This is a genomic window from Streptomyces sp. NPDC055140 (assembly GCF_053607285.1).
Genome location: NZ_JBSGTG010000030.1, coordinates 56,604 through 104,260 on the forward strand (window position 1 = coordinate 56,604; position 47,657 = coordinate 104,260).

Genomic DNA, 47,657 nt, shown 5'->3' on the forward strand with positions numbered 1-47,657 from the left:
ACCACCGCGTCGCGGAGCGGCCCCGCGAAAAAGGGTGACCCGCCAGATGTCGGTGCTGACGATGCCGAACGCCGCGGTGGCGAACACGCCAGCGAGCGCTCGGGAGAGGTCGGTGGACAGCAGCCAGGGACGGCTGACGCGGACCGTCCAGCCCGGCAGCCACAACCGCCCGCGGATGCCGGCCAGGACGTAGTGCTGTGCCTCGCAGGTGTTCTGGATCCTTCCGGGTGGCAGGTAGTTGCCGGACTCCGGGATCAGCGCTCCCATCACACCTATATGCCGTCTTGTTTGGATCACCGGATCATTGGTCCGGGTGTGTTGTGGACCGGCGCGAAGTGGGCGCGGATCGAGGCGTTACTCCCGGGCCGGACACCGAAGCGCGTTGGGTGGTGGCGCGACCCGGCAGGGCGTTCCGGCTAGGCTCACACCCGTGAGGTGGCTGCGGGCCTTCGGGGAGGTCGTGCGATCCGGGCTCCGGATCGAGGAGACGCGGCTGGAGCCCCTGCTAGCGCTGCGCACGGCCGCTGGGGTGGCGATCGTCATCGGGCCGGCGCTGTGGCTGATCTCTCCTGAGTACGCCGCGTCCGCCGCCCTCGGTGCCTACTCCGCGGGTGGGGCCACCTTCCAGCGCACCTGGCGTCCACGCAAGGTGATCGCTCTCAGCGCGGGCGCGGGTCTGGCGCTCAGCACCTTCGTGGGCTACCTGGCGGCGGGGCGACTCGTGACGTTCCTCCCCCTGCTGGCCGTATGGGGCTTCGTCGCGGGGATGGCGTGGGCCGTCGGATCGACCGCTGGGATCGTCGCAGCGACGACGGTCGGCAGCATGCTGGTGACCGTCACGTTGCCCACGAGCGTCGGGCGAGCCCTGGAGCACGCCGGGGTCATCGCGCTCGGAGGCGTGGTGCAGGCCATGCTGATCTTGCTGTTCCCGATCCGGCGTTGGGGGGCGCATCGTGACGCGCTCGCCGACGCCCTGGCCGCTGTGGCGGACTACGCCCGCCGGCTGCGGCACGACCCGACCGCCCCGTTCGACCCGGAGCCGTTGATGACGGCCCGGGACGCGGCCGCCGTGACGCCGTCACAGGCCCGAACCCGTCCCCCCGTCCTCCACGGCCCCCGGGGCCTCGCCGAACGCATTCGGCCGGTCGTCGCCGTGCTCGCCGACCCGGACGTCGGCGCCCCGGCGGAGGGTCCCGGGCGGGACCGCGCGCGGGAGTTGCTCGACGCGGCCGCCGACGTCCTGGACGTCGCCGCCCGTTCGATCCGCCGCGGCGTTCCCGCCGAGGTGCCGCCCAGGAGCGCGGACGTCCTGCGCGTCGATGAGGAGCACGAGGTGCTCGAGGGGCCCGCGCGGCAGGCCGCCGAGCGGCTCGTGGAACTGCTCGGCGAGGCGTTGGAGATCGCCGGGAGCGGCGGCGGGAAGAGGCCCACGCAGCCCGGCCCAGCGGGCTCTCAGTTCCTGGTGCGCCCGACCATGTTCCGGCTTGTCCCGGTCGTCGTCCGGGCGGTCCGCCGTGAGCTCCGTGGGGACTCGCCCGTGTTCCGGCACGCCGTCCGCCTGGCGGCGGTGGCCACGCTCGGCTATCTGATCGCCGCCCAGCTACCCCTGGGCCACGGCTACTGGGCGCCCATCGCGTCGGTGATGGTGATGCGGCCGGACTTCCACCGGACGTACGCGCGTGCGGTGGCCCGTCTCGCCGGGACCCTGGCGGGGGTCGCACTCGCCACCGGGATGGTGCGGGCCCTGGGCCCGGACGCCCATGTGTTCGGCGCGCTGGCGGTTGTCTCGGCGGGCCTGTCGTACACGCTGAGCCGTACCGGCTACGCCTACTCCCAGTGCTTCACCGCCGCGTACGTCGTCTTCCTGCTTGGTATGGGCGGCCAGGCGTGGGAGCAGACGGTCCCGGAGCGGGTGGTGCTCACTCTGCTCGGCGGGGCCCTGGCCATGCTGGCGTACGTGGTGTTCCCCGCATGGGAGACGCCCCGGCTGGCGGGCCGACTTGCGGACTGGCTCGCCGCCAACGGCCGCTACGCGGCCGCGGTGCTCCGCAGCTACGCCGATCCGACCCGGGAGCATCGCGCCGACATGCGCAGGGCACTGCTGGCGAGCAGGGAGGCACGTGCCGCCTGGCAGGAGGCCTACGACCGGGCAAGGCAGGAACCGGTCCGCCCCAGGGGCCTGACGTCGCGCGAGGCGGAGGAGGCGCAGGAGGCGCTCAAGGGGTTCGGCCGGGCGGCGATGCTCATGGAGAGCGACGTCCTGCGGGCTGACAGTCGTTTCGTTCCCGAGGCGGAGCGGTTCGCCGAGGCCCTGGAGGCGGACACCGCGCAGGCGGCAGTCGATGTGCGTGAGCACAGGAATCCGGACTGGGGGCGCGTGGAGGAGGCGCTCCACGCGTGGGAGGGCGCTGCCGACGGGGACCGGAGTCCGGTGGTGCGGCGTGGGGCGGAACTGCAGAAGCGGGCCTTGGAAGACCTCGCGACGGCGGTGAGCCGCACACCCCTGGAACGGGACGTCGTCTCTGCTCGCGAGGAGCAGCGGGTGCGGGCGGCCGTGGAGGCGGAAGGTGATGGATCAGGACCCGCGCACCGGGATGGGTGACGGCCCGGCTACGGGGCCTCCGGGAGCGGGAAGTAGTCTCCCGGCCGCGTCGAGCGCCGCCACACGTACACCGCTGTCGCCATCACGAGGATCAGCCCCGCCAGGATGAGCAGTTCGATCCCCTCGACGTTCCACCGGAAGGACTTCTCCGCCTCGGCTGTCACGATGAGCACCCTGCGGATGCCGGCAATCAGGCCAACGACGAGGAACGGCTCCGCGTCGAGGGTCTGGTTCCTGATGGTGAGGCGGACGGTGTGCAGCAGCTCGGCCACGATGAACAGCACAAGGCCGTTGTCCAGGGCGGAGAGAACGACCGCCTCCTCACTGTATGGCCCCTGGATCGACCTGATGACGTCGTGGACGACCCCGACGGTCAGGAGCCCCGCGAGCAGTACAAGGAGCGCCGCGACGACGAGGTGGATGCCGTCCTCGATGAGCTGCAGGAGGCCCTGCACCCGGCCGCCCTCGAACTTCGGGAGAATAGGTCGCACAGTCAGCATGCTAGGCGTTCTCCGGCCCGCAGGCGCGATGTGCTGATGAACGGGTGGACGAGCTGATCGCTCCCTTTGAGGGCAGCCTGGGGGAAGGGGCGAGGCGTGACATCGCCGGGGCCCAGGCCAGCCGCGAACGCTGCGCCGCCGACCGCACCCAAGCCGAATGGGCCCGCTGCAACGCCGCCGACCTGCGCCGCGTCGCCCGCCAGATCACCGCCCTCACCGACCTCCCCCGCCGCCCGCCACCCGCTCGACCAACTCCACGCGGCCCTCGCCCTCACAACGACCCCGCTGACCTCATCCACCCCCTCAACGCCACTCGCCCCCACCTGACCACCGCCCGTTCCGACCTCGCCGCCCGACTCGACACCCGTGCGGTGCCGGCCGATGCGCGCGGACAGCAGGCTGCAGGCAAGGGCGCCGATCACGGCGCCGAGCAGGATCGCGGCGGCGATCACCTGCTTCATGCCATTCCCGATGTGGAATCCCTTGGAGATCTGCAGCAGTCCGCCGGAGATGATGGTGCAGGAGGCCGGTTCTTTGCGCGGCCAAGGCGAGTGTGGATGTGCCGGCAGTTGCCTTGGCCAGTCACATGCCGAGCACCCGTCGGGTCTCGGCGGCGATCTGCTGTGTCTCGCCGGTTGCGACCACGAGGACCGGGACACCTCTCCTCGCCTGATCGATGCGTCGGAGCCCTTCCCGCATCAAATCTTCCAGTTCGGGGACGAGCAGCCCGCCTCGTACACCGAGAACAGTCAGGGCCGAGCAGATCTCCTCGCGTACCTCGGGTTGGTCTTCGCCGATCTCCCCGGTGAAGACCAACGCGTCCAGCCGGTCCAGCGAGGCGGCCATCGAGGCGATGCCCCTGCGGCAGCTGAGTGTGAATGTCGCCAGCGCCAACGCGGCCGCCGCATCACCCTCCGCGCGGGCGCGCACCAGGTCCCGGGTGTCTCCCGAGGTACCGGAGAGGCCGAGCAGACCGGAATGCCGGTGGAGTGTGTCATCCAATTCGTCCGTGCTCAGACCGTGCCGCCGCTGCAGCCACAGCAGCGCGCCGGGGTCGAGGCTGCCGCTGCGCCGGCTCATCACCAGGCCTTCCAGCGGAGTGAGGCCCATGGTGGTGTCCACGCTGCGTCCGTTCCGGACGGCGCAGGCCGAGCAGCCGCCGCCCAGGTGCACGAGCACGACCTGGAGGTTGTCGACGGGGCGGTCCAGGGCCTGCGCCGTCCTCTGGAGTGCCCACGAGTAGGAAAGCCCGTGGAAGCCGTACCGGCGCAGCCCGTATTCGGCTCGCCATCGCTCCGGCACGGCGTACGCGCGCGCCGGAGCCGGCAGATCCTTGTGAAAGACAGTGTCGAAGCAGGCGACATGAGGAATGTCGGGCAGGAGTTCTCGTGCGGCATCGACCACAGGCAGGGCAGGGGTCACATGCAGCGGCGCCAGATCGGCGACGTCCGCCAGCAGAGCCCGTACGCGTGCGTCGATCAGCGTATGACCAGTCAGGTGCGGACCGCTGTGGACGATGCGGTGACCAACCGCCGCAGGAGTGGGCACCTCGCTGAGGAAGTTCCGCAGTTCCGCCGCCGCAGCAGGCCCCGGGGGCTCCGAGGCGTCTCGATCCGCCACCCGTTCACCGCCCGCAGCGAACAGGGCGATGTGAAGGCTCGAAGAGCCAGCATCGAGGACCAGTACGTGACCATCACGGCTCTCGTGGGAGCGGTCAGCACTCATCTGGGAGTGGTCAGCACTCATCACACACCTCCAGTGCACTCGCATCCTCCGGCACGGTGCGCCGCCACGTAGCAACGGGCCCAGTACAGGTTCCCCGCCATCGCTTCGCGCCACTCCGGCAACGCGAACTCGGCAGGGTGCGGACGTCCAGGGACTCAGCGGTGACGGCCTGCCAGGTCGTGCCGTTGATGAACCCGACGGCCGCGGTGGCGAAGACGTCCGCCAGGGCGCGGGACAGGCTCGGGCATCCCGATCCGGATGCCGGAGCGGCTCGCGTGCAGGACCCTGGGGAACACCGCCCAGGGGCGGTTGGCGCGTACCACGCCAACCGCTGGTCCAGCCGTCAATCCGCTATCTGAAGATGACCGGAGAGGCGCGACCGGCCCACCCCATGGGCATAGCCAGGGCGGACCCTGGGACATAGCCGAACTCCGTCACCACGACACTCCTGATCGAGACGCATGGGCTCCTCACCCGAGTGGCCCAGGGGCGCGTGAGGGAACATGCCCTCTCGCACCTCCACATCACGGGCGCGCGGCAACAGCCTGGCGCTCGATCGTCACCGTAGGTGCGTAGGTGGTCGTCCGCGGGCAGCGCACAGGGCCGGACAGGGCTGCTGTAGCGGCACTCGCTCCGTTGGCGTGACCTGGATACCGATGTTTCCACGTCCGAGGCAAGGAGAAGGGAACGTCAGTACGAGCATGTCAAGGAGAGAGCCGAAGACCGCGGAGGCTCGAAGGGGGCAAAGGAGATCGCTGCCCGCACGGTCAACAAGGAGCGTGCGCGGTGGGGGGAGTCGAAGTCGGCCAGCAAGACCCCTCCACGCACGACAAGACCTCGCAGCGTGGCGGCGAACGCTCGCACAGCGGCGCGCAGGGACCGGCGAAGGATCAGCTCTACGAGGAGGCGAAGCAGCGCCACATCGATGGGCGCTCGTCGATGAACAAGCAGGAGTTGCGAAAGGCTCTCGGCCGCTGACGCGCGGGCATCGTGTGACGCCTTTGCTCTCAATCCGTCTGGCCCGGACAGGGCGTGCAGTCATGGCCGGGTCTCGACCGGAAGACCCCCGTTGATAGCTGCTGTCAGGCCGTGCTGTGTCCCGAAACCCTCGCTCAACTGCTCGTACGCGTTAGGTTCCGCCGGACAGGCCTAGCGGTTGCCGCAACCGCGATTGAGGGCAGGGAGCGCGCATGACGATGCTGCGTGGAGTGGCGGCGCCGTAGGAATGCCCGCGGAGACGGTCAGGGCCACGAGTCCGAGGGACTTACGCCCACTGGGATGGCATCACCGCGCACAGCACGCGGCTAGTGCCAGACGCGCCTAGGCTGGCTGAAGCGTCACAGTGAAATCGGAGGTCAGAATGGTCGCTCTCGGTGTAATTCTGCTGGTCATCGGCTTCGTCACGGGAATCAGCATCCTGTGGACCATCGGTGTCATCCTCGTCGTCATCGGAGCCATCCTCTGGATCATGGGAGCGGTCGGACACTCCGTAGGCGGACGCAAGCATTACTGGTAACGAGCGCGTCATCACGGGGAGCGCGGCAGGCGCGGAGGGGGCTTCATCCCGCCACCGGAGAAGGAGGCCAGACCATGGCTACGTGCTGCTGTCGCGTGTGCCGGTGACCTCGATGCGGTGTCCGAACCGAACGACCCCGCGGTGCGGTCGGTGCTTCAGGGTTACGTCCGGCGATGTGCGGGATAGCAACACCGCCATCTGCAACAACACCGGGAGCTCCGGCGGCGGATGAGCACGGCATCGGGCCGCGCACCCGGCCTTGGTATCGAGGCGTGGGCGGGTCGGTCGGCCTCTTCTGACGGCGGGTTGCACGGGGTGAACCTGGAACCCGAGGAGTTTTGGACGCGAGGGCTTCGGCAAATCGTGAACCATGGTGCGATTCGGCTACACGATGATGACGGAGCAGGCTGGTCCGAGGACTCTGGTGGACAATGTCGTCGCGGCGGAGCGGGCAGGGTTCGACTTCTCCGTGACGTCGGATCACTATTTCCCCTGGCTCGCCTCGCAGGGGCACGCACCTTACGCCTGGAGTGTGCTCGGTGCTGCGGCTCAGGCCACCACACGCATTCCGCTCATGACGTTCGTGACCTGTCCGACGATTCGATATCACCCGGCTGTGGTGGCCCAGAAGGCGGCCACGATGCAGTTGCTCTCCGAGGGCCGATTCCGTCTCGGTCTCGGGTCGGGGGAGAACCTCAACGAGCATGTGGTGGGTGGGGGCTGGCCGTCGTCCGGTGTCCGTCTCGACATGCTGGAAGAGGCGGTCGAGATCATCCGCGGTCTCTTCGCCGGCGGTGAGCTGAACCATCAGGGCACTCATTTCGACGTGGAGAACGCGAAGCTGTGGGACCTGCCGGGCCAAGCCCCTCCGGTCGGGATCGCGGTCTCCGGGGAACGCTCCTGTTCACTCGCCGGCCGGCTGGCCGACCTGGTCATCGCCACCGAGCCGAAGGCCGAACTGCTGGACGCCTTTGACCGGCACGGAGGGGCAGGCAAGCCGAAGATCGGTCAGCTCCCGGTCTGCTACGACACCGACCGGCACGCCGCGGTGCTCCGTGCTCACGACCAGTTCCGCTGGGCTCTGGGCGGCTGGCCGGTCAATGCCGAGTTGCCGGGCCCGTCCGGCTTCGAAGCCGCAACAACCTACGTCACGCCTGACGACGTCGCAGAGACGATCCCCTGCGGGGACGATGTCGGAGTCTTCGCCGACGCTGTCCGGCCTTACATCGAGGCGGGATTCACCGAGATCGCACTCGTCCAGGTGGGAGGCGACCGGCAGCGCCCCTTCATCGACTGGGCGGAGAAGCACCTGCTGCCCGCACTGCGCGAGCTCTGAACGGGCCAACCCGTGGCTTCGGCCGTTCCCCCTCCCCGACTGCACCGGTGCACGGTGTTTCGCGCCCGTGAACCTCTCTTCCCCGTCCGGAAGGCAATGCTCATGCCACGCGCTGTTCTGTTCGATGTCGACGGAACCCTTACCGACACCAACCACCTTCACGTCATCGCGTGGTGGGAGGCGTTCCGGCAAGCGGGGCACCATGTGGCCATGCGGGACATTCACCGAGCGATCGGACTCACCGCAAGCGATCTCATCGCCCGTCTCCTCGGCGACAGCCGTGACAGGGACGAGGACGAGGCCCTCGCGGCCGCCCATGACACGCTGTACGGCACATGGTTCGACCGGCTCCCCGCTCTCGACGGTGCCCAGGACCTCCTGCGCACCCTCGCAGACCGGGGCTGGCTTGTCGTGCTGGCCACCTCTGCCGGGGGAGCGGAACTCAAGGCTCTGCGGCGGGCAATCGACGCGGATGACGTCATCGCCGGCGTGGCCTCGGCCGATGACGTTGCAGCCGGTAAACCCGCACCCGATCCGGTTCACCAAGCGCTGAAACTCGTCGGAGCGGCCGTCACGGAAGCCGTCTTCGTAGGGGACACGGTATGGGACATGAAGGCAGCCACCGAGGCGGGCGCAAGGGCCGTAGCGCTACTGTCGGGCGGCATCCCTCGCGCGGATCTCGAAGAAGCCGGAGCAGCCGCCGTCTACCAGGACCCTGCAGACCTTCTCTCGCATCTGGATTCCAGTCTGATCGCGGAGTACGAGCACCGCGCCTGACGCACCGTCTCGATGGAGACGCTGCTACGCGTATGCGGGCGACCGCCGCTTGCAGGGCCGCGATCATGATCTGGCGGCATCGCGGCTCACGCAGAATGCCTACGAGGCACGGTCTGGTGCCGTCTCTTTCGGCAAGCACTGCGACCTGATCCTGTCCAGCCGCGGCCTGTGGATGTCAGTGTTGCGGGCCATACTCGTGCCGCGGCGCCGCCCGGGCGCCGCAGCACGAGGGGAGCGACATGGCTGAGGTGCTGGTCTTCCACCATGGACACGGGCTGACCGCCGGCGTTCGCGAGTTCGCCGAGCAGTTGCGACGGGCCGGACACATCGTCCACGCCCCAGACCTATACGAGGGGCAGGTATTCGACAGCCTCGAGGAAGGCGCCGACTACGCCGAGAACGCCGGGTTCGACACGATCACCGCGCGCGGAACCGCCGCCGCCGACGGGCTGCCTTCAGATCTCTTCTATGTTGGCTTCTCGCTCGGCGTCCTGCCAGCACAGAAGCTGGCCCAGACCCGACCCGGGGCAAAGGGCGCACTGCTGCTCGAGGCATGCGTCCCGATCTCGGAGTTCGGCGGAGCCTGGCCCCAGGCCGTCCCGGTCCAGATCCACGGCATGGACACAGACCCCTTCTTCGCCGGGGAGGGCGATGTGGACGCCGCCCGCGCGCTCGTCGAGACGGCGACGGATGCCGAGCTGTTCCTCTACCCGGGCGACAGCCACCTGTTCACCGACAGCAGCCTGCCGTCCTACGACGAACAGGCCGCAAAGCAGGTCAACCATCGGGTGGTCGGCTTCCTCGACCGCATCAAGTAGGGGCATCAACAACCTGCTTCTGTCCGGCTGACGACCGCGCGGCCCGTCCACCGTCCCGGTGGTCGGGCCGTCCCGCGAGACGACCCTGACGTGCTGAAGCAACGATCCCAACTCGCCTTCGTGGACATATAGTCTATGAATCGCCGCAGTTCAGAGCCGGTATTCGAGCTCCTGCGGTCGGTAAACTCAACGAAGCGGCCGAGAGCGCCGACCCCTCAGACTGATGTGCCTGTTCGGCATCACCGAGCAGACCGCGACGCGCAACGTCACCGTCGCCCACCCCGAGCGCACGGCCAAGCTGCCCCGGTAACCGGAGCACGCGCGTCAGCAGCCGTTGTTGCGGTCCGGCGTACGGAAGCCGTGCGCGGGTCGTAACTGCCGCCAGAAAGGACGTCAGGAACTTGTGGTGGGAGCGCTTTCAACCGTGTGCTCGCGTGGCGAACCCGGCTCGCCGGCGCCCGGGAGAACGAGAGCGGCCTCCACCCCTCCGGCAGGGCTTTGGCCGAGATGGAAGGTGCCGTGGTGGAGGTGAGCCTGCTGGTCGACGAGCGCGAGGCCGAGGCCGGATCCGGGCGCACGTGTTCGCGTGCCGCGGGTGAAGCGCTCCTTCATGGAGTAACGCTGGTCGGGAGGGATGCCAGGCCCGTCGTCGCCGATGGTGATCCGCACGGTGCTCCTGCCGGTGTCGTGGGTGAGGTGGATGTCGACGGAGCCGTCGGGGCGGCAGTGGAGGACCGCGTTGTCGAGGAGGTTGTCCACGGCCAGGCACAGGCCCACGGGCCAGCCCGTCACCGTTGCGGGGTGACGGCCATCGGGCGGTAGGGACGTCGGGGTGGCGTCGGGACGCGTGAGTTGCGGCTTCGTTGAGGAGCTCACCGAGGTGGACGGGGGCGCGTTCGGGCAGGGCGTGGGCGTCACCGCGAGCCAGGGTCGGGAGTCCAGTCAGCAGGGCGGTGCTTGAGCATGGCTCCTTGCATGCACGTTTACGCGAACTACTACACCGAGCCCGGGGAACCGGACCGTGCCGTAGGAAGTCGTCGACAGGGCCTGAAGCCTATGGCTGTCTTCCTGCACGCCAGACTTGACGAAGAACAGCAGTTGCGGAGTAAGTTCGCGCGCACCCATGTCGGCCGCTGGTTCGTGCTCACACTCTGAGCTACCCGTCACACGAGTCCGCAGGGTCAGCCCAGCGCGTCAATGGCCTTCACGATCAGTGCTCGCGCGTCCGCGTCATAGACGGCCATGCTGCGCAGGTGTTCGAACGTCTCCAGATACTGAGCGATCTCGCCTGGCTGCGTCACATTCACTTCGCCGGAGACCAGCTCGACCGAGACGAGCCGGTTGTCGTAGATGTGGAACGTCTCTTCGGGCCAGTGTGAACGGCGGGCCGCCATCGGGATGATGCCTAGGGAGACAGCAGGCAGTGCGCCCGCGGTGAGGAGGTAGCCGAGCTGCGCGGCCATGGCAGCCGGGTCGGCCACCTGGCAGTACAGCACCGCTTCTTCAATTACCACGACGAAGTGGTGCCCTTGCTCGTGGACGATGCGTGAGCGCTCGATCCTGGCATGCGCGGCCTCCGCGCTGTCGTCCTCGGGCAGGTGGTGAATGCTCGCTGCCATGCCGAGGACGGCGAGCGCGTAGCCCTCGGTCTGGAGCAGGCCGGGCACGAGGCTTGAGGAGTACATGCGGAAGCATTGCGTCTCGCGGAAGGTCCGTGTGCGGCTCTCTTGGATGGGCTTCAGCCCGGTGCGGACCTGGTCGCGCCACTGCCGGTACATCGATTCGGCGTTGACGGACTGGATGACGAGGTCCTGTGCCTGGTCCTGCGCACGGACGGCAGCGCACCACATGCGGATATCGGTCGCTGAGGGCCCGGTGAGGGCATTCTCGATACGCGACGTCTTGGAGTAGTGCCAGCTGCACGCGGCAGCCAACTGCACGACCGTCAGGCCGGCTTCCTTACGGAGGTCGCGCAGCCGATGGGCGACGGCTTCGCGCGCGGCCTGGGCGGATGAGGAAGGGGAGGCGGGCATGGGCTGGCTGCCGGTGCTTTCTGATCAGCGGATCTGGTAGAGGTCGTGAGGGACGGCGCGGCTCCAGACAGCGTCGAACGCCTCGGCGCACAGCTTCGCGGCGCCGCGGTCCTCGGAAATCTCGTGGCCGACTACGGCCCCGTCACCGGAGAAGTAGCCCCACCGGATCACTTGGTCGTCAAACAGCCAGAAGTCATTTCCGGGCAGCGCGATGTCCGAGGCGCATTGGCGTGGAAGCCAGCGCACTTCTTCGCCCGCATGCACGTTGACGACGGTCGAGGCGTGCTCGTAGCGGATGTAGTCGGTGACCGGCTCGGACACGATGCGGGCGCGCCGCACCGAGACGCCGCGCGCGACGGTCTGCGAGACGAGGCTGACCCAGGGCGCCCAGTCCAAGGAGGCCGGGTCGGTGTCGAGGCGCCCGGTTTCCATCCATGACCGGAAGTCGTCGGCCTCAGCGGCGGTTCCATACTGGTCCCGCATTTCAAGGTGCACGGCGGATCGTGAGCATCCGCCCATGAGTTCAGCGATCGTCGGCACGCTCGGCGACATCGCAAGCCTCCCTGATCATGTGCACCATCCTCGCGGGGATACGGATCACGGCCTCCTCGTCCGGGATTCCCACAGCGTGTCCCGGTACCTCGAACGCTGCACACTCGGCTTCAAGTCCAGGGCTGGGCTTCCAGCCCTGGAAGACGAGTTCGTGATTCTCCTGGTCGACCCAGACGGTGGGAGAGTTTGCGGTCTTCGTGTCTGGGTCGATCCCGATGAACCGTAGCGGCATGCCTATCTCCGATCACGTGATGTGCATTCCTTTGCACCACCGTCAGGCAGACGGGGTAGCCGGTCAAGAGCGCAAACGCGACATGCCCACAGCTAGAAACGTCATCGTGCAAACATCTGCACATCGCTGGCTGTGCTGCACAGCACACACCTAGCGTCGGGAAGCACAACAAAGCCCGGCGGCCGAGCGAAGGGCTCCAGGGCCGGCCGACACCACCGGGAGCGTCGTCATGGCCGAGACTACGGACCACACCACAACGGCAAGAGGCGCAACGGGCCTCGCCGCGGAATTCCTTGCACCGCTGCTGCTGGACCCCGAAATGCTCACGGAGCCTCAGATCCGGGGGCGAGACTGCGTATGGTGCGCGGTCACCCTCGGCGCCGATTCAGCCATCGAGAGAGTACGAGGCCGTCGAGGTCGCGGGCCGGGTCGTCGGCGGCAACCGGTTCGTTCGGCCATACGTCGATGCCTGCGAGGAGGCGTCCGCGTGCGACGTGGTCGAGCAGGGCTGGGTAGTCGACGACCGGGGCGCGGCTGACCAGGACGAGGCGGGCGCCGTCCGGCAGCAGGGCGAGTTCGCGTTCCCCGATCAGGTGGCGGCTGTCGTCCGTGGCGGTGGCCAGGACGAACACGAAGCGGCTGCGGGTCAGGGTCTCGTCCAACGAGGCGGGGAGCACGCCGTGTTCGCGCAGGACGCCGGGCGGCAGCCAGGGATCGTAGACGCGGAGGGTGGGCCTGAAGGGGGCGAGGAGCCGGTTCAGGCTGCGGCCGAGGTTGCCGAAGCCGACCAGGCCCACGTCGGAGCCGTGCAGCAGGACGGCGTCGGCGTTGCCGTCGGATACGTACCGTTCCTGTCCGGCGCGGAAGGCGCGGTCCTCGCGGCTGATGCCGCGGGCCAGGTCGAGGGCGAGTGCGAGGGAGTACTCGGCGACCGCCTGGGCGTAGGCGGGCCCGCAGCCCAAGACGTGGATGCCGCGCTCGAAGCAGGTCGCGTAGTCGACGTTGGGGAAGAAGTTTCCCTCGACGTTCAGCAGAGCCCGCAACTTGCCTGCGGTGGCGAGCCGTTCGACCGGCAGGTCGGGCTGTCCGACGATCGCGAAGGCGTCGGGCAGTAACTCCTCCAGGGCTTCTTCGGCGGGGTCCTTCTCCAGGTCCACCACGGTGAAGCGGTCACGGAGCGAGTCCAGGGCGGCGGGGGTAAAGATGCGGTCCGTGCGCTGCGGGGCGGGGCGCAGGACCACCACGGGTTTGGCGGGGCTGGAGGACGGGGTGCTCACAGAACTCCTCGTGTGGGTACGGACATACGGGCATCGGCTCGTCGGTCGTGACTCGGCACTCCGGGCTCCGGGGACCTGGGGGCGAGGATGTCGTCGGCCGCTTCGTGCGGGATGGGTCCGTTGGCGTCCTGAGGTCGCGTACGCCCGGATGACGGCGATCGGCGCAAGGTGTCGCGGGCTGTCCTGGTCATGCCACTTCCATGCATCGCCCCATGCCGTCGCGGACGTCAGCCGGTCCGGTCGCGTGTGTCTTCAGCGGGGGCCGACGCGGCAGCGGCAGCGGCGGTACCGGTCCAGCTGGCGAGTATGGAGAGTGCTTCGGCTGAGGGGGAGGCGGGCTCGGGGTTGAGGATGACGAGGGACTGGTCGGGGGCCCCGGCGACGTCCAGGGTCACGTAGTTGAGGGCGAGGTCGCCGACGAGCGGGTGGTGGAAGTACTTGGTACCGGTGGCGTGGGCGCGGACGTCGTGATCGGCCCACATGCTGCGGAAGTCCGCGTCGTGCAGGGACAACTCTCCGATGAGGTCGGTGAGTTGGGGGTCGTCGGGGTGGCTTCCGGCGTACAGGTGCAGGGTGGCGACGGTTTCGGCGGCGGCCTTGTTCCAGTGCTCGCCGTACAGGGTGCGGGCGGCCTCGTCGAGGAAGAGGTAGCGCAGGAAGTTGCGCTCGGCGTGCGGGCGGGCCTGGAAGTCGGTGTAGAGGGCGGTGGCGAGGTGGTTGGTGGCCAGGACGTCCATGCGGCGCCCCAGGACCATCGCCGGGGTGCTGATGGCGTCCAGGGCTTGGTACAGGGTGGGGTGGACTCGCTGGGGGCTGAGGGGCCGCTTGCGCCGGGGGCGGGCCTCGGTGGGCTGGGCGAGGTCGAAGAGGTGGGAGCGTTCAGCGTCGTCCAGGCGCAGGGCGCGGGCGACGGCGTCCAGGACCGTGCGGGAGACGCCCTGGGTGCGGCCGCGCTCCAGGCGTACGTAGTAGTCGACGCTGACCCCGGCGAGCTGGGCGACTTCCTCGCGCCGTAGCCCTGGCACCCGGCGAGGGCCGGGGTGTGGGGTGAGGCCGGCCTCCTCCGGGGTGATCCGGGCCCGGCGGGTGCGCAGGAACTCGCGGATCTCGGTGCTGTGGTCCATGAGTCCACGGTACGGCGGGCATTGCGGGCCGACCGTGCGTAAAGGGGTACTGGCAGACCCCCGAAAGAGCGGTACCCCGTACGACGTCCCACGGGGGCCCCGCGGATGGTTGCCTCGATACCGACCGCTTGAAGCACTTCTGCCGATAACCGACCAAGGAGTTCTGCATGACCAGGCGCAATCACGCAAGGGAATCAGGATATCGAGATGGCAGCACCTTCAGCCGCCGTGGATTTATGGGCAAGGCCGGAATTCTCGGAGCTGGTTTGGCCATCGGGCCATCCATCGCGTCTGCCCGTGCGGGTGAGCCCCAGGGAAACAGCAGCAGCCGGAGCGGGAAAATCGCCACCGAAGGGAAGAACGGAATGAAGACCCGCAAGCTCGGGGAACTGGAAGTATCGGAAATGGGCGCCGGCGCTATGAGCATTAGCGCGAACTACGGACCTCCCGCCGACATCGACCAGGGCATCAAGGTCCTTCGCGAGGCACACGACAGGGGCGTGTCATTCTTTGACACTGCCGAGGTGTACGGCCCGTACACGAGCGAGGAGCTTGTGGGGCAGGCACTCGCGCCCATCCGCGACGAAGTCAGGATCGCCACCAAGTTCGGCTTCGACATCGAAGCAGGGGGCACCCTCAACAGCCGGCCGGACCGCATCAAGAGGGTGGTCGAGGAATCGCTCAAGCGCCTTCGGACCGACCGCATCGATCTCTACTACCAGCACCGGGTGGATCCCGACGTGCCTATCGAGGATGTGGCCGGCACAGTCAAGGAACTCATCGCGGAGGGAAAGGTCCTGCACTTCGGCCTCTCCGAAGCGAGCGCCAGGACCATCCGTCGAGCACATGCTGTCCAGCCCGTCACAGCGATCCAGACGGAGTATTCGCTGATGGAACGGGACCCGGAGAAGAACGGCGTGCTCGCGATCTGCGAAGAGCTGGGAATCGGCTTCGTCCCGTGGGGACCCGTAGGAATGGGATACCTCACAGGGGACATGAACGGCCGCACCAAGCTCGATTCCGAAACGGACCTTCGAGCTACGTTTGATCGTTTCTCTCCGGAAAACATGGCGGCCAACATGCCGGTCGTCGACTTGCTCAGGCGAATCGGCGAGAACGAGAACGCAACACCCTCTCAGGTCGCCATGGCCTGGCTTCTGGCGCAGAAGCCGTGGATTGTACCGATCCCGGGCACCCGTAACCTGAAGCATCTGCACGAGAACCTGGGAGCACTCCACGTTCGACTGTCGCCCAAGGATCTTCGTGAAATCGACACTGCTTTCGCCGAGGTCGAAGTGCACGGCGGACGTATGAATGACGCGCAGATGCAGATGGTCGACCAATAGCGTGACCGATGGGCCCTCGTCCTCCACGGCGGCCGTGGGGAATGCGCGGCGGACGCAGATGGCGTTGCCGACGTTTCGAGGGCCCAGGGCCGCCCCAACAAGCTCCGGGGCCCTGGGTCGCCCTGGCGCAGGAATTCCATCCGGACGACGGGCCCACACCTCGAACTAGCCGGACAGGACCGGGCTCTGACGACGGCCGGACCGTACACAGCACCCCGTACCGCCCCAGGCCGCTGTCCACCTCTGGGCTGGTACATCCTGATTGATGAGGAAACACCCCATGAGTACCCTGTTCACCGCCCTGCTCCTGCGGTCACTCGAGATCCCCAACCGCATCTGGACGTCCCCGATGTGCATGTACTCCGCCGCCTCGGACGGACCGGAGACGGGGGTGCCGACCGACTTCCACCTCACCCACCTGGCCAGCCGGGCCGCCGGCGGTGCCGGCCTGGTGATGGCCGAGGCCACCGGGATACGGCCCGACGGGCGCATCACCCCCTGGGACCTGGGGCTGTGGAACGACCAACAGCAGCAGGCGTTCGCGCGCATCACCGCGGCCATCCGCTCCCACGGGTCGGTCCCGGCCATCCAGCTCAACCATGCCGGCCGCAAGGCGTCCGTCGACAAGCCCTGGCTTTCCGGCCGGTACATCCCCGAGGCCGAGGGCGGCTGGCAGGTGGTCGCGCCCAGCCCGGAACCGTTCGACGGGCGGTCCATGCCGCACGAGCTCACGGTGGACGAAATCCAGCAACTGGTAGGCGACTTCGCCGAGTCGGCGAAGCGCGCCCTGGCCGCGGGCTTCCAGGTGGTCGAGTTGCACGGCGCCCACGGCTTCCTGATCAACTCCTTCCTCTCTCCCGCCGCCAACCACCGCACCGACTCCTACGGCGGCAGCTTTGAGAACCGGCTGCGCTTCCCCCTCCAGGTGGTCGACGCCGTACGCGCGGTGTGGCCCGACGACCTACCGGTCCTCTTCCGTACCTCGGCAACCGACTGGCTGACCGAGAACCCACAGGACGAGCGCACGGGCTGGACCGGCGACGACACCGTCCGCCTCGCCAAGGAGCTCCAGGCCCATGGCGTCGACCTTCTCGACGTGTCCACGGGCGGCATGGTCCCCGACGCCACGATCCCCGTCGAGCCCGGTTATCAGGTGTCCTACGCAGCCCAGGTGCGTGCAGCGGCCGGGATCTCCACCGGCGCCGTCGGTCTGATCCTGGAGCCGGCCCAGGCCGAGGACATCGTGGCCACCGGACAGGCCGACGCCGTCCTGCTCGGCCGCGAACTGCTGCGCAGCCCCTACTGGCCCCAGCACGCCGCACTCGAACTCGGCGCCGAGCCCCGCTGGCCCGAGCAGTACGGCTACGCCGTCCGACGGCGCAGCCGGCGGTGAGCGAGGGCCCGCGCCACGGATGCGCAGCGTCCGGGAGACGCCGTCCGGGAGACGCCCTGGGTGCGGCAGCGCTCCAGGCTGTACGACGGGCACCCCGGGCCGACCGCCTGTAAAACGGGCACCCCGGGCCGACCGCCTGTAAAGGGGAACTGGCAGACCCCCGGACGAGGGGTGCCCCGTACGGCGCCCCACGCAGGCCCCGCGGGTGGTTGCCTGGAGGACAGACAGAAACCGGCATACCTGATCAAACACGCAGTAACGGCGGAAATGCCGCAGGGGCCGGAACCGAATCCCTCAGCACCCCACGTCGTGAGCGTGCCACGGCTGAGCACCCCGGCCACCGACGTCGCACCGGCGTCTTGCGCGAGCAGCGCCGCACCGCGGCCTTCGGCCGGCCTCACCCCACCAACCCGCACCACGTCCGAGAGAAGGACCTGTCATGACTTCCTGGAGCCCCGCAGACCTCCGCACGATCGCCGAGAACACCGACCTGTTCGTCGCCCCCTTCCGCGCGGACGGCACCACCTACGGCACCCCGACCCAGACCTGGGCGCTCGTCGTGGACGGCGACGTCTACGTGCGCGCCGCCAACGGGCAGTCCTCGAGCTGGCACCAGGCGGCCGTCAGCCAGCGGGCCGGCCGCGTGCGGGTCGCCGGAGAGTTCCACGACGTCGTCTTCGAGCCCGCCAGCGGCGGCGACATCGACGCCGCGATCGACGCCGCCTACGAGGCGAAGTACCCGGGCAGCGACGCCGTCCCGATCATGCAGGGCGACGGGCCGAAGGCGGCAACCGTCCGCATCTCGCCCCGCTGAAACCCAGCAGCCCGCACACACGCACCGACACCCGCACCCACCGGCGGACGCAGGGCACCACCCCTGGCCGCCGGGCGAGGCGGCAAGAGAGGAAATACCCCCGCATGAAGACCATGAAGGGTTACGTCATCCAGGAGAAGGGCCGTGCCGACTGGCAGGAGGTCCCGGTCCCGGAGATCGGACCGTACGACGCCCTGGTCCGCCCGACCGTGGTGGCGACCTGCACGACCGACGTACATCTCATCGACTCGCTGTCGCTGCCCAACGCGCTCGGCAAGGTGATCGGCCACGAGGCAGTCGGAGTCGTCGAGCAGGTCGGTGACCAGGTCGCCGACTTCACTCCCGGGGACCGTGTCGTCCTTCCCGCAGGCCTTGCCGACTGGCGCCACCCCAGGGCCCAGCGCGGCGAGGGCAAGTTCCACCAGAGCAAGAGCCCGTACTTCTCCGACGACCCGACCAACGGCGGCTGGTTCTCCGAACTGGTCAAGTGCTTCGACGCCGACTCCAACCTGGCGCACATCCCCGACCAGGTCACCGACGTGCAGGCGGTGTCCGTCGACGACATGGCCGCCACCGGCTTCACCGGTGTGGAGCGGATGGAGATCCAGTTCGGTGAGGTCGTGGTGATCCTGGGGGTCGGCCCGGTGGGACTGATGGGGGTGGCCGCGGCAGCACTGCGCGGAGCGGGCCGCATCATCGCTGTCGGCTCGCGCCCGAACACCATGGCTCTCGCGAGCCAGTACGGGGCGACCGACCTCGTCGACTACAAGCAGGGCGACGTCTACGAGCAAATCATGGCGCTGACCGGTGGCGTACAGGTCGACAGCGCGCTGGTCGCCAGCGGCGGCAGTGCGAGCGACCAGATCGGCACGGCCATGAAGATCACCAAGTTCGGCGGCCACGTGTCGGTGGTCTCGGGCTTCTTCGACGACGAGACCGTGACGCTCCCGATGGACGTCTGGAACTACGGCGTGATGGAGAAGTTCCTCACCGCGGCCCAGGCCAACCAGGGCCGCGACTACATGGAACGGCTCCTGCTGCTGATCCAGAACGGCAAGCTTGACACCCAGCTGCTGGCCACCCACGTGCTGCACGGCTGGGACAGCCTCGCAGTCAGCCTGGAACTGATGCGCAGCCGCGACCAGAGCGTCGTCAAGCCGGTCGTCATCGTCGGCTGACGGTCCACACGACTGCACGGAGCCTCGGTCCCGCCGTGCTCCCCGCAGGGGGAACTGGCAGACCCCCGGAAGAGGAGTGCCCCGTACGGCGCCCTACGCAGGCCCCCCGGGTGATTGCCTGGATGTAGGGAAGCTTTCACCGCTTTAGCGAAAAATGAGCAGAGTGCCCGCATCGATGGATGTGCAGCACGCCAGCAGAACGGATCCTCCCCATGACTTCCAAGCTCACCGGCACCGTCGCACTGGTCACCGGCGCGAGCAGCGGTATCGGCACCGCCACTGCCCAACAGCTCGCCGAGCAGGGCGCCTCGGTGGCCCTGGTGGCCCGCCGCAAGGACCGCCTCGACGACCTCGCCGCACAGATCATCGCCGCCGGCGGTACCGCCCTGGCGGTGGAGGCGGACATCACCGACGCCGCCCAGGCCGAGGCAGCCGTGCAGCAGACCGTCGAGCACTTCGGACGCCTGGACATCCTGGTCAACAACGCCGGCCTGATGCTGCTCGGCCCCGTCGTCGGCGCGGACCCCACGGAGTGGGAGCGCATGATCGCCGTCAACGTCCAGGGCCTCCTGCGCACCACCCACGCCGCCCTCCCGCACCTGCTCAAGGCCGCCGAGGATGCCCCGCGCCAGGTCGCCGACATCGTCAACATCAGCTCGATCGCCGGCCGTGAAGCCTGGAACGGCTACGGCGTCTACAACCTCACCAAGTTCGGCGTGAACGGCTTCACCGAGTCCCTCCGCAAGGAGATCACCCAGCGCCACGTACGCGTCGGCGTCCTGGAGCCCGGCGGCGTGGCCACCGAGCTCGCCTCGCACAACGACCACAAGCCCGACATCCGTGAAGCGACCGCCACGTTCTACGAGCAGACCGAGGTCCTGCAGCCCGAGGACATCGCCGACGGCGTCGCCTACATGGTCACCCGCCCCCGCCACGCCTCCATCGGCGAACTGTGGATCATGCCCACCGATCAGGCCTGACCTCACCACTCGCCCGCACTACACCACCCCGCAGGCGCCGCCCACGGCGCCCGACAGAAACGGGTCCTCCCCATGAGCAAGGTCATCTTCGTCACCGGCGCCGGCCGCGGCCTGGGCACCGACATCGCCCGCGAAGCCCTCGCCGCCGGCCACCAGGTCATCGCCACCGGACGGCGCCCCGAGGAGGTCGAGAAGACCCTCGGTGGACCGCAGGACAACCTCCTGACCACCAAGCTGGACATCACCAGCCCCCAGGACGCCGAGGCCGCCGCCCAGGCCGCCGTCGACCGCTTCGGCCGCATCGACGTACTGATCAACAACGCCGGCAACTTCTACGCCGGCTACTTCGAAGAGATCACTGCCGAGCAGATGCGCCAGCAGTTCGAGACCAACCTCTTCGGCCCGATGAACGTCACCCGCGCCATCCTGCCCATCCTCCGGGGGCAGCGTGACGGGCACATCATCACCCTCTCCTCCTCCGCCGGCCTGATCGGACAGGAGTTCTGCGTCGCCTACGCCGCCTCCAAGTTCGGCGTAGAGGGCTGGATGGAGTCGCTGCGCTACGACGTCGAGCCCTACAACATCCGCACCACCGACGTGGAGCCCGGCTTCTTCCGTACCGAGCTGCTCGTGGACGCCTCCACCACCTGGCCTGAGCCGACCATCGCCGACTACGCCGAGCGCACCACCGCCACCGTCGCAGCCTGGAAGAGCATGAACGGCCAGCAGGGCGGCGACCCCGCCAAGCTCGCCCGCGCCCTGCTCACCATCGCCGACCAGACCGAGCCGCCGCTGCGCTTCGTCGCCGGCGCCGACGCCATCGAGGGCGTCGAGGCCAAGGCCAGGGAACTCCTCGCCCAGGCCCAGGCCTCCCGCGAACTCGGCGGCAACCTCGGCCACGACCACGCCACCGCCTGACGGCGCTGTCTCCCACCCCACCCCGTCAGCCAGCCATGGCTGACGCTCACCACGACGTACGGAGTATCCGATGAAGCACATATCCCTGGGCGGGCTCGATGTCTCGCGCATCGGCCTGGGCGCCATGACCATGGCCGGTACCTACACCACCGGCGGCGGCCTGGACGACGCCGAGTCGATCCGCACCATTCACCGGGCGCTGGACCTCGGCGTCACGCACATCGACACCGCCGAGGGCTATGGCCCCTTCCACAGCGAGGAACTTGTCGGCAAGGCCATCAAGGGCCGCCGCGACGACGTCGTCATCGCCACGAAGTTCGGTCTCGTGTCCTACGCCAATGGCAGCGCCGACCTTGGCGTGATCGACAGCAGCCCACGCAACGTCAGGGCCGCGGTCGAAGGTTCCCTCAAGCGGCTCGGCACCGACCATATAGACCTCTTCTACCAGCACCGCGTCGACCCGAACACCCCCATCGAGGAGACCGTCGGCGCGTTGGCCGAGCTGGTCACCGAGGGCAAGATCCGCCACATCGGCCTCTCCGAGGCCGGCCCCGCCACCATCCGCCGCGCCCACGCCGTGCACCCGGTGGCCGCGCTGCAGACGGAGTACTCGCTGTGGACCCGCGACGTCGAGGCCGAGATCCTCCCGCTGCTGCGCGAGCTCGGCATCGGCTTCGTGCCCTACTCGCCCCTCGGGCACGGCCTGCTGACCGGCCAGATCCGCACCGTCGACGACTTCACCGACGACGACTGGCGCAAGACCAACCCGCGCTTCACCGGCGAGAACTTCCAGCGCAACCTGGCGATCGTCGACGAAGTGCAAGCCATCGGCGCCGAGATCGGTGCGACCCCGGCCCAGACCGCACTGGCCTGGCTGCTGACCCGCGGCGACGACATCGCCCCTATCCCCGGAACCCGGCGGATCGCGCGCGTCGAGGAGAACACCGCCGCCGACGCCATCGAACTCAGCGCCACCCAGCTCGACCGCCTCAACAACCTCACCCCCGCCTCGGGTGAGCGCCACGACGAGGCGAACATGGCCAGCATCGACCGCTGACCAGCACAACAGCGCAACAAGCGGCACAACGGTGCACGAAAGGTGAAGCATGCCCTGCGTGCGCCTTCCCTTCCTCCGCTCTGCCTCTCACTGATCCCACCAGGAACTTCTCCATGAAGGCCATCGGCCTGTCCTCGTACGGCGGACCCCAGGTCCTCCACGTCGTAGACCTCCCCGAACCGCATGCCGGTCCCGGCGAGGTGCGCGTACGGGTGCGCGCGGCCGGGGTGAACCCGGCCGACCTGATGCTCCGCGACGGCTCCCTCGCCGACTGGTACCGGGACGTGGAGCCGCCCTTCATCCCCGGTATGGATGTGGCCGGCACGATCGACGAGATCGCAGACGACGTCCGCCCCATAGAGGGCGAGAGCCTGTCCCTGGGCACGGACGTCGTCGGCATCGTCGACAACCACGGCCGTCACGGCGGCTACAGCGAGTACGTCGTCCTGCCGGCCGAGTCCGTCACGCGCAAGCCTGCCGGGACCACGTTTCCTCAGGCGGCGTCGTTCCTCATGAACGCGCTGACCGCCCGCTGCGCGCTGGATGCCCTCGCTCTCGCGCCGGGTGCGACGCTGGTGGTCACCGGGGCCGCCGGCGCGGTCGGCGGCTACACCGTCCAGCTCGCCGCTGCGGAAGGGCAGCGCGTCATCGCGGTGGCATCGGAGGGCGACACGGAACTGCTGCGCTCCTACGGCGCCGAGGCCGTCGTCCCCCGCGGAGACGACGTAGTCCAGCAGGTTCTCGGCCTCGCCCCCACCGGCGTGGACGCCGTCGTGGACACGGCCATGCTCCACGAGTACATCGCTCCCGCGGTACGTAACGACGGCCAGACCGCCGTCTTCCGATTCTGGGAGGGCGCCCCCGGCCGCGGCATCACGGTGCATCCGGTCAACGTCCGCACCCGTGCAACCGACCACGCGGCCATCGCCGGGCTGCGTGAGCAGATCCAATCCGGCCTGCTCACGCCCCGCGTCGCCGCCGCTCTCCCGGCCGACGAGGCGGCCAAGGCCCACAGCATGGTCGAAGAAGGCGGCCTGCGAGGACGCGTCATCCTGGCCTTCCCGCCCACGACACCCGGATCGACGCGATAGAGGGCGATGCGCCGACGCGTCAACCTGGCCCGCCGGTTCACGGTCCGGCTCCTCGCATCGGCGGACCTGTGCCGTGGACACACCGCACGTCCGGCGGGGTGTCCACGCGCAGCCCCGCCGCCTGCAGCCGCCCCGATTCCGACGTCCTCGGAGACCGCACGCCATGAACGACATACCCAACCCCCGCCACCCCGCCACGCACCGGGATCCGCCACGGCGTGCCATCACCCGCCGCGCCCTCCTGTTCGGCGCGGGGGCCGCGGCTGTCGCGGGGCTCGGCTTCGCCGCCGTCGCCGAACTTCCCAGCCAGCGTAGCGGCCTCCTAGAACGGGAGGGGACCGTCGACCAGTCGGCCGCCCGGTGGACCGCCGCCTCCGACGCCAACTACCGCTACGCGAACCGGCCGGACGACTACCGCATCGACCGGATCGTCATCCACGTCACCCAGTCCCGCTACGAGGACGCCGCGCGCGCCTTCCGTGACCCGGCACACCAAGCCGCCGCGCACTATCTGATCCGCTCCTCGGACGGGCGCCTCGCCCAGATGGTCCGGGAAGCCGACGTGGCCTACCACGCGGGCAACCGGGAGTGGAACGAACGCAGCATCGGCATCGAGCACGAGGGATACGTCGACGACCCGGACCGCTGGTTCACCGACACCGCCTACGGCGCCTCCGCCCAACTGGCCGCCGACATCAGCACCCGCTACGACATCCCCATCGACCGCGAGCACATCGTCGGCCACCACGATGTCCCGGGCGCCACACACACGGACCCAGGACCATACTGGAACTGGGACCGCTACCTGGACCTGGTGCGCGCCGCCGCCAAGTGACACCCCAACTGGACCGCCCCTATTGGGCGGTGCTCTCCGCCACCGTGGTCCTGCACGCCGGCGGCGACCGCGCCTCCAGCACCGTCCGCGGCGTCCACCGCATCGCAGGGAGCCTCCTCGGCATCGGCGTCGCCGCAGGAGGCGAGGGCATCTCGGATGTCTATCCGACTGGACACCTCCAAAAGAAGCGACCGAGCAGCGAGTAGCGTTGCGGCCACGTACGCCACGTAGAAGGCCAGTTGAGAGCCGAAACGGACCCGCCGGTAGTCGGTAAAGCTGAAAACCCGCCGGCTGAGGGCGTCGACCAATCAACCGGCCCTCGTCAAGCGATGGGCCGCCGCCTTGGCGAGCCGACGGGTGTCGGCGGTGAAGGTCTGAGCTGGAGCTCCGATACTGAGAAACACGTGCGGGCTCGTGATCCGATGCCGAACCTCGATCACCAGCTCGACCGCGACGCACATGTCGAACAAGCGCCGGCTCAGTGACGGGTCTGCGGACAGTGCGGTCTCAGTCAGGGCAGCCAAGGTGCTCGGGCCGGTGACGGCCAGGCATCGCGCCACCCAGCGCGCGGCATCGAACTCCGCCGGTCCGCACACGCCTGCGGGGTCGATGAGCGCGAGTTCGCCCTCCGATCGCAGGAGATTGAACCCGACCGCATCACCATGCAACAGAACTGGCTCGATCGCCGGATCCTCAAGGATGTGCAACACGCCGTCGGGGGAGGGCAGCCCAGCCTCGTGCCAGATCCGTATGGCGTTATGAAGCTTGGGCCCAAGGAAGTCCTGCAAGCGCGCCACTCCGGCCGGCGGTGTCAGGTGCGCCTGAAGGAACAACCTGACGACCTGTTCCGTGGCTGCGGCCATCTCTGTGTGCAGCAGCCCGACGGCCGAGACCTTCCCCAGCAGCAGGTGAGTGATATCTGGGGCGTGGGCACCGACACCGTGGTCGAGGAGAGGGGCGCACGGCACCCGGTGGGCCGTCCAGGCCGCCAACGTCGCGGCCTCCGCGTGCTGGGGTTCGCCGATCAGCTTCAGAACGGCGACAGATCCATCGCCCAGCCGAACCTCGCGGAGCACGTTGGGAGACAGCGGGCTGCCGACCATCGGACCGAGGTCGGTCAGCTCCAAGGCCGCCAAGTAGGTGGGCAACGCCTCAGCGGCCCGCTCGAACGAGGTCACCCTCTCCCGCCCTGCGGCCTTGAGAGCCTCTCGCTGGTGAGCGAGCCAGTCATCCAGTGTCTGCACAGGCCATCCTCCGCACGCCTCCCGACTCGGTGCAAGGGATACTGATGCGCCACGGACGGGCATGCAATCCCTGCTTCACTCAGTAAGTGCAGGTGACTCGTCCCGTTCACCAGCTCGGAAACGACGAATCGGTTCAGGTCAAGGCAGGCCGAACTGAACAACCGTAGCGGGTGCCTCCCGATCGTTCAGCGAGGCATTCCGACTGCGCGGGAGATCACAGCGTCGAAGGCGCGGTCGGGGAGGATTCGGCGCAGGGCGATGAGGGGGCGGGCGCCGAAGCCGGTGGCGTAGCGGGTTCTGGGGCGGCGGGCGGTGACGGCTTTGGCGATGGCGTCGGCGATGACGGCGGGCGGGGAGTTGCGCTTGGCGTTGGCCTCGGAGCGCAGGGAGGAGGCGACGGCGGTGGCCTGGGCGGCGTAGGGACCACTGCTGGAGGACTTGTCCAGCTTGTCGGCGGCGATGGCGCCCCATTCGGTGGCGATGCCGCCGGGTTCGATGACGACAACGTCGATGCCGAAGGGCTTGGCCTCCAGGCGCAGGCAGTCGCTGAGGGCTTCGAGGGCGAACTTGGTGCCGTGGTACCAGCCGCCGAGCGGGGTGTAGACCTTGCCGCCCATCGAGGTGACATTGACGACGGTGCCGGAACGCTGGGCGCGCATGTGAGGCAGGACGAGCTGGGTCAGGCGCAGGGCGCCGAAGACGTTGACCTCGAACTGGTAGCGGGCCTCGTCCAGGGGCACGTCCTCGAGGGCGCCGTAGGAGCCGTAGCCGGCGTTGTTGACCAGGACGTCGATGCGGCCGGTCTCGGCGGTGATGCGCTCGACGCCGGAGCGCATGGAGTCCTCGTCGGTGACGTCCATCGCCAACGGGCGGATGCCGCGGTCGGCGAGCTTGTGGAGCCGGTCGGTGCGGCGGGCGGCACCGTAGACGGTGTAGCCGAGTTCCTGCAGCTTGAGGGCGGTGGCCTCACCGATGCCGGAAGAGGCACCGGTGACGAGGGCGGTCTTGGCGGGCATGGCTGTTTCCTTACGACTAGGATGAACCTTGGTTCACTATCTATCGTGAGCCATGGTTCACCTTTGTGCAAATAGAAGGGCTGCCGAGCCTCATGACCCAGGCCAGGGCGCCGCGCGCCGACGCGGTCCGCAACCGCAAGAAGATCCTCACCGCGGCCGGTGAACAGATCACCGCCCACGGCCCGGACGTCGGGATGGACGAGATAGCCGCCGCCGCCGGCGTGGCCGTGGGCACCCTGTACCGGCATTTCCCCACCAAGACCGACCTGGTCGCGGCCGTCGTCGCCGAGTTCGTCGCCCGCGTCGCGGACGACGCCGAGGCCGCACTCGCCCGCGTCAGCACCGGAACCCGCGCCCTGGTCGAGCTGACCGCGTTCCTCGGCCGCGTCATCGAGGCGTCCGTGACCGACCGCGCCGTCAAGGCCGCCGCCCAGGCCCTCGGCGCGGAGCCGGGCGACCGAGCCGCCGAGGACCGCGCGGGGGCCGCCGTCGCCGCCCTCATCCACGCAGGCCAGGCAGACGGCGACATCCACCCCGACGTCACCGTCAACGACATCTACCTGCTGTTCTCCACCGCCCCCACCGACCAGCCATCCGTCGACCGCTGGCTCACCCTCGTTGTCCCAGGACTGACCACCCAAGCCCGGCCCGCAGGCAGCTGACGACCGTGACGCGCGGGCACTCGGGACTCGTCCGACAGCAGGACATCAGCAAGCAACCCAGGCGCTCGAGGTCGTTCCCGTGGCCATGTTCCTCTACAAGTTCGGCCGGATCGCCTTCAGGTGTTGACGCCTTGTCGCCCTCAGCGGTCACAGTGGCGGGCGCGTCAAGCTGCCCTTGCAGCGTGGTGATCCGGACGTTCGCAGTAGGCAGTCGGCGGCGCAGCTACGCGAGTTCGCGGGCCGGTCAAGCGAAAGTCATGGTGCCGGTTCGAAACGTCGCCGGGACTACGACGCCGGCGATGAGGCCTGTGCGGCGCTTCGCGTGGCAGGCGAACCTCGTCGGCCAGTTGACCACCTACGTCCTGGTGTTGGAGCTGCTCGCCGGGCCTGCCGCGCGGGATGGTGTCGGGGCCGTGGCCTGGCTACGGTTCGAGGAATTCGAGCGCCTGTGAGACGAATGCGTCGTGGTTCTGGAAGATCCCTCCGTGTCCGGCGTCGGGGTAGAGGGGCAGGAGTTCGCCTTGGGGCAGCCGTGCGGCCAGGTCGAGTGTGTTTTCACTGGGCACCATCCTGTCGCTCTCGCCGTTGGCCACCAGGGCCGGATGGTGAATGCGTGATAGGTCTGCCGGTGCGTGGAGGCCCCATCGGTGGATGGCCTTCAGTTGGGCGCGGAACGACGACAGTGAGATCGCTCTATCGCGGTCATACGTGCGCTCTTTGAGTCGGTCCAGTAAGGCGTGCGCCGCGCGTCGGCCGTTCGCGGTGTCGGTGAAGCAGAGGTACTGCTTCGGGTCCTTGCGGGTCAGGACGGTCTTGAGGGTGTCCTTGATGGTGAGGGCGGTGACCTTGTCGATGCCGGGGCCGCCGGCTGGGCCCGTGCCCGCGAGGATGATCTTGCGTACGAGGTGCGGTTCCTTTGCTCCGATGTCCTGGGCGATGAAGCCGCCCATCGACAGGCCCAGGAGGTCGACCCGGTCGAAGCCGAGGGCCCGGAGGAACAGCACCGCGTCGTGGGCCATCGCCTCGATGGTGTCGGGCGTGGAGCCGCTAGACGCACCGACTCCGCGGTTGTCGAAGGTGATCACTCGACGGCGGGCGGCGAGTCCGTCGATGACACGGGGATCCCAGTTGTCCAGGACCGCGGCCAGGTGGTTGAGGAGGATCAGCGGTACGCCGTCCTCGGGACCGAGCTGTCGGTAGATGAAGTCCACGCCGTGCACGGACACGGAGCGGGTCGGCGCGCTCTTGTATGACGACGGGGTGGGGGTAGGGGAACTCCGCGGTGCACTTATGACCGGGTCCTAAGGGTAGTGGGGGTGAGGGATCCTCTCGTTGTCCGGGGAGGTCTTCGCCGGACGTCCGGTGAGGCCTGCCCTCACGTCATCGCGACGACGACCTTGCCGGCCTTCGCGCGACCCTTCTCGACGTACTCGAGGGCCTGTCGGGTTTGCTCGAACGGGAAGACCCGGTCGACGACGGGACGGATCTTCCCGGCGTCGATGAGCTGCGTGAGTTCACGTAGCTGGTCGCCGCTGGCCTTCATGAACAGGAACGAGTACGTCACGTTGCGGCGCTTGGCGCTGCGCCGGGTCTTGAAGCTCAGCGCGCTCATCGCCAGGCGGAGGATCGGGTTCGCGCCCAGTTCACGGGCGAAGGCCGCATCGGGAGGGCCTACGACGCTGATGGCCTTGCCGCCGGGCTTGAGTACCCGCAGGGACTTCGCGAGGTTCTCGCCGCCGAGGCTGTCCAGGACGACGTCGTAGCCGTTGAGCACCGTCTCGAAGTCCTGTGTCTTGTAGTCGACGACGACGTCCGCGCCGAGTCCCTTCACCAGGTCGACCTTGGCGGTGCTCGCGGTGGCGGCCACGTGCGCGCCCAGCGCCTTCGCCAGCTGGACGGCGATGCTGCCCAGGCCCCCGGCGCCCGCGTGGATCAGGACTTTCTGGCCGGGCCGAACCTGGGCCCGCTCGACCAGTGCCTGCCACGCGGTCAGCGCGACCAGGGGGAGCGACGCAGCCTCCACCATGGTGAGCGTGGCCGATTTGAGCGCCACGTCGTCCTGGTGGACAGCGATGAGTTCGGCGAACGTGCCGATGCGGTCCTTGTCGGGCCGCGCGTAAACCTCATCGCCTACCGCGAACCGGGTGACGTCCGATCCCACCTGGACCACCACCCCAGCAAGGTCGTTGCCCAGGACGAGCGGGAGATGGTAGGGCAGGAACGCCTTGAAGGCGCCGTCGCGGAGCTTGAGGTCCAGTGGGTTGACGCTCGCCGCGTGGATGCGGACCAGGACGTCGTCGGAGCCCACCTGCGGATCGGGCATCTCATCGGCGCGCACGCCGGACTTGTCGTCGTACCGCTCGATCATGAAGGTCTTCATCGTTGTCTCCGTTTCCCGTCCACAAGGGCGGGATCTCTTGCCCATCCTGGGTTTCCCGCAGGCCGTCACACTTGCGGTGTCTGCATCCGTCGCTTGGAGCGCCTCACCGAGGCGGGAGATGTCAGCCCACCGGTGCAGGAGCGATGACGCGGCTGGACTCGCCTCCCTGGATGCCGCTCAGGGAGGCGGCGATCGCCTCGTGAGGAGCTCCGAGGGGGACAGCACTGACGTCCGTCAGGCGGGCGAACTGCTGCGGCGTCAACTGGACATCGAGAGCACCCAAATAGCTGTCGAGCTGGGTGAGGTTGCGCGGACCGATGATCGGGACGAGCGAGGTCGCGGACCGGGCGGCACGCTCGCGCACCCAGGCCACCGCCACCTGGGCGGGCGTCACGCCGGTCTCCTCGGCAATGGCCAGGACGGCGTCGATGATGGCGGTTTTCTGGTCGGTGCTCTCGGTGTGGATGACCGCTCCCAGATCGGTGAGCCGCCCTTCGGTGCTGCGGCGGTACTTTCCGGTGAGCAGTCCGCCGCCGAGCGGGGACCACAGGGCGGCGCCGAGTCCGAGGCTCTCGGCCATCGGCAGCAGCTCGCGGTCGGCACTCCGCTCGACCAGGCTGTACTCGTTCTGAATGCCCACGACGGGCGCCCAGTTCTTCAAATCGGCGAGGGTTACCGCCCGGGAGACGCGCCAGGCGGGGAAGTTGGACAGCGCGGCGTGGTGGATCTTGCCGGAGCTCACCAGGTCGTCGAGCCCGCGCAGGATCTCTTCCATGGGAGTGAGCTGGTCAGGGAAGTGCACCCAGAGCAGGTCGATGTAGTCGGTGCCCAGACGCTTCAGGCTGGCCTCGACCGAGGCGACCATGTTTTTGCGGCTGTTGCCCGTCCGGGAGATGCTCGGCTGGGGCGCGGCCCCGAGGGTGAACTTGGTGGCCAGGACGAAGTGGTCCCGATCGGCGGAGACGAGCTTGCCCGTCAGCTCTTCCGACTCGCCGAACTGGTAGGTATCCGCGGTGTCGAGGAAGGTGCCGCCCGCTTCGGCGAATCGGTCGAAAATACGGCGTGCCTCGTCCGGTTCGGCGCCGGCACCCCAGCCGGTGCCGAAGTTCGCCGTGCCGAGCGCGTACTCGGACACGCGCAGTCCGGTGCGGTGTCCGAAGGTCGTGTAACGCATCAGGTGTCCTCAATCAAAGGTTGATGGGAGTTGGTGGTGCGGCGGGGCGTGCCTCACGCCGCGTTCGGTGAAGCGGCCAGGCTCCGCCGGATGTAGCGGGTGGTCTCGTCGGCGAGGATCTCGGGCAGGCCCGTCTCGATGCCGTACAGAGCTTGTGTGGCGACATCGGCGGGGTCGGCCTTCTGATCGGCGGGAACGCCCGCGGCCATGTCGGTGGCCATGTATCCGACGTGCAGTGCCGAGACGGTGATGCCGCGGGGCGCCAGTTCCTCCCGGGCCGCGTCGGTCAGGGCCCACGCCGCGGCCTTGGCGGCGGCGTAGGACCCGAGGCCGGCGGGGTGCAGCCAGGACAGGACGGACAGGACGTTGAGTACGGCGCCGCCGCCGTTGCCCTCGATGACGGGGGTGAAGGCTCGCGTCACGGCCAGCGGACCGAAGAAGTTCGTCTCCATCTCCAGGCGCACCGCGTCCAGGGCGCCCGCGATCAGCGGCGTGGCGGTGGAGATGCCCGCGTTGTTCACCAGCAGTGTCGCGTCGGATGTGCGGTGCGGGCCGCGGCCCGGATCGACGCCTCGTCCGTCACGTCCAGCCGCAGCGGGGTGACGCCGCGTAGGCCCACCGTCTCGGGGTGGCGGGCAGGCGCGCACACCTTCGCTCCACGCTCCACGAGCTGGGGCGGCCAGATGCCGCCCCAGCCCCCGGTTGGCGCCGGTGACCACCACGGCCGCGTCCTTGAGTTCCATGCCCGCTCCCAGCGGTTGCGGACGTCTGGCGGCCCGCACAAATTAGATTACAAATGAAATCTAAAGCCGATCTAGGATAGATGTCAATCGACATCCACCCTGGAGGTAGTGATGGGCCGCGTATCGCAGGTGCAAGCGCTGGAGAACCGTCGGAGGGTCGTGGAAACCGCCTCCCGGCTGTTCCGGGAACAGGGCACCCACGTCAGCGTCGCCGACCTCATGAAGGCATCCGGACTGACCCACGGCGGCTTCTACAAGCAGTTCGCCTCCAAGGAGGCCCTCATCGACGAAGCCACCACCCACGCGTTCGACGAACTCACCCAACTCCACAAGGACGGACTGGAGCAGTACGCCGGACAGCGCGACGCGGCCCAGCCGGCACTGATCGACGCATACCTCTCGATCGAGCACCGCGACAGCCCGGCAGACGGGTGCCCCGTCGCCGCGCTCGCCACCGATATGGCGCGCGAACCCGGAGACCGCGAGGCCCACCGCGTTTACACCGAGGGAGTGCGCGACTTCGCCGAGGTGCTCGCGACCGAGGACCAGGACGGCATCACCCGGCTGTGCACCATGCTCGGCGCACTCGTCCTGGCCCGGGCCACCAAGGACTCCCCGCTCTCCGAGGAGATCCTCACCGCCGCGCACGCGGCATTGACGGCGACCACCTGATCAGCAACCCGATGCCGAGCAGGCCTCGCAGAAATTCACCGGCCGAGAGCTAAGCAGTTCAGTTGGTGTGCGCCAGCTGGAGTGGTCCGTCCAGTCGGTCATGGTCACCGGCTGGAACATCGGCATCCCCAGCGGAGGAATCGTGAGCGGACTGATCCTCGGCGGGCTCGGCGCTTCCTCACTGGCCTGGGGCACCTTCACACTGCTGCTCGCCGCGCTCACTATCACGGTGACCAGACGACGCCACGCCTTCCCGGCCGGCCAGCGACCTGATCTGGTTTCCGCCGGTCTGTGTCGAAGCGCCCTCGGCACTCGAGCGGCAACGAAGTGCGCTGGTCCCCGTTGTCCGACTCCTGCGCCGGTCCCCGTACCGCCCTGGCTCCGGCAGCTGAGCGCTGGCCAGTGGATGCTGTCGATCTGACGGCGGGTTGACGCTCGCGAAGTGAGGCCGGGACCTGCTGCCGGCTGCGGAGGGAGGCGACGTCCCGCGTCTTGTGGGGGTGGGTTGTATGCCCGCGAACATGCAGGTCGGAAGTATCAGGCGTGCCCCGGTACGAGAACTTCTGGCGAATTCGAAGATCGCCATCAGTCGGGGCTCGCGTGCCCGGGACGGGCCTTCATTGCCCGTCGATGACCTGGTGGCGGTCGGGGCCGGTCGGATGGTGGCCCTTGCCGGAGGCCGTCAGGCTTCCCAGGATCGCGAGCAGTTCGGCGCTGCGGCTGCCGGGTTCGGCGTGGAAGACTTTGAGGACGAGGCCGTCGGTGCCGACGATGGCCAGCTTGCTGGCGTGCAGTTCGAGATCGCCGACCTGTGGGTGGTGCAGTCGGTTGACCCGCGGCCGCTTGGGGTGCACGTCGTGGCGGCCCCACAGGCGGCGGAAGTGCTCACTGCGCACGGACAGTTCGCCCACGAGCTCGGTCAGGCGCGGGTCGTTGACGTCGGGCCCGACGTTGGCCCGCAGGGAGGCGATCAGCGCCTCGGCTAGTTCCTCCCAGTCCCGCAGCAGTTCGCGTTCGCTGTCGTCGAGGAGGACGGCGCGCAGGAGGTTGACGCCGGGGGAGTAGTTCGGGGAGACGGCCGTGGCCAGTGCGTTGGCGGCGAGCACGTCGGTGAACTTGTTCTCGACGTAGGCGGGATTGGTGGTCCAGCCCTCCATGAGCTGGAGGATGCCGGGCGGTACGGGCTCGGGTTTGTGCGCAGCCCGTGGGCGGTCTGCGGAGCGGGGTGCCCGGCTGGTTCGGGAGGGACGCGTCTGGGTCAGGCCGATGAGGTGAGCGGTGGCGTCCGCGTCCAGGTCCAGGACGTCGGCCAGGGCTTCCAGGACCTGAAGCGAGGGGTTTCGGTCGCGGCCCTGTTCCAGGCGCAGATAGTAGTCGGCGCTGATACCGGCGAGCATCGCGACCTCCTCACGGCGCAGCCCCGGCACGCGCCGGAGCCCGCCGCCGCGGATTCCGACGTCCTCGGGCCTGACCAGTGCCCGGCGGGCGCGCAGAAACTCGCCGAGCGCGTTGGTGCCGTCCATGCCCCAACCCTAGGTCCGCACCGGCGCGGGTGCCTGTCCCTGTCACTCCCAGGAACAGCGGGGTACTGCCACGCCCGCCCACAAGCACGCACAGTCAATACGGAACAAGCTGTCCATACAGCCGCACAACGGAAGGCGCGCCATGACCGGCACCACCCCCGGCGGAACTCTCACCCTCGCCGACGACCTGACCATCAGCCGCATGGGATACGGAGCCATGCAGCTGGCGGGGCCCAACGTGTTCGGGCCGCCCAAGGACCGGGACGAGGCCGTCGCGGTGCTGCGGGAGGCCGTCGAGCGGGGCATCACGCACATCGACACCAGCGACTACTACGGGCCCGCCGTCGTCAACGAAATCATCAAGGAGGCCCTGTACCCCTACCCCGCGGACCTGCGCATCGTGACCAAGGTCGGCAGCCGTCGCGGCGACGACGGCAGCTGGAACGTCTCGCGGAACCCCCAGGACCTCAAGACCCAGGTCCACGAGAACCTCCAGCACCTCGGCGTGGACGCGCTCGACGTGGTGAACCTGCGCCTGGGCACCAACGAGGGGCACACGAATGATGAGCCGGTCGGCGACATGTTCGGCGCGCTGGCCGAGCTGCAGAAAGAGGGCCTGATCCGCCACCTCGGACTCAGTGCCGCCTCCGATGCCCAGCTCACCGAGGCGCAGGCCATCGCCCCGGTCGTCACGATGCAAAACCTCTACAACCTGGCCAACCGCCAGGACGACGCCCTCGTCGAGCGGTGCGCGGCGGAAAACATTGCCTTCACCCCGTTCTTCCCCCTGGGCGGATTCTCCCCGCTCCAGTCACAGACCCTCACCGACGTCGCCGCACGCCTGGACGCCTCACCGCAGCAGGTCGCCCTGGCCTGGCTGCTGCAGCGCTCGGCCACCATCGCCCTCATTCCGGGCACCTCCTCGCGCGCCCACCTGCGCCAGAACATCGCCGCCGCCGACCTGACGCTGCCGGCGGACGCGGTCGCGGAACTCGACACGATCGGCAGCTGACATGGTCCCTGGACGACGCCGAGACCATCGCCGACACGATTGCAGCAGGCACCGGCCAGCAGCCGATGGCACAGGCCCTCAAGCGCTACGAGCGCACGCGACTGAGCGGTGTGGTGTGTGGTCCTGCCCGGCTCATCGTGGCAACGGGGTCCGGACCGCGTCGTCGTACGGGAACACGCCGTGGGTCATACCCGGCCTTCACACGCGGCGTGCAGAAGGGCCTCGAGCCCGGGTCGGGTGACGGGCCGAGGGTTGGAGTAGGGGTGGGCCAGCACCTCGTCGGCGATCCGGGGGCAGGTCGGCCTCTCGGCCCCTAGGTCGCGCAGGCCGTCCGGCACTCCGAGTCGGGTGTCCAGCGCGGCCAGGGCGGCGGCCGCGTCATCGGTGGAGAGTGCGCGGCGTAGGGAAGCGGCGGCGCACAGCGCCGCCGAAATGTTGTACGCCGTCACGTGCGGCAGCACGACGGCGTGGGTCTTGGGTCGAGGCGGTTGCCGGCCGCGTCATTGCCATCGCCGTCGCGGTGATCGTGGTGGTCGGGCTCATCGTGTGGCGCGTTCAGCGCCGCCACCAGGCGGACAGTCCAGATCCGAAGAACCGGGCCCGCTGACACCCCAGGTCGGCCCCGCGGCCTTCCCGATCGTCAATGTCGGACCCTGGCTGCCCGGCTGTTTGCGCCCCAGCCTGCGGTCCCTACTCGACACTCGGCGATGACAGCCCTTGGGTCTGCCCGTCACTGTTCGAGGCCGATTACCTCACCGTCGAACAGGCAGAAATCTATGTCGGCCGGAGTAGACATTGGGTGGCGGCGTGGTTATGGTTTCTCTCGTAGCCAGAAGTCAGCAGGGCCCGGCAGAGACGAACTGCCGGGCAGTATTACGGAAGTTGCAGTGCGCAGGACGGTGCGGTGGTGGAGTTCCGAAGCCAGAGCAGTTGCAGGACGGCGACGGGACTGACGACCGGACCGGGTGGCCCGCAGTGATCAGGGGCCAGCGGCGGGGCCGCGGTCAACAGTGGCGGAACCCGCGAGTGCAGTTGGTAGTAGTACCCAGCAGTGAAGTCAGTGCGGTACCTCGGTGAAGGCGTCGACTGCGGGCGCGCGCACCGGGAGGTTCGGCAGTGGGGTTCTAAGCCAGAGCAGAGGCGCGATGGGCGACGGGGCTGGCTGCCGAAGAGTGGCGCTGTCACAGGCCACTGAGCAGTTTGTATCAGCAGCAGTACGCAGTAGAGCAGTACCAGCAGTATCAAGTCCCCCGTTTAGTAAGTAGCTGATCACCGAGGGAAGAACGGAGGAACGAGCGCCATCAGGATCGCCCGGGCGGAGTGTTGAGCCCGGGTACCGCAGGACATCGATAGTGAGGTGGTCTCCGGTCAAGCAACCGCGATCCCCGCACCCCCGACAGCTCCCAGGTCGGGTCGGCGGACACAGAAGGCCGGCGCAGTTCCAGGGTCGGCAGATGGTGTAGATGTTCCTTCGGGGCCCTGGTGCCATATGGCACCAGGGCCCCTCAAGCGTGTTCCACAGAGAGGTGCAAATGACAGCAGACGACCCGTTCGACCGTCTCGAGGACGACGACTACCCCGCCTACACGATGGGCCGGGCCGCCGAGATGCTCGGCACCACCCAGGGTTTCCTGCGGGCCATCGGCGAAGCCCGCCTCATCACGCCACTGCGCTCCGAGGGCGGCCACCGCCGCTACTCCCGCTACCAGCTGCGCATCGCCGCACGTGCCCGGGAACTCGTCGATCAGGGCACTCCCGTCGAGGCGGCCTGCCGCATCATCATCCTCGAGGACCAGCTCGAAGAGGCCCAGCGCATCAACGCCGAATACCGCCGCGCAACCGAATCGGGTACACCGCCCGCGAGCTGAGGCGACAACGGGCCGGCGGGCCATCGGGCGCCGGCAGGATCCCCGCACACCTGCCAGGCGTGGGGAGCTTGGGCGGCGCGCCGCCCCCCTGCTGCGGCCCTAGCGGGGCGGGGCGCGTTTCCGATGATCACGGGGTGTGAGGGCGTGTAGCGTTTGGGTCAGCTGTCGTGGTTCGGAAGTTTCCCTTTTTGCCCACGCTTCGGCGTGGGCGTTCTGCTGCGCTGTGCCGCAGGAACCAGGACGACCACCTCCGCTTTCCGCATGGAGCGGGAGGCGTTCGTGACTGGAAGGCATGAGACATGGCAACGGGAACTGTGAAGTGGTTCAACGCGGAGAAGGGCTTCGGATTCATCGCCCAGGACGCCGGCGGCCCGGACGTCTTCGCCCACTACTCGGCGATCAACTCCACCGGCTTCCGTGAGCTCCAGGAGGGCCAGACCGTGACGTTCGATGTCACCCAGGGCCAGAAGGGCCCCCAGGCGGAGAACATCAACCTGGCCTGACCCTCCCCGCCGCAGCAGCGGCCCTGCCGTCAGCCGCTCCGAGCCCTCGCCACGGCAGTCTGTGCGTCCCGGCCTTCCTGGGAAGCTCGGGAGGGGCTGCCTTGCGGAATGTACGTGGGGAAGCCGTTCCGCAAGACACCCTGCGGCCCCGCGCTGAGGCGTGTGGGCGTGTCAGCCACCAGCAAGGGCCGTTGCCCAGGCCGCAGCGAGATCGCGCCGGCGGCCACCGCCAGTATCAGGACCCGCACGGCCCATCGCACGCGCGCCATGGCGGAAGGGTGCGGACATCCATTGCCTTCGCCTGCGGAGAGTTCTGTCCCCGCCGCACACGGCGCATCAGTTGTCCGCAGTGGCCGACGCTGCTGGTCCACCTGGCCGGCGGGGGTCTGATCACCGTCGTCGCAACGGCCCCAGCGCATGCACTCCGCCAGGGCCGCCCTTCCGGATCGTCACACGTGAGCGTGCTCGACCCAGTTTCAATTGTACGACTGCGGGCCGGACAGGCCGGGAGGGTGAGCGGGCCATCGGGCAGGCCCCGTCCCCCTCGTTCTGTGTGCAAGTGGGGCCGTGCAGGCCGTAAATGCCGGGCTGAGCGGTAGGCGAGTCGGCCCTCGGACACTCCGGCTCAGCCGCGTTCTTCTTCGGCCTCCATGCGGCGGATCCCCTGGTGGGTGGGGGAGACCATCGCGGGCGTGTTGCCCGGTTCGCCCCGTCGCCATCAGGCCCACGCGCCCGACGTCATGTCGCCGCCCGGTGCTGGTGACCCACCTCGCGTGCGAGGCGGCCCAGCCCGAGGACGTGGTCGAGAAAGGCGAACGTCTCAAACTTGGTACCGGCCGGTGCGTCTGTTTTGGTCTTGCCCTCATCCAGCTCCCGCTGGCCTTGTGGATGTACCACTGCCTTCCCCGCGTCCCAGCCGCGCCTCACGCAGTGCACACGGGACACCGTGTGCTGGGGTGGGTGGCCTTCCTGCTGTCGCTGTCCATCGCGTACCACTGCGTGAGCACCTACGGGCGTGGAGACCACCAGCACGCGGGTCTTCCTGCACTCCACTGCCAGCTGCCGCTCTACGGTGCATTCGTCGCCAAGGTTCTCGTGGTGCGCAACCACCGCCTGCCGGGTTGGATGCTGCCGGTTATCGGCAGCGCCCTCGTCTGCGCCATCGGGCCTTTGTGGTACTCCGGCGCACCGTGGGCCCTCAACGGATTCGACGCTCCCGGACTATAGCCGCGCCCGGTCCGACGCACCCGCCGAACCGGGTTGATCAGCCTGTTGCCATCAGCAGTGAGCCCAGGTCCACAGCGTCGTCGACGGCCGGCTCCGCCGGTCTGAGGGCTTCGGCGGCGCGCACGCAGGCGTCGAGGAAACCGGGAACCGAGCCCAGGGAGATCGCCGAAGTCATCAAGCTCAGCGTGGGCCGACATGCCGTGCATTGGCGTAATGAGCCGCTCCGGCGGCCTGCCGGGTCATTTTGTGCGGAGGCGGTGATCGGCGTGGGTAGGTAGGAGTGAGGGGGCGAACCGGGTCATGGACGAGGAGAGCGTGGACCGGTCGGAGGGTTTCGGCGAGCGGTTGCTCGGCCTGCTGCTGGATCGGGCGCGGCTGTTGCCCCCGCAGTTGATCGCCCCACTGATCGCGGAGGAGGTGGCCAGGATCGGCGGCCGTGACGTCTCCATCCTGCTCCAGGACTATGCGCAGGAGGTGCTGGTGCCGCTTCCGGGGAGGAAGCTGCACGTAGGCCAGCCCGAGCCGATGGCAGGCTCCCCCGCCGGCCGGGCCTTCCTGAGCGCGGACGTCGTCGAGGTGCCGCAGGTTCATGGCGTCCGGATGTACCTGCCGCTGCTGGACGGCAGCGACCAGGTGGGTGTGATGGCCCTGACCCTGGACGCCGTCGGCGACGACGACCGGCGGCTGCTGCGTCGGCTCGCCGGCCTGGTGGCCGACATGCTGGTCACCAAGAACGCCTACACCGACCAGTTCTTCCTGGCCCGGCGCCGGGAGCCGATGAGCCTGTCCGCGGAGATCCAGTGGGGCCTGCTGCCGCCGCTGACGATGTCCGTGCCGCAGGTCGCGGTGGCCGGCATTCTGGAGCCCGCCTACCGCGTCGCCGGTGACAGCTTCGACTACGCCCTCAACGACAACATCCTGCATGTGGCTGTGATCGACGCGATGGGCCACGGCCTGGACGCAGCCGCGATGGCGACCATCGCCATCGGCGCCTACCGGCATGCCCGGCGCGTGTTCATCAGCCTGGCCGAGAAGTACGCGTTCATGGACGACGCCATTACTCAGCAGTTCGGTCCCGACCACTTCGTCACGGCGCAGCTGATGCACCTGAACATCGCCACCGGTGAGATGGAACTGGTCAACGCGGGCCACCCCGCGCCCCTGCTGATCCGCGACGGCAGGGTCGTGCGGCAGCTGGAGAGCGCGACGACGTTGCCTGTCGGCTTCGGCGGTGAGGAGCCCCGGATCAGAGAGCACATGCTCCAGCCGGGCGACCGGGTGCTGTGTTACACCGACGGCATCATCGAAGAGCACGTCGACGGCGGGGAGCTGTTCGGAGAGCAACGCCTCATCCGTTGCGTCAACCGCCTGGGCGAAGAACCGTCGCAGGGCATGCGGGCAGACCTGCTCCGGCTCTCCCACACCCTGAAGAGGGAACGAGGCGGCCGCACCACCGACGACGCCACCCTTTTCATGATCGAATGGCACGGAGGCGCCGCCGACCACCTCGCGGTCCTCGACTGAACGCCTCGACGCCAACCGAATCCGAACCGGACAGCCACGCCCACGCAGACGCTCGGTTGACCATTACGGCTTCACCCGTAGCTACCAGCGAGTCATGCTCTACCCGCAGCAGGCCCGTCCACGGGTGGGCCGGCCGGGCGAATCCGTGATCGGCCTGGTCGAACTCGTCGGCCTGCACCGCCGGTTCGAGGCCGTCCCCGGGGGCGCACCGGGCTGCCCCCTCGTATCGCCTCGCGCCAGCCCCCTGGTCTACGCGGTCGTCGGCGCCCTCGTGTTCGCCGAGGACGCGCTGTTCTTCGGCTTCGTCCTGCCCGGTGAGACAGCCGTCGTCCTGGGCGGCGTACTCGCCAGCCAAGGCCAGGTCTCGGTCTACTGGCTGGCGCTGACCGTCGTCCTCGCCGCAATCGCCGGAGACACCGTGGGCTACTCCGTCGGCCACCACTTCGGCCCGAAGATCTTGACGACCGACCGGTACGCCTCCACCAGGAACGCATCTAGAAGGCACAGGACTTCATCCGCCGCCGAGGCCCCGAAGCAGTCTTCTGGGGCCGTTCATCGCCTTCTTCCGCGCGATGATGCCCGCGCTCGCCGGCATCTCCCCTATGCGCTACCGCCGCTTCCTCCTCTTCACCGCCCTCGGCGCCCTCGTCTGGGGAGTCGGCTTCACCCCTGCTGGGCTACATCGCAGGCTCCGCCTACCAGCGGGTCGAGGCTGTTGCCGGCCGCGTCGTTGCCATCGCCGTCGCGGTGATCGTGGTGGTCGGGCTCATGGTGTGGCGCGTTCGGCGCCGCCGCCAGGCGGACAGTCCAGATCCGAAGAACCGGGCTCGCTGACACGCCGAGTCGGCCCCGCGGCCTTCCGGATCGTCAAGGCGGCCGGCCCCGGGGCTGTCCGGATCCTTGTGCCCCGGTTGGGGCCCAGCCCGGCAGGGATGACAGCCCTTGGGTCTGCCCGTCAGTGTTCGAGGCTGATTACCTCACAGTCGAACACGCGGAAATCTATGTCGGCCGGAGTAGACATTGGGTGGTGGTGTGGTTATGGTTTCTCTCGTAGCCCAGAGAGACAGCAGGGCCTGGCAGAGACGAACTGCCGGGCAGTAGTACGGAAGTTGCAGTGCGCAAGGCGGTGCGGTGGTGGAGTTCCGAAGCCAGAGCAGTTGCAGGACGGCGACGGGACTGACGACCGGACCGGGTGGCCCGCAGTGATCAGGGGCTGCCGTGAGCAGTACCGCAGTTCACGCAGTATCAGTACCCGCAAGAGCAGTACCCAGCAGTGAAGTTAAGTGAGCAGTACCTCGGTGAAGGCGTCAGCTGCGGGCGCGCGCACCGGGAGGTTCGGCAGTGGGGCTCTAAGCCAGAGCAGACGCAGGACGGGCGACGGGGCTGGCTGCCGAAGAGTGGCGCTGTCACAGGCCACAGAGCAGTACGTAGGAGAGCAGTACCAGTAGTAGGAAAGTGATTGATCCCAGAGGGAAGAAACGGAGGAGGCAGGCGCCATCAGGATCGCCCGGGCGGAAGTCTTGAGCCCGGGTACCGCAGGACATCGACAGTGAGGTGGTCTCCGGTCAAGCAACCGCGATCCCCGCAAGCCCGACAACTTCCAGGTCGGGTCAGCGGAAACAGAAGGCCGGCGCAGTATCAGGGCCGGCAGATGGTGTAGCAGTTCCTTCGGGGCCCGGGTGTCATATGGCACCCGGGCCCCTCCACGCGTTCCACAGAGAGGTGCAAATGACAGCAGACGACTCGTTCGGGCGTCTCGAGGACGACGACTACCCCGCCTACACGATGGGCCGGGCCGCCGAAATGCTCGGCACCACGCAAGGCTTCCTGCGCGCCATCGGCGAAGCCCGCCTCATCACCCCGCTGCGTTCCGAGGCCGGACATCGCCGCTACTCCCGCTACCAGCTGCGCATCGCCGCCCGCGCCCGGGAGCTCGTCGACCAGGGCACCCCCATCGAGGCCGCCTGCCGCATCATCATCCTCGAGGACCAGCTCGAAGAAGCCCAGCGCATCAACGCCGAATACCGCCACGCCGCCGAATCCGAGAACCCGACGACCGCGGACTGAAGCGGCGCATGCCCGCCGACCTTCCCGCCTGCGCTCGGAACATACAGCTGCCCCGGGCAGGCTCTGCCGTCCGACTGGTTCGCACGAACGGTGTGGTCGGCCTTCAGGTGATGGTGGTGGGATCTGGCACGCCCGCGGCAGGGCCGCTCAGCAGCAGCGCTGCGCGGCCCTGATCTGCGTCGGTCCCGGCACACGGGCTGATGGGCCGTCGTCGGGCGGGAGGAGGTGCCACGGCAATAGATGTGCACACCGAGCCGAAAACAGCGACCGCTCTTCTTGGAACGCTGAATTTCGGGTGGCCCAATATCTATGACCGCGAGACGAGATTTTAATGTGCCGCGCGGACAGTGTGTTTGCTGTAACGAACAGAGTGGAATTATTTACCGTACGCAGGCCGCTACCGCATGCTACTGTCGCTCCTAGTTGCAGTTGTGGTTCCCAAAACTTCAACGCTTTCGTCAGTATTTTCAGCTGCGGGAAGCGTTTTGTATTTCCGGTCACTCTCCGGGCGGGGCATCATCGCGGCGACCCGGTATCCGTGGATTGCGGGTCCCGGCGTACTGCCCCACAAGGAGATATGACATGGCGTCTGGCACTGTGAAGTGGTTCAACGCGGCCAAGGGTTTCGGCTTCATCGAGCAGGACGGCGGCGGAGCTGACGTGTTCGCCCACTTCTCGAACATCGCCGCCGATGGCTTCCGGGAGCTGCTCGAAGGTCAGAAGGTCACCTTCGACATCGCGGCGGGCCAGAAGGGCCCGACGGCCGAGAACATCGTTCCCGTCTGACGCTGACGCGCACTTCGTAGCTGGGGCCCGCATCCCTCGGGGTGCGGGCCCCAGCTGCGGTCATCCCCGGGTCTTCCCATGTGGGGCAACGACGCCCGCGGATGCCTCTTCAGCAATACGGGCCTCTTCCAAGATGCGCCCGTAGACGTCCAGGATTCCACGTCCGCACGACGTCACCCATTTCATCGCCTGCACATGCGCTGGATTCACCGCAGGCCAGATCTGCTTTCGCATTTCGTTCGGCCCGTTCTTGTAATTCCCCGCGCTGTTCTTCCGCTGCGAGAATTCCTTGATACGTGCCGTATCAAGGAAGGTTCTGAATGAACCCCACACGCACGAACAACCGCTCCGCCCGCACCCGCAGCCGTACCGGCGGTCCCGCTTTCGGCACCGGCGCCGGTTCGCAAGGCGGCAGCCGCTTCGGCTCGCCCGCCCCGCGCCGTTCCGGAGGGCCGAGCCGCCCCGGGGGGCAGGGTCGGCGGCCCGCGGCGGCCTCGGGCGAGTTCGCCCTGCCGAAGACAATCACTCCCGCGCTGCCCGCCGTCGAGGCGTTCGCCGACCTCGACATGCCCGAGCGGCTACTGGCCTCGCTCACCGCGCAAGGCATGCGCATCCCGTTCCCGATCCAGGGCGCGACCCTGCCCAACACCCTCGCGGGCCGCGACGTCCTCGGTCGCGGGCGCACCGGCTCGGGCAAGACCCTCGCCTTCGGGCTGGCCCTGCTGGCCCGCACCACCGGACAGCGTGCTGAGCCCGGCCAGCCGCTGGCCCTGATCCTCGTGCCGACACGTGAGCTGGCACAGCAGGTGACCGACGCTCTCACCCCCTACGCCCGCTCGGTGAGGCTGCGTCTGGCCACCGTCGTCGGCGGAATGCCGATCGGCCGGCAGGTCAGCGCACTTCGCGGTGGTGCCGAAGTCGTCGTCGCGACGCCGGGCCGTCTCAAGGACCTCATCGACCGGGGCGACTGCCGACTGAACCAGGTCGCGATCACCGTCCTCGACGAGGCCGACCAGATGGCCGACATGGGCTTCATGCCCCAGGTCACCGCGCTCCTGGACCAGGTCCGGCCCGAGGGCCAGCGGATGCTGTTCTCCGCCACCCTCGACCGCAACGTCGACCTCCTGGTCCGCCGCTACCTCACCGACCCGGTCGTGCATTCCGTCGACCCGTCCGCAGGCGCGGTCACCACGATGGAGCACCACGTCCTGCACGTCCACGGCGCAGACAAGCACCGCACGACGACCGAGATCGCGGCCCGCGAAGGCCGGGTGATCATGTTCCTGGATACCAAGCACGCCGTCGACCGGCTGACGCAGGACCTGCTGAACAGCGGTGTGCGGGCCGCCGCCCTGCACGGCGGGAAGTCGCAGCCGCAGCGCACCCGGACCCTGGCCCAGTTCAAGACCGGGCACGTCACCGTGCTCGTCGCGACGAACGTCGCGGCGCGCGGCATCCACGTCGACAACCTCGACCTTGTCGTCAACGTCGACCCGCCGACCGACCACAAGGACTACCTCCACCGCGGCGGCCGCACCGCCCGCGCAGGCGAGTCCGGCAGCGTCGTCACCCTCGTCACACCGCACCAGCGCCGCGGCATGGTCCGCCTCATGTCGGACGCCGGAATCCGGCCGCAGACCACCCAGATCCGCTCGGGCGACGAGGCCCTGAGCCGAATCACCGGCGCCCAGGCCCCGTCCGGCATCCCGGTCACCGTCACCGCACCGGTGGCCGAACGCCCTAAGCGCAGCGCCTCCCCCCGAGGCCGACGCCGCCCCTCGTCGGCGACCCGGCGCGCGCCCGTACGCCAGTCCGTCTTCGACGCGGCGGCCTAGAACCTTCGTGATCAGGAAGCTGACCCATCTCTGCAGGAGGCACCTTTTGACGCTGGTTCAGATGCAGCCCCGCCCGGCGAGCACCAACCCCGTGCAAAGGAAGACGGTTGAGGCCAGGGACGCGGCCGGACCGCAGGTCTGTGACGACATGAGTCTCGAGGTGGCGCTGTCCGTCATGGCCGCAGCCCACACGGGTCGGCTGGCCGTCTGCGACCAGGACGGCCAGCGCACCGGCCTGGTCACCCAGACCGAACTCACCGTCGTCCGCGACAGCTCCGCTTACACGGACCGCGTCCGCCTGCGCGACATCGCCAGCGATCACGGGTCGTTCACCTCGCCCGAGGCCACTGGCTCCGAATCCGAACACGTGCTGCGCTCCCGCCGGCTCGGCGCACTGCCGGTCATCGACGGGCAAGGCAGCGCCCTGGGCATCCTCGCCCTCTCCCGCTGACCCGCCTCACCACTCGTCGGACCGTTATCCCCTTCTCCTTGTGAGGCCACATGCGCTGCGTCATCGCCCGCTTCCCCTTCGAGCTCACCAAGAGCGGCGTGCTGGAATCGATGAAGGGCGTCAAGCCCGAAACGGGCACCGGCGAATCCGTGATCATCGGCCGCCGCCACCGAACCGGTCCCTCGACCCATCCCGGGTGAACCGACCATGACGAGCCTCTTCTTCGCCGTACGGAACATCCCGAGCGCCCGCTACAAGGCGCTCGGCGGGTTCGCCAGCAGCGCGGTGAACCTCACCAAGATCGAGAGCTATCAGATGGGCGCGGGTCTCAACCCGAGCTGCTTCTATGTCGAGATCGAGGGCCATCCCGACGAACCCCGTGTCGCACTCGCTTTGCAGGAGCTGCGCTTGTTCTCCTCCGAGGTTCGCGTGCTCGGCGTCTATCCGGCGCACCCGCTCGGTCATGCCGTCTGTCCCTTCTCGCGGTTGGCGCGTGCACGGCGCATCCGGTAGATCGCTGCGACGGCGCGCGCGTTGGTGCCCAGGTGCCGCAGGTGCTCGTACGCATCGGTGTGCGACATCTGCCCTGGCGGCACGGGGTGGGAGATCAGCCGGTGCGCGGTGGCAAGCAACCCTCCGAGGGTGGGGTCGTCTTTGTCGATGACTCCGGACTCGATGACCTCGGCCAACTGTCCGCGCAGTCGCAGGACGCGTGTCTCAACGCGCTGCTTGTCCGGCAGCTCCAGCCGGATCTGGAGCGCCCACTGCACGTCCGCGTCAAGTTGTTCGAGGTCCAGGGGAAGTGCCTCGGCGTGGGATTCTCTTTCCTGCTCAACTTCGATCACCGCGCGCCCCCAAGGGTCGATCACTTCCGGCTGGTGCATTTCAAGCTAGGGAAGTGGCGTGTCGACCATCTATGAAGTTGCGCGAAGTTGCGCGGGTGTCACCCGAGAGCGGCGATCTCCTCTAGGATCAGGGCGCGTGCTTTTGGCCCGAACACCGCCATGTCCCGCAGGCGGTCGAAGGCGCGCGAGTAGGCAGCGATCTCGTCGGGTGCGGTGATGTTGATCTCCGCGGTCAACGTCTCCACCTGCACACGCGAGTTGTCGAAGATCATGAAGGTCTCCAGCGGCCACATGGTCCGCTCGGTCGGCTGGGGCACGATGCCGAATGCCACGCTGGGCAGCGACATCACTTCCAGCAGGTAGCCCAGTTGTCCCGCCATCACCGAGGGCGTGCCGAACCGGTAACCGAGAACGGCCTGTTCGATGAGCAGCACGAACCGGTGCTGGCCCTCATAGATGATCCGGGAGCGCTCCAGGCGGGCGGTCGCCGCTTCGGGGGAGTCGTTGGGGGTTCCCTGGAAGTCGCTGATCAGGTTCATCAGCGCTTCGGCGTACCCGTGGACCTGCGAGAGGCCGGGGACGACGTTGTGACAGTAGACGCGGAACACGCTCGTGCCCTCGTACAGCGGGACCGCGCTCTCCTGCATGCGGCGGATGCCGTCGCGGTGCAGCCGCTTCCACTCCACGTACAGCAGGTCCGCATCCCGCGTCTTGGACCGCGCGCCGCTCTATGCGGAGGTCTCAGCCGACCCGGTTCGCCGCAGGCATCGCAGCCCTCAACTCGAGTCCCCAGAAGCTTTCGCTCCATCGGGACGCCCTTACTGACTTCGGCGTTTCGGGGTCTGGATTTGTGTCGGGATCGGTGACGTGGTCCGTCTGGGCTGGTACGCCGGAGGCATGCGGTATCCGGACGGGGGCGGGCTGACCGCCGAGCAGCGCAGGCGCCGCGAAGAGAAGGCCCCGCTGATCGTGGTGTGGGACCGGCTGAGCACCCACATCTCCAAGACGATGAAGGCACTCGTTGCCGAGCGGGACTGGCTGACAGTGGTCCTGCTGCCTGGGTATGCGCCCGACCTCAACCCAGCGGAGGGTCTGGGGGCGCACATCAAGCGGAGCCTGGCCAACCTGGCTGCCCGCACCCTGAGCGAGTTGGAGACCCTGCTCCGCAGGCGGCTCAAGGCGCTGCAGTACCGGCATGGCATCCTCGGCGGATTCCTCGCCGGGACGGGGCTCGCTCTCGATAGACCGCGCGGACCCTAATACGCCGAAGTCAGTACTGGCTCCTGTGAAGTGGGCGGATTCAACCGGTCGTCGCAACACGTTGACTGCGGAGGTGTGATGGGCGGGCCGGCAGGGTGGATGAAGGAGCTGACGGATAGGTCTCCGATGAAGTCACTGGGGGCGCCGTCATTGCCACGGACTGAGACGAGTATCTGCTGGCCCTGCTTCTGAAGTCCTACCAGCGCATGGCGTGTTTCCTGAAGCTGGAAGACGTCCTCCCGGAGATGGTGGTGGACTTCGTGCGGCGGACGGTGGAGCTGCCGGAGGGCACGTTGCCGCTGTACAGGGCGTTCCCCCGTGACGGGGCATCGATACGCTGAGGTTCAACCTCGGGAGTGGACACCGGGTTTCATGCGACGAGTGACAGCGTATGTGACGCGATCAGCTGCTGTTCGAACTCGGCTGGGGTGAGGTAGCCGAGCGCCGAGTGACGGCGGCGCCGGTTGTAGTAGGCGAGCCAGCGCAAGAGTTCCAGGCGGGTCTGCGCCTTCGAGGTGAGAAGTGCCGTGCATGCAGCAACTCCCGCTTCAGCCCCTGGAAGAACGATTCAGCGAGGGCATTGTCATAACTCGAGCCGATGCGCCCCATGCTGCGGTGGATACCGTGCCGGCGGCAGGCATCGGCGAAGGCCCGACTCACGTACTGGGCGAGTTCAACCAGTCGTTGCAACACCGGGCTGTTGCAGCGAGCGTAGCTGCTCTTCGAAGACCTCGGCCGGCGTCCGCCAACCGAGGACCTTG

The 47,657-nt window shown here is 68.4% G+C and carries 45 protein-coding genes and 8 pseudogenes; 33 read left to right on the top strand and 20 right to left on the bottom strand.

All coding sequences use genetic code 11. The annotated features are described in order from the left end of the window. Positions 1–430 precede the first annotated feature (430 nt). Complete coding sequence (locus ACWFR4_RS38600; RefSeq protein ID WP_453656395.1) at positions 431–2,602, top strand: FUSC family protein; 2,172 nt, start codon at positions 431–433, stop codon at positions 2,600–2,602. Positions 2,603–2,610: 8 nt separating this feature from the next. Here ACWFR4_RS38600 and ACWFR4_RS38605 read toward each other — a convergent pair whose 3' ends face one another. Then, positions 2,611–3,102, bottom strand: coding sequence for a phosphate-starvation-inducible PsiE family protein (locus ACWFR4_RS38605; protein WP_453461062.1), 492 nt, complete (start codon positions 3,100–3,102; stop codon positions 2,611–2,613). Positions 3,103–3,215: 113 nt separating this feature from the next. On the opposite strand from ACWFR4_RS38605, the pseudogene ACWFR4_RS38610 reads away from it, so the two are divergent. After that, positions 3,216–3,479, top strand: a pseudogene (locus ACWFR4_RS38610) (type III effector protein); the annotation flags it as partial. Between the two features lie 205 nt (positions 3,480–3,684). Here ACWFR4_RS38610 and ACWFR4_RS38615 read toward each other — a convergent pair. Next, positions 3,685–4,722, bottom strand: a complete 1,038-nt coding sequence (locus ACWFR4_RS38615; protein ID WP_453461060.1) for an acetate/propionate family kinase — start codon at positions 4,720–4,722, stop codon at positions 3,685–3,687. A 751-nt stretch (positions 4,723–5,473) separates the two neighbouring features. Between ACWFR4_RS38615 and ACWFR4_RS38620 the strand changes: the two are divergent. The 5 genes and pseudogenes from ACWFR4_RS38620 (at position 5,474) to ACWFR4_RS38640 (ending at position 9,274) form a co-directional block, all read left to right on the top strand. Beyond that, a pseudogene (locus tag ACWFR4_RS38620) lies at positions 5,474–5,805 on the top strand (plasmid stabilization protein). Between the two features lie 382 nt (positions 5,806–6,187). After that, a complete protein-coding gene (locus tag ACWFR4_RS38625) occupies positions 6,188–6,343 on the top strand; it encodes a DUF6131 family protein (RefSeq protein WP_227291662.1) in 156 nt (51 codons plus the stop codon). Between the two features lie 370 nt (positions 6,344–6,713). Continuing rightward, the gene (locus ACWFR4_RS38630; protein WP_453461057.1) at positions 6,714–7,679 is read left to right on the top strand and encodes an LLM class F420-dependent oxidoreductase; all 966 of its coding nucleotides are present in this window, start codon (positions 6,714–6,716) and stop codon (positions 7,677–7,679) included. 102 nt (positions 7,680–7,781) lie between these two features. Next, on the top strand, positions 7,782–8,456 hold the full coding sequence (locus ACWFR4_RS38635; RefSeq protein WP_382626601.1) for an HAD family hydrolase: 675 nt from the start codon (positions 7,782–7,784) through the stop codon (positions 8,454–8,456). Between the two features lie 239 nt (positions 8,457–8,695). Next, complete coding sequence (locus ACWFR4_RS38640) at positions 8,696–9,274, top strand: dienelactone hydrolase family protein (RefSeq protein ID WP_453461054.1); 579 nt, start codon at positions 8,696–8,698, stop codon at positions 9,272–9,274. Between the two features lie 393 nt (positions 9,275–9,667). Here ACWFR4_RS38640 and ACWFR4_RS38645 read toward each other — a convergent pair whose 3' ends face one another. From ACWFR4_RS38645 to ACWFR4_RS38670, 6 genes are all read right to left on the bottom strand, one after another. Further along, positions 9,668–10,066, bottom strand: coding sequence for a sensor histidine kinase (locus ACWFR4_RS38645; protein ID WP_453656396.1), 399 nt, complete (start codon positions 10,064–10,066; stop codon positions 9,668–9,670). Positions 10,067–10,455: 389 nt separating this feature from the next. Then, the gene (locus ACWFR4_RS38650; RefSeq protein ID WP_453656397.1) at positions 10,456–11,307 is read right to left on the bottom strand and encodes a helix-turn-helix domain-containing protein; all 852 of its coding nucleotides are present in this window, start codon (positions 11,305–11,307) and stop codon (positions 10,456–10,458) included. A 24-nt stretch (positions 11,308–11,331) separates the two neighbouring features. Next, positions 11,332–11,859, bottom strand: coding sequence for a DUF6879 family protein (locus tag ACWFR4_RS38655; RefSeq protein WP_453656398.1), 528 nt, complete (start codon positions 11,857–11,859; stop codon positions 11,332–11,334). Next, positions 11,831–12,091 carry a hypothetical protein gene (locus ACWFR4_RS38660; RefSeq protein ID WP_453656399.1) on the bottom strand — a complete coding sequence of 87 codons (261 nt, stop codon included), beginning with the start codon at positions 12,089–12,091 and terminating at the stop codon, positions 11,831–11,833. The genes ACWFR4_RS38655 and ACWFR4_RS38660 overlap by 29 nt, the downstream gene beginning before the upstream one ends. Before the next feature lie 368 nt (positions 12,092–12,459). Beyond that, complete coding sequence (locus tag ACWFR4_RS38665) at positions 12,460–13,368, bottom strand: NAD(P)-dependent oxidoreductase (RefSeq protein ID WP_453656400.1); 909 nt, start codon at positions 13,366–13,368, stop codon at positions 12,460–12,462. 227 nt (positions 13,369–13,595) lie between these two features. Next, the gene (locus ACWFR4_RS38670) at positions 13,596–14,492 is read right to left on the bottom strand and encodes a helix-turn-helix transcriptional regulator (RefSeq protein ID WP_453656401.1); all 897 of its coding nucleotides are present in this window, start codon (positions 14,490–14,492) and stop codon (positions 13,596–13,598) included. Between the two features lie 167 nt (positions 14,493–14,659). Here ACWFR4_RS38670 and ACWFR4_RS38675 point away from each other — a divergent pair, with 167 nt between their 5' ends. The 10 genes from ACWFR4_RS38675 (at position 14,660) to ACWFR4_RS38720 (ending at position 24,310) form a co-directional block, all read left to right on the top strand. Next, a complete protein-coding gene (locus tag ACWFR4_RS38675; protein WP_453656402.1) occupies positions 14,660–15,838 on the top strand; it encodes an aldo/keto reductase in 1,179 nt (392 codons plus the stop codon). Positions 15,839–16,118: 280 nt separating this feature from the next. Further along, on the top strand, positions 16,119–17,231 hold the full coding sequence (locus ACWFR4_RS38680) for an NADH:flavin oxidoreductase/NADH oxidase (protein WP_453656403.1): 1,113 nt from the start codon (positions 16,119–16,121) through the stop codon (positions 17,229–17,231). Positions 17,232–17,670: 439 nt separating this feature from the next. After that, positions 17,671–18,045, top strand: coding sequence for a DUF2255 family protein (locus ACWFR4_RS38685; protein ID WP_453656404.1), 375 nt, complete (start codon positions 17,671–17,673; stop codon positions 18,043–18,045). Positions 18,046–18,149: 104 nt separating this feature from the next. Beyond that, positions 18,150–19,223 carry a zinc-binding dehydrogenase gene (locus ACWFR4_RS38690; protein WP_453656405.1) on the top strand — a complete coding sequence of 358 codons (1,074 nt, stop codon included), beginning with the start codon at positions 18,150–18,152 and terminating at the stop codon, positions 19,221–19,223. A 212-nt stretch (positions 19,224–19,435) separates the two neighbouring features. Next, complete coding sequence (locus tag ACWFR4_RS38695; protein WP_453656406.1) at positions 19,436–20,203, top strand: SDR family NAD(P)-dependent oxidoreductase; 768 nt, start codon at positions 19,436–19,438, stop codon at positions 20,201–20,203. 72 nt (positions 20,204–20,275) lie between these two features. Then, positions 20,276–21,121 (top strand): SDR family oxidoreductase, encoded by an 846-nt coding sequence (locus ACWFR4_RS38700; protein ID WP_453656407.1) that lies wholly within the window; start codon positions 20,276–20,278, stop codon positions 21,119–21,121. 70 nt (positions 21,122–21,191) lie between these two features. Continuing rightward, positions 21,192–22,178: an aldo/keto reductase gene (locus ACWFR4_RS38705; protein ID WP_453656408.1), complete on the top strand. Its 987-nt coding sequence runs from the start codon at positions 21,192–21,194 to the stop codon at positions 22,176–22,178. A gap of 113 nt (positions 22,179–22,291) precedes the next feature. Continuing rightward, a complete protein-coding gene (locus ACWFR4_RS38710) occupies positions 22,292–23,269 on the top strand; it encodes an NADP-dependent oxidoreductase (RefSeq protein WP_453656409.1) in 978 nt (325 codons plus the stop codon). Positions 23,270–23,432: 163 nt separating this feature from the next. After that, positions 23,433–24,104 (top strand): N-acetylmuramoyl-L-alanine amidase, encoded by a 672-nt coding sequence (locus tag ACWFR4_RS38715; protein ID WP_453656410.1) that lies wholly within the window; start codon positions 23,433–23,435, stop codon positions 24,102–24,104. After that, positions 24,101–24,310: an FUSC family protein gene (locus ACWFR4_RS38720; protein ID WP_453507219.1), complete on the top strand. Its 210-nt coding sequence runs from the start codon at positions 24,101–24,103 to the stop codon at positions 24,308–24,310. Before ACWFR4_RS38715 ends, ACWFR4_RS38720 begins: the two co-directional genes overlap by 4 nt. 102 nt (positions 24,311–24,412) lie before the next feature. On the opposite strand, the gene ACWFR4_RS38725 is transcribed toward ACWFR4_RS38720, so the two are convergent. Both ACWFR4_RS38725 and ACWFR4_RS38730 read right to left on the bottom strand, forming a co-directional pair. Next, complete coding sequence (locus ACWFR4_RS38725; protein WP_453656411.1) at positions 24,413–25,348, bottom strand: hypothetical protein; 936 nt, start codon at positions 25,346–25,348, stop codon at positions 24,413–24,415. A 185-nt stretch (positions 25,349–25,533) separates the two neighbouring features. Beyond that, complete coding sequence (locus ACWFR4_RS38730) at positions 25,534–26,364, bottom strand: oxidoreductase (RefSeq protein WP_453656412.1); 831 nt, start codon at positions 26,362–26,364, stop codon at positions 25,534–25,536. A 92-nt stretch (positions 26,365–26,456) separates the two neighbouring features. On the opposite strand from ACWFR4_RS38730, the gene ACWFR4_RS38735 reads away from it, so the two are divergent. Both ACWFR4_RS38735 and ACWFR4_RS38740 read left to right on the top strand, forming a co-directional pair. Further along, positions 26,457–27,026: a TetR/AcrR family transcriptional regulator gene (locus ACWFR4_RS38735; RefSeq protein WP_453656413.1), complete on the top strand. Its 570-nt coding sequence runs from the start codon at positions 26,457–26,459 to the stop codon at positions 27,024–27,026. Positions 27,027–27,325: 299 nt separating this feature from the next. Continuing rightward, on the top strand, positions 27,326–27,478 hold the full coding sequence (locus ACWFR4_RS38740; protein ID WP_453507938.1) for a hypothetical protein: 153 nt from the start codon (positions 27,326–27,328) through the stop codon (positions 27,476–27,478). Here ACWFR4_RS38740 and ACWFR4_RS38745 read toward each other — a convergent pair. From ACWFR4_RS38745 to ACWFR4_RS38760, 4 genes and pseudogenes are all read right to left on the bottom strand, one after another. After that, the gene (locus ACWFR4_RS38745; RefSeq protein WP_453656414.1) at positions 27,449–28,237 is read right to left on the bottom strand and encodes an alpha/beta fold hydrolase; all 789 of its coding nucleotides are present in this window, start codon (positions 28,235–28,237) and stop codon (positions 27,449–27,451) included. The genes ACWFR4_RS38740 and ACWFR4_RS38745 overlap by 30 nt on opposite strands. A 164-nt stretch (positions 28,238–28,401) precedes the next feature. After that, the gene (locus ACWFR4_RS38750) at positions 28,402–29,406 is read right to left on the bottom strand and encodes an NADP-dependent oxidoreductase (RefSeq protein WP_453656415.1); all 1,005 of its coding nucleotides are present in this window, start codon (positions 29,404–29,406) and stop codon (positions 28,402–28,404) included. A gap of 121 nt (positions 29,407–29,527) precedes the next feature. Then, on the bottom strand, positions 29,528–30,580 hold the full coding sequence (locus ACWFR4_RS38755) for an aldo/keto reductase (RefSeq protein ID WP_453656416.1): 1,053 nt from the start codon (positions 30,578–30,580) through the stop codon (positions 29,528–29,530). 53 nt (positions 30,581–30,633) lie between these two features. Next, positions 30,634–31,323, bottom strand: a pseudogene (locus tag ACWFR4_RS38760) (SDR family oxidoreductase). A gap of 111 nt (positions 31,324–31,434) precedes the next feature. Between ACWFR4_RS38760 and ACWFR4_RS38765 the strand changes: the two are divergent. After that, positions 31,435–31,995, top strand: coding sequence for a TetR/AcrR family transcriptional regulator (locus ACWFR4_RS38765; protein ID WP_453656417.1), 561 nt, complete (start codon positions 31,435–31,437; stop codon positions 31,993–31,995). Between the two features lie 617 nt (positions 31,996–32,612). Here the strand turns inward: ACWFR4_RS38765 and ACWFR4_RS38770 are convergent. Further along, the gene (locus ACWFR4_RS38770) at positions 32,613–33,518 is read right to left on the bottom strand and encodes a helix-turn-helix domain-containing protein (RefSeq protein WP_453656418.1); all 906 of its coding nucleotides are present in this window, start codon (positions 33,516–33,518) and stop codon (positions 32,613–32,615) included. A 142-nt stretch (positions 33,519–33,660) separates the two neighbouring features. Between ACWFR4_RS38770 and ACWFR4_RS38775 the strand changes: the two genes are divergently transcribed. Further along, positions 33,661–34,530, top strand: a complete 870-nt coding sequence (locus ACWFR4_RS38775) for an oxidoreductase (protein ID WP_453656419.1) — start codon at positions 33,661–33,663, stop codon at positions 34,528–34,530. Between the two features lie 185 nt (positions 34,531–34,715). Here the strand turns inward: ACWFR4_RS38775 and ACWFR4_RS38780 are convergent. After that, positions 34,716–34,994: pseudogene (locus tag ACWFR4_RS38780) on the bottom strand (maleylacetate reductase); the annotation flags it as partial. 1,068 nt (positions 34,995–36,062) lie between these two features. Here ACWFR4_RS38780 and ACWFR4_RS38785 point away from each other — a divergent pair. The 3 genes from ACWFR4_RS38785 to ACWFR4_RS38795 all read left to right on the top strand — a co-directional run bounded on the left by ACWFR4_RS38785 (position 36,063) and on the right by ACWFR4_RS38795 (position 38,128). Further along, positions 36,063–36,398: a MerR family transcriptional regulator gene (locus ACWFR4_RS38785; protein WP_453656420.1), complete on the top strand. Its 336-nt coding sequence runs from the start codon at positions 36,063–36,065 to the stop codon at positions 36,396–36,398. Between the two features lie 299 nt (positions 36,399–36,697). After that, positions 36,698–36,901, top strand: coding sequence for a cold-shock protein (locus ACWFR4_RS38790; RefSeq protein WP_453656421.1), 204 nt, complete (start codon positions 36,698–36,700; stop codon positions 36,899–36,901). Positions 36,902–37,699: 798 nt separating this feature from the next. Further along, entirely contained in the window at positions 37,700–38,128 is a 429-nt protein-coding gene (locus tag ACWFR4_RS38795) for a DUF6529 family protein (protein WP_453656430.1), read from the top strand. Positions 38,129–38,165: 37 nt separating this feature from the next. On the opposite strand, the gene ACWFR4_RS38800 is transcribed toward ACWFR4_RS38795, so the two are convergent. Beyond that, positions 38,166–38,303, bottom strand: coding sequence for a hypothetical protein (locus ACWFR4_RS38800; protein WP_453656422.1), 138 nt, complete (start codon positions 38,301–38,303; stop codon positions 38,166–38,168). Between the two features lie 125 nt (positions 38,304–38,428). Here ACWFR4_RS38800 and ACWFR4_RS38805 point away from each other — a divergent pair, with 125 nt between their 5' ends. The 8 genes and pseudogenes from ACWFR4_RS38805 to ACWFR4_RS38840 all read left to right on the top strand — a co-directional run. Continuing rightward, positions 38,429–39,652, top strand: a complete 1,224-nt coding sequence (locus ACWFR4_RS38805; RefSeq protein WP_453656423.1) for a PP2C family protein-serine/threonine phosphatase — start codon at positions 38,429–38,431, stop codon at positions 39,650–39,652. Between the two features lie 94 nt (positions 39,653–39,746). After that, positions 39,747–40,403: a DedA family protein gene (locus ACWFR4_RS38810; RefSeq protein ID WP_453656424.1), complete on the top strand. Its 657-nt coding sequence runs from the start codon at positions 39,747–39,749 to the stop codon at positions 40,401–40,403. 977 nt (positions 40,404–41,380) lie between these two features. After that, positions 41,381–41,719: a MerR family transcriptional regulator gene (locus ACWFR4_RS38815; RefSeq protein ID WP_453656425.1), complete on the top strand. Its 339-nt coding sequence runs from the start codon at positions 41,381–41,383 to the stop codon at positions 41,717–41,719. 582 nt (positions 41,720–42,301) lie between these two features. Further along, complete coding sequence (locus ACWFR4_RS38820) at positions 42,302–42,505, top strand: cold-shock protein (protein ID WP_383088638.1); 204 nt, start codon at positions 42,302–42,304, stop codon at positions 42,503–42,505. 320 nt (positions 42,506–42,825) lie between these two features. Next, a complete protein-coding gene (locus tag ACWFR4_RS38825) occupies positions 42,826–44,340 on the top strand; it encodes a DEAD/DEAH box helicase (RefSeq protein ID WP_453656426.1) in 1,515 nt (504 codons plus the stop codon). A 46-nt stretch (positions 44,341–44,386) separates the two neighbouring features. Beyond that, positions 44,387–44,791 (top strand): CBS domain-containing protein, encoded by a 405-nt coding sequence (locus tag ACWFR4_RS38830; RefSeq protein ID WP_453656427.1) that lies wholly within the window; start codon positions 44,387–44,389, stop codon positions 44,789–44,791. A 50-nt stretch (positions 44,792–44,841) separates the two neighbouring features. Beyond that, positions 44,842–44,961: pseudogene (locus ACWFR4_RS38835) on the top strand (SCO5918 family protein); the annotation flags it as partial. 16 nt (positions 44,962–44,977) lie between these two features. Further along, positions 44,978–45,304 (top strand): annotated as a pseudogene (locus ACWFR4_RS38840) (hypothetical protein); the annotation flags it as partial. On the opposite strand, the gene ACWFR4_RS38845 reads toward ACWFR4_RS38840, so the two are convergent. Beyond that, on the bottom strand, positions 45,253–45,675 hold the full coding sequence (locus ACWFR4_RS38845; protein WP_453656428.1) for a hypothetical protein: 423 nt from the start codon (positions 45,673–45,675) through the stop codon (positions 45,253–45,255). The pseudogene ACWFR4_RS38840 and the gene ACWFR4_RS38845 sit on opposite strands and share 52 nt — an antisense overlap. A 59-nt stretch (positions 45,676–45,734) precedes the next feature. Further along, complete coding sequence (locus ACWFR4_RS38850) at positions 45,735–46,322, bottom strand: DUF5753 domain-containing protein (RefSeq protein WP_453656429.1); 588 nt, start codon at positions 46,320–46,322, stop codon at positions 45,735–45,737. 268 nt (positions 46,323–46,590) lie between these two features. On the opposite strand from ACWFR4_RS38850, the pseudogene ACWFR4_RS38855 reads away from it, so the two are divergent. Then, positions 46,591–46,896: pseudogene (locus ACWFR4_RS38855) on the top strand (transposase); the annotation flags it as partial. A gap of 370 nt (positions 46,897–47,266) precedes the next feature. Here ACWFR4_RS38855 and ACWFR4_RS38860 read toward each other — a convergent pair. After that, positions 47,267–47,544, bottom strand: a pseudogene (locus ACWFR4_RS38860) (transposase); the annotation flags it as partial. Between the last annotated feature and the right edge of the window lie 113 nt (positions 47,545–47,657).

Bases quoted from the DNA above. Each gene is read 5' to 3' on its own strand.
- ACWFR4_RS38735 (WP_453656413.1), top strand. From the start codon at position 26,457: ATGACCCAGGCCAGGGCGCCGCGCGCCGACGCGGTCCGCAACCGCAAG.
- ACWFR4_RS38675 (WP_453656402.1), top strand. From the start codon at position 14,660: ATGACCAGGCGCAATCACGCAAGGGAATCAGGATATCGAGATGGCAGC.
- ACWFR4_RS38710 (WP_453656409.1), top strand. From the start codon at position 22,292: ATGAAGGCCATCGGCCTGTCCTCGTACGGCGGACCCCAGGTCCTCCAC.
- ACWFR4_RS38775 (WP_453656419.1), top strand. From the start codon at position 33,661: ATGACCGGCACCACCCCCGGCGGAACTCTCACCCTCGCCGACGACCTG.
- ACWFR4_RS38640 (WP_453461054.1), top strand. From the start codon at position 8,696: ATGGCTGAGGTGCTGGTCTTCCACCATGGACACGGGCTGACCGCCGGC.
- ACWFR4_RS38740 (WP_453507938.1), top strand. From the start codon at position 27,326: ATGAGGCCTGTGCGGCGCTTCGCGTGGCAGGCGAACCTCGTCGGCCAG.
- ACWFR4_RS38715 (WP_453656410.1), top strand. From the start codon at position 23,433: ATGAACGACATACCCAACCCCCGCCACCCCGCCACGCACCGGGATCCG.
- ACWFR4_RS38650 (WP_453656397.1), bottom strand. From the start codon at position 11,307: ATGCCCGCCTCCCCTTCCTCATCCGCCCAGGCCGCGCGCGAAGCCGTC.
- ACWFR4_RS38750 (WP_453656415.1), bottom strand. From the start codon at position 29,406: ATGAAGACCTTCATGATCGAGCGGTACGACGACAAGTCCGGCGTGCGC.
- ACWFR4_RS38705 (WP_453656408.1), top strand. From the start codon at position 21,192: ATGAAGCACATATCCCTGGGCGGGCTCGATGTCTCGCGCATCGGCCTG.
- ACWFR4_RS38630 (WP_453461057.1), top strand. From the start codon at position 6,714: ATGGTGCGATTCGGCTACACGATGATGACGGAGCAGGCTGGTCCGAGG.
- ACWFR4_RS38785 (WP_453656420.1), top strand. From the start codon at position 36,063: ATGACAGCAGACGACCCGTTCGACCGTCTCGAGGACGACGACTACCCC.
- ACWFR4_RS38680 (WP_453656403.1), top strand. From the start codon at position 16,119: ATGAGTACCCTGTTCACCGCCCTGCTCCTGCGGTCACTCGAGATCCCC.
- ACWFR4_RS38755 (WP_453656416.1), bottom strand. From the start codon at position 30,580: ATGCGTTACACGACCTTCGGACACCGCACCGGACTGCGCGTGTCCGAG.
- ACWFR4_RS38790 (WP_453656421.1), top strand. From the start codon at position 36,698: ATGGCAACGGGAACTGTGAAGTGGTTCAACGCGGAGAAGGGCTTCGGA.
- ACWFR4_RS38635 (WP_382626601.1), top strand. From the start codon at position 7,782: ATGCCACGCGCTGTTCTGTTCGATGTCGACGGAACCCTTACCGACACC.
- ACWFR4_RS38800 (WP_453656422.1), bottom strand. From the start codon at position 38,303: ATGACTTCGGCGATCTCCCTGGGCTCGGTTCCCGGTTTCCTCGACGCC.
- ACWFR4_RS38625 (WP_227291662.1), top strand. From the start codon at position 6,188: ATGGTCGCTCTCGGTGTAATTCTGCTGGTCATCGGCTTCGTCACGGGA.
- ACWFR4_RS38685 (WP_453656404.1), top strand. From the start codon at position 17,671: ATGACTTCCTGGAGCCCCGCAGACCTCCGCACGATCGCCGAGAACACC.
- ACWFR4_RS38770 (WP_453656418.1), bottom strand. From the start codon at position 33,518: ATGGACGGCACCAACGCGCTCGGCGAGTTTCTGCGCGCCCGCCGGGCA.
- ACWFR4_RS38605 (WP_453461062.1), bottom strand. From the start codon at position 3,102: ATGCTGACTGTGCGACCTATTCTCCCGAAGTTCGAGGGCGGCCGGGTG.
- ACWFR4_RS38815 (WP_453656425.1), top strand. From the start codon at position 41,381: ATGACAGCAGACGACTCGTTCGGGCGTCTCGAGGACGACGACTACCCC.
- ACWFR4_RS38695 (WP_453656406.1), top strand. From the start codon at position 19,436: ATGACTTCCAAGCTCACCGGCACCGTCGCACTGGTCACCGGCGCGAGC.
- ACWFR4_RS38700 (WP_453656407.1), top strand. From the start codon at position 20,276: ATGAGCAAGGTCATCTTCGTCACCGGCGCCGGCCGCGGCCTGGGCACC.
- ACWFR4_RS38845 (WP_453656428.1), bottom strand. From the start codon at position 45,675: ATGCACCAGCCGGAAGTGATCGACCCTTGGGGGCGCGCGGTGATCGAA.
- ACWFR4_RS38810 (WP_453656424.1), top strand. From the start codon at position 39,747: ATGCTCTACCCGCAGCAGGCCCGTCCACGGGTGGGCCGGCCGGGCGAA.
- ACWFR4_RS38825 (WP_453656426.1), top strand. From the start codon at position 42,826: ATGAACCCCACACGCACGAACAACCGCTCCGCCCGCACCCGCAGCCGT.
- ACWFR4_RS38820 (WP_383088638.1), top strand. From the start codon at position 42,302: ATGGCGTCTGGCACTGTGAAGTGGTTCAACGCGGCCAAGGGTTTCGGC.
- ACWFR4_RS38690 (WP_453656405.1), top strand. From the start codon at position 18,150: ATGAAGACCATGAAGGGTTACGTCATCCAGGAGAAGGGCCGTGCCGAC.
- ACWFR4_RS38765 (WP_453656417.1), top strand. From the start codon at position 31,435: ATGGGCCGCGTATCGCAGGTGCAAGCGCTGGAGAACCGTCGGAGGGTC.
- ACWFR4_RS38670 (WP_453656401.1), bottom strand. From the start codon at position 14,492: ATGGACCACAGCACCGAGATCCGCGAGTTCCTGCGCACCCGCCGGGCC.
- ACWFR4_RS38660 (WP_453656399.1), bottom strand. From the start codon at position 12,091: ATGCCGCTACGGTTCATCGGGATCGACCCAGACACGAAGACCGCAAAC.
- ACWFR4_RS38655 (WP_453656398.1), bottom strand. From the start codon at position 11,859: ATGTCGCCGAGCGTGCCGACGATCGCTGAACTCATGGGCGGATGCTCA.
- ACWFR4_RS38805 (WP_453656423.1), top strand. From the start codon at position 38,429: ATGGACGAGGAGAGCGTGGACCGGTCGGAGGGTTTCGGCGAGCGGTTG.
- ACWFR4_RS38730 (WP_453656412.1), bottom strand. From the start codon at position 26,364: ATGCCCGCCAAGACCGCCCTCGTCACCGGTGCCTCTTCCGGCATCGGT.